Origin of the sequence: Eremococcus coleocola DSM 15696 (genome assembly GCF_000428865.1) — a bacterium.
In the GTDB taxonomy this organism is placed as follows: domain Bacteria; phylum Bacillota; class Bacilli; order Lactobacillales; family Aerococcaceae; genus Eremococcus; species Eremococcus coleocola.
On the sequence record NZ_AUAT01000020.1, the window covers coordinates 1 to 44810 of the forward strand.

Sequence of the window (44810 nt, forward strand, 5' to 3'; positions counted from 1 at the left end):
AAATCAAATCTTTCAAAGTATGTCACGGAAAGGAAACTGTTACGATAATGCACCCATGGAAAACTTCTTCAGTGTGATGAAGCAAGAAATGTATTACGATAAGATTTATCATAGTTACAGAGAATTAGAAACTGCGATTATTAAATATATACAGTACTATAATGTAGAACGAATCAAAGAAAAATTAAACTGGATGAGCCCAATTGCTTATCGCCATTCACTTCAAGCTGCTTAGAAAACAAAAAATAAGAGAGACAAGTACATAAAATATGTACTCATCTCTCTGGTCCAACTTTTTGGGGTCACTATAGGATAAGAACATGGATTCTTTTTACTTATTACTAGCTTACTTATTTACGTTTTTGTTTGCCTTCGTTGCGACGTTTAGCTTGGCTTCCTTTGATTGGCACCAACCGTTCCTTTTGATCTTCTGGATTGACTGTTTGGATTACTGGTTTACGTTTGCGTCGGGGAGCATTCTTGAAGCGTTCCGCATGGGCATCAATTTCCGCTTGGACTTTAGGTTTAACTACATGATTCATATAAAGTTGTTGGAAAATAAAAAAGATTGATCCAACTAAGAAGTAAATTCCTAAACCAGCTGCTGAAATATAAGTAATATAACCTATCATCAATGGGTTGATTAACATCATTGATTTGGAGGTTTGTTGGGCTTGAGGATTGTCGGAAGCAGGCATAGCCTTGGTAGATAACCATCCTTGGATAAAACCAATGATTACAACAGCAATTACAATGCCAAGGCTGCGTTCTCCCAAGTTAATCCCTAAGAAATGAGAATTCTTAATGGCCTCAGATGAACGAATTGCCGCATAGACGGCAGAGATGATTGGCATTTGAATCAGTAGAGGAAGACAGCCTGAGACGCCACCTAACATATTGATATCATATTTCTTATAAACTGCCATTAATTCTTGTTGCAACTGCATTTTTTCCTGGTCACTGGTAGCAGCTTCAATTTCTGCTTGGATTTCATTAATTTCAGGTTGAGCCACCTTCATCTTAGCGGCAGAAGTCATCGATCCCTTAGTCATCTTAAGCGTAGATGGAATCATAAAAATTCGGGTAATTAGGGTGACAATAATAATAGCAATCCCGTATGAACCGCCAAAAATGTGAGCTAGCCAGTCTAAGAAATGTGAGGTCGGTATCCCAATGTATTCATAGAAAAAACCACTAGGATTTCCTTGTGCATCAGTACGCACACAACCAGTTAAGACTAAGCCTAACATTAATAAAAAGGCAATTTTGTAATATTTATCATATTTTTTTTGCATTTAGTGTATCACTCCGATTCTCTGTCATAAGTAATACTATATTAAACTAACAAAGGAATTTCAATTAAATTTAGGTAAATCCTAATAAATCGTGCGAAAGTCTGAATAATTTTTATCTAGTTTAATTTCTTCAATGTTGACATTATCAATTCTCATCCAGCGATGTTGGGGGATTTTTAGATGACTGATAAATTGACCTAAGGTCTCGTAATCAGTTTGGGCAATAATCATAACATTTCCATTACTTTGGTTGCGAACAGTGCCTTTGATCTTATATTTTTCAGCTAAGCTTTGAACATAGTAACGATAACCCACCCCTTGAACACGACCTGAAACAATTAACTGGAAGGTCATTCGAATCATCCTTTCTAAATTCGATAAATGTATTTTAACATGTTATAATGATAGCTGCTATAAATGTAAATGTTAATTCAGGAGGATTCATTTTGACTGAAAAAAAAGTAAGTAAAAAAGCAAAAAGCAGACCAAGTAAAGCAAAAGGCACTTATCAAGTGTATTATTTGATTTTAGGCTTGGTTCTGTCATTCCTTTCATTATTAGCCCTGTGCCAATGGGGTTTTTTGGGTAATTTCATGGTGAATTGTATGCGGCTCCTAGTAGGGCAAGCTTATGATTTAATTTTTACCCTTATCTTATTTTTTGCACTATGTTTGATGGTGAAGGGTAAATTAATGACCATTTCGTGGAAAAAATTCTTAGGATCGATCCTAGTATTAGTAGCGATTAGCTTGGCTTTGCATTTTAAAGCCTTTTTCCCGCAGGCCGCGGGGGCGGATTCATTAACTAGCCAAGTATATAGTCTGTTTAAAAATGAACTGGCCTTAAATCAAGTATCCCAAGATATGGGGGGAGGTTTACTAGGAGTAGGCTTGTATCAATCTTTTGCTTATCTCTTAGGCTCCTGGGGATCTTATTTATTGATATTAGTGCTCTTTTTTTGTGGCTTATTTATGTTAGTTGATATTCGACTCTCTGATTTAAAAGCAGCGAGTCAAGCTTTCTTTGGCCTATTTGCTGGTGTAAATGAATCTATCTATGAGTCCATCGATCAAGCAAGAGACCTCTTAGAAGAACAAAGGGCCGTCCAAGCGCAAAAAAGGCAGGTAAAAGACCAAGCAGTCTTTAATTCTAATCAGGATGAAGCTGAGCTAGAGGATATGGACTTGAATGAATATCAAAGTTACAGCGATAATCAGGAAGTAAATTCACGTAAAACCAACTCGCTGAAGGGTCGTTTTGGTCATTTAGTTTCTGGTATTTTTAGTGATGGGTCTAGTAGTCAACGCGAAGTCTTTGATCGGACAGTGGATTATGATCTTCCGGCAAAAGTTGACCGCCATCGAGACTTTGAACCTTATCAAGCAGGAATCCCACAAGCTAGTCAAGCTCAAAGAAGTCGTCAAGTTCAAGCGCCTGTTTTGGATATGGATTATTTTGACGCCTTAGACCAAGACCATCCAGATCAATTCGCTTCAGGTCAAGACCAAACTAAACTGGTTAAGCAGGAAGTGCCGATTGAACGGGGTGGTTCTTTTACCCCAGAAAACTATGAATTTCCAACTGAACCTGATCAACTAGAATTGCCTGAGGAAACCGAGGCAAATCGTACTAACAATATGGTTGGCTCAAACGAAGAAACGGAACTTACTTCAGCAGAGTCAATTAATGACCAAGCTAAGATGGCTAGTCAGGCTGATCCGGTTCAAGCAAGCTCACTAGAAGAGAATGTTTCCAATTCTGAATCAAGTTCTGCAACTCAATTAGCGGCTCAGCGTTGGCAAGATCAAGCTCACCAAGCCCAAAATTTAACCGCAGATGACTTGGAAGCTTCCTTACAAGCGGGACAAAAACCGACTCCAAGCCCTAAGCCAGCTAAGAAGAAGGCAAAGCACCAGACCTATAAATTGCCTGGGAAGAGTTTATTAAATAAAATTCCTCCAGTTGACCAGTCAGAGGAATATGACCGCATCAAACATAACATTGAGAAATTAGAACGCACCTTTGAAAGTTTTGGCGTGGATGCCCGTGTGGTTAAGGCTAACCTAGGTCCAGCAGTTACTAAATATGAAATTGAACCAGCGGTAGGGGTGAAGGTTTCTAAAATTGTTTCCCTATCTGATGATATTGCTCTAGCGCTTGCGGCTCGAGATGTTCGGATGGAAGCACCTATTCCTGGCAAATCTTTGATTGGAATAGAAGTTCCTAATACCCAGGTGAGTCCAGTATCCTTCTGGGAAATCATTGATGCGGCCTTAAAGAGCCCTAATTTGTTAGAAGTTCCTTTAGGTCGGGATGTATCCGGTCAAGTGTGCCTAGCTGATTTAACCAAGATGCCCCATTTGTTAATGGCAGGGGCAACCGGATCCGGTAAATCTGTAGGGATGAATGTAATAATTGTGTCCTTATTAATGAAAGCTAGACCTGATCAAGTTAAGTTCTTGATGGTTGACCCTAAAAAAGTGGAGTTAACCATGTATAACGATTTACCCCATTTGTTAGCGCCAGTGGTGACTAATCCTCGTAAGGCAGCAAAAGCTTTGAATAATGTCGTTCAAGAAATGGAACGTCGGTATGAGCTTTTTGCTGAAACGGGGGTCCGCAATTTAGATTCTTATAATGAACATGTAGATAATCTTAATAAAAGTGAGGGGACCGGCTATGAAATATTACCGAAAATCGTGGTCTTCATTGATGAGTTAGCTGATTTAATGATGGTGGCTTCTAATGAAGTTGAAGCTGCGATTATTCGTTTGGCTCAAATGGCTCGGGCTGCGGGTATTCATATGATTATAGCGACCCAAAGACCGTCAGTGGATGTTATTACCGGGATTATTAAAGCCAATGTACCATCACGCCTAGCCTTCGCGGTGTCTTCAGGGACAGATTCACGAACCATCCTTGACTCAAATGGGGCAGAAAAACTCCTAGGTAAGGGGGATATGCTCTTCCAACCTATGGGCAAAAACAAACCAGTCCGGGTTCAAGGAGCCTTTATTTCGGATGAAGAGGTAGAACGAATTACAGATATGATTAAAGATCAAACTGAGCCTGATTATGATGAAAAGATGGTCATAACGGATGAAAATATGGCCATGGAACAAGCATCTGAAGATGAATATTTTGAAGATGCAGTGGAACTGATTCAAGAACAAGAAACAATCTCTATTTCTCAATTACAACGTCGTTTTCGGATTGGTTATAATCGAGCCGCAAGGTTGATTGATGATCTAGAAGCCATGGGATATATTTCAGCAGCGGATGGATCTAAACCAAGACAGGTCTTGATAAATCAGTAATTATAAGTAATTTTAACAATAGTTATAAATAAATTTAATCAAAACCATCTTGAAATGGTGGCGTTTTCAAGATATAATACTTGCATACAATTAGAAGGAGTGATGTAAGTGTCAAAATTTTTTAAAGCGGCCTCTGTGGCCTTAACTTTAGGTTCTGTTTTAGCACCAGCAGCTATGGTAGTAGCGCAAGAAAGCGATGATTTCTCTGCAGTAATTGTTACTGACGTCGGTGGGGTAGATGATAAATCCTTCAACCAATCAGCTTGGGAAGGCCTTCAAGCGTGGGGTGAAGAAGCAGGTAAAGAAAAAGGCGCTAAAGGATATGATTATATTCAATCTGATAGCGACTCTGATTATATTACTAACTTAAATACAGCTGTTCAATCTGGTTTTGATTTAACCTTTGGGATTGGTTTCAAATTAGAGGAAGCTATTAACCAAATCGCGCAACAAAATCCTGATTCTCATTTTGCTATTGTGGATTCTTTCGTAGATCAACCAAACGTAGCGTCATATAACTTCAAAGACCATGAAGCTTCCTTCTTAGCAGGGGTTGCGGCAGCCATGACAACTAAGACTAACAAAGTTGGTTTTGTTGGAGGGGTTGAAGGGGTTATTATTGACCGCTTTGAAGCTGGTTTCGTAGCAGGGGTTAAAGCAGTTAATCCTGATATTGAAGTCTCAGTAGAATATGCTGGTTCATTTGCAGATGCACCAAAAGGTAAACAAATTGCAGCAGCAATGTTCAAAAATGGTGCGGATGTAATCTTCCATGCTTCAGGTGATACTGGTAACGGTGTCTTCTCAGAAGCAAAAGACTTAGTTAAAAATGATCCTTCTCAAGAAATTTGGGTAATTGGGGTTGACCGTGACCAAGATGCAGAAGGTGTTGTTGAAATTGATGGTGAAGAACGTCACTTAACCTTAACCTCTACCCTAAAGGGTGTTGGTGAAGCTGTTAAATTAGCAACTGAACAAGCTGCTAAAGGTGAGTTCAAAGCTGGTAACAATGTGCTCGGTTTGAAAGAAGACGGCGTTGGCTTGGCTGATGGTCAATTAAGCGATGAAATCAAAGAAAAAGTTGCTGAATATAAAGACCAAATTATCAATGGCGACATCGAAGTTCCTGAAAAACCAGAATAACAAAGGCCAAATATATTTGTTACATCATTTATAAGCATGAAATATTTAAGAAGCATTTACAGTCAATTCAAGGTTGTAAATGCTTCTTTTTATGAAAAAATAAAAACACGAACATTATCTTAAAAAAAATGATAAAACATTGTATTTAATTGAATTAATAGGTGAAAAACACTAAACTAGTTCTTGTTTTTCAATTCTGTGTGAAAGGTGGTTTTATGCGAAAAGTATATTTAAACCATGATGGTGGAGTGGATGATTTAGTTTCGCTTTACTTATTATTGCAGATGGACCAGGTAGAATTAATCGGGGTAGGGGTAATACCAGCCGATTGTTATTTATTACCTGCAGTATCTGCTAGTCAAAAAATTATTCAACGGTTCTCTAAGAGGTTAGATTTAAAGGTAGCAGCTTCAAATTCGAGAGGTCTCAATCCATTTCCAACTGAGTGGCGGATGCATGCTTATTATGTCGATGCCTTACCAGTTTTGAATGAAGATTTACCTCTAAAAGTTGGCCTATCTGATTTACCAGCTCACCAAGACTTAATTCGTGCATTAAAGGAGAGTGACCAAAAGGTTGATTTGGTTTTTGTAGGTCCTTTAACCGATTTAGCTCGGGCTTTAGATCAAGCACCTGAGATTGAAACGAAGATTAACAAATTAATCTGGATGGGAGGAACTTTCCTAGCAGATGGGAATGTTCATGAATCAGACCATGATGGTAGTGCTGAATGGAATGCTTACTGGGATCCTCAAGCCACAAAACGGGTCTGGAACTCAAGTATTGAAATTGATCTTGTTGCTTTGGAAAGTACCAATAAAGTCCCTCTGACTATTGATATTCGGGAAGGGTGGGCAAAGCAACGCTCTTATATTGGTATGGATTTCTTAGGACAATGTTATGCCATGGTGCCCCCTTTGGTTCATTTTGCGACGAATTCAACCTATTATCTATGGGATGTTTTGACTACCTTAACTCTTGTCAATGATTCAATGATTCAAAAGAAAGTGGTATATTCTACGGTCCATGATCAAGGACCGAGTCAAGGACGAACGCAAGTTGATCCTCAGGGACGCCCTGTTAACCTTGTTTATGATGTTGACCATGACACTTTCTTCCAAGAAATTGAACACTTAGCTAAAAAATCATACTAAAAGAAAAGGATGTTTTTTATGAAAAAATTTGGAATTGCAGCATTAACTCTATCTTTACTTAGTCCAGGAATGATTTCTATGGTCCAAGCTCAAGAAGATTTCTCTGCCATTATGATTACTGACCAGGGTGGAATTGATGATAAGTCCTTTAACCAATCTGCCTGGGAAGGGCTTCAAGCCTGGGGTAAAGAAAATGGTAAAGAAAAGGGCGCAAAAGGCTTTGATTATCTAGAATCTGATGAAGACTCTCAATATGTCACCAATATTAACACGGCAGTCCAAGCAGGTTTTGATATTATTTACGGAGTAGGCTTCAAATTACAACCCGCCATTGAACAAATTGCCGGTCAACAACCAGACCAAAAATTTGCTGTAGTGGATTCTTTTGTTGATGCTCCAAACGTTGCCTCAATTAATTTCCGCGCCAATGAAGCAGCTTACTTAGCTGGTGCAGCCGCTGCTTTATCATCTGAAACAGGCCATATCGGCTTTGTCGGTGGAGCAGAATCTGAAGTGATTGATGCTTTCGAAGCGGGTTTTGTTGCCGGTGCCAAAGCTGTAAAAGACGATATTGAAGTAACGGTAGAATATGTTGGGTCATTTGCTGATGCACCTAAGGCTAAACAAATTGCTTCTGCTATGTATGCCAATGATATTGATGTGATTTACCAAGCTGCAGGTGAATCTGGTAATGGTGTTTTCTCAGAAGCTAAAGATTTAGTTGCTGCTGACTCAAGCCGTAATTTATGGGTGATTGGTGCTGACCGCGACCAAACTGAAGAAGGAACGGTTACAGTAGACGGAAAAGAACGTTCTTTAACTTTAACTTCAACCTTGAAAAAGGTTGGGGAAACCATGCATACTTTTACCAACGAAGTAATGAATGGCAATTTTAAATCTGGTTTAGTTGAATATGGTTTAGATACTGACTCTGTGGGTATCACAGATGGTCAACTTTCAGAAGATATTTTAAAACAAGTCAATGATTTAAAAAATCAAATTATTGATGGTAAAATCGAAGTCCCAACTAAGCCGTAATATTTTCACTTAAAAATATATAGAGGGAACTATTTTTAAATATTCCCTCTATTTTTTTTGAGATAAATTGGTATAATGAAAACGGAACACAAATTAAGAAACAGGATGTGATAGCTAAATGGAAACGCAAACACCAGTTATTGAAATGTGCAATATCTCTAAGCGATTTGGAGATTTTTACGCCAACAAAAATATTAACTTGGAATTGCGCAAGGGTGAAATTCATGCCTTGTTAGGTGAAAATGGGGCAGGAAAATCGACCTTAATGAATATATTATCCGGCTTATTAGAACCGAGCGAAGGTGAAATACTGATTAATGGGAAAGCTGTGACGATTGACTCTCCTAGTAAAGCAGAAAAATTAGGAATCGGGATGGTTCATCAACATTTTATGTTAATTGATGCCTTTACTGTTTTAGAAAATATTATTTTAGGGGATGAACCAATCTCTGGTCTTACTTTGAATCAAAATGAGGCTTTGGAAAAAATTAATGAGTTATCAGACCAATATGGTTTGCGGATTGAACCTAAATCCCGAGTGGAATCTATCTCAGTTGGGATGCAACAACGGGTCGAAATCTTAAAAATATTATATCGGGAAGCTGATATTTTAATTTTTGATGAACCGACGGCATCCTTAACACCCCAAGAGATTGAAGATTTAGTGGTGACCTTGAGGGCTCTGGCTAAAGAAGGTAAGTCCATTATCATTATTACCCATAAATTAGATGAAATTAAGGCGGTAGCAGATCGGTGTACGGTCATTCGTCGGGGGGAATCAATTGATACAGTTGATGTTGCAACCACGACTGCGAGTGATTTAGCAGATATGATGGTCGGCCGTTCTGTATCCTTCAAGACAGAAAAAGCACCGGCGCAACCTAAAGATACTATCCTAAGTATCAATGATTTGGTTGTAAAAGATGAGCGTGGTATTGAAAAAGTGAAACACCTTTCTTTTGAAGTAAGAGCAGGTGAAATTGTTGGGATTGCTGGGATAGATGGCAATGGCCAGACAGAGTTAATTCTAACCTTGAACGGTTTAATGAAGGCTGATTCGGGTACGGTGACTTATAAAGGTGAAGATATTACCGGTTTTTCACCACGAAAGCTATACGAAGCAGGTATTTCACATATTCCGGAAGATCGGCATAAGTATGGCCTTATTTTAGATTTTCCTTTGGACCAAAATTTCTCTTTAAAACAATATTATAAATCACCTTATTCAAAGGCCGGTTTTATGAATGATAAGGTTATTTATGATAATGCGGTTCAATTAATTGATCGTTTTGATGTACGGACAAGTTCACCACAAGCTTCAGCACGGTCTTTATCAGGTGGAAACCAACAAAAAGCAATTATTGCTCGGGAAGTAGCAGCAAATCCAGACTTTTTATTTGCAGCCAATCCGACCCGGGGTCTTGATGTGGGTGCAATAGAGTATATTCATAAATCTTTAATTGATGAACGTGATAAAGATAAAGGTATTTTATTGATGAGTTTTGAATTAGATGAAATTCTCAATTTATCGGATCGAATCTTAGTAATGTATGATGGTAAAATAGTAGCAGATATTCCTGCGGGTGAAACCAATGAACAAGAATTAGGCTTAATGATGGCTGGAACCTCTTATGAACAAGTGCTAGTCCAACGTGAAGGGAGAGGAGTAGAAAATGGAAAATAAAAAAGTATCATTTTTAGTTCCGATTCTTTCGGTTGTAATTGGGTTACTTTTTGGAGCCCTGATTATGATGGTTTTTAAATATAATCCTCTTGAGGGTTATGCTGCCCTAGTGAAAGGGGCTTTAGGGACACCGTTTTATATTGGACAAACCATTCGGGCCGCGACACCTTTAATTTTTACTGGTTTAGGATTTGCGGTAGCCTATACTGCTGGTTTCTTTAATATTGGTCTTTCTGGACAAGCTTTATGGGGTTGGATGATTTCAGTTTGGATTGGTTTATTAATGCCAGAAGCACCTAAATTGATTGTTTTACCACTTGCAATTATCGGTGGGGTCTTAGCAGGTGCTTTATGGGCAGCCATTGCTGGAGTTTTAAAGGCCTTCTTCAATACTTCAGAGGTTATTGTAACCATTATGTTAAACTACATTTCTGTCTATTCAGTTGATTATATTATTCGTAATGTATTAACTGATCGAGCTGACCGGACGCCAGCCTTGGCTGAAAATGCCAGCTTAAAAGCACAATGGATGACGGACTTAACTCAGTTTTCAACCATTCATACAGGAATATTCCTCGCTTTAATTTTCGGTATCATTGTTTATATTGTTATGAATAAAACCACGCTTGGTTTTGAATTAAAAGCGGTTGGTCTTAATAAACATGCTTCTAACTATGCGGGGATGAATGCTAAACGGAATATTATTATGGCTATGGTCTTATCAGGTGGCCTAGCTGGATTAGGTGGGGTAATGAATGGACTTGGCGAATATGGTTATATTTTCTTAACCAATGGGGTAGCACCTTCAATTGGTTTTGATGGAATGGCGGTAGCCTTATTAGGGGCTTTAAACCCGCTAGGAACAATTTTTGCGGCCTTCTTATTTGGGGCTTTAAAGACAGGTGGAACGTCCATGCCATTACAAAGCGGAGTGCCATCAGAGGTTGTAGATATTGTTATTGCAAGTATTATCTTCTTTGTTGGTTCATCTTATGTCATTACTTATTTCTTGGATAAACGTAAAAAAGCTCCAGTTGTGGGCAATCAAACCATCGTCGAACAAGGAGGGGAAAATAAATGATTTCAACTATTTCTTTATTAGTTTCATCGACCTTAGTTTATTCCGCTCCTTTGATTTTCACTGCCCTCGGCGGGGTTTTCTCTGAACGATCTGGTACGGTTAATGTGGGTCTGGAAGGAATCATGGTCATGGGAGCCTTCTCATCCATTGTTTTCAATCTTTTTTATTCAGCTGCTGGTCATCCTTATGGCCACTGGTTGGGCCTTATCATAGCAGGTTTAGTTGGGGTCGCTTTTGCATCTATCCATGCCTTAGCTACTGTTTATCTTCGGGCCGATCATGTTATTTCTGGGACAGTCTTGAACTTAATCGCCCCATCTTTAGCTGTCTTTATAACTCGGGAACTTTTCGAAGGGAAGGGACAAACAGATTTTGTTTCACATAGTTTTGGTTACTATAATTTCCCAGTTCTATCTAAGATTCCTGTGATTGGTGAAATTTTCTTTACTTCGACTTCTGTACCAGCTTATTTAGCAATTGTCTTAGCGATTATTTGTTATTTTATTCTGTTTAAAACTCGGTTTGGTTTACGGCTTCGTTCAGTCGGCGAACACCCTCAGGCAGCAGATACGTTAGGAATTAACGTTTACCGGCTACGCTTTATTGGTATCCTTATATCCGGTTTCTTAGGTGGAATTGGAGGCGGCGTTTTAGCCCAATCTATTTCTTTAAACTTCTCTGCCTCAACCATTGCTGGACAAGGGTTTATGGCGATGGCTGCCATGATATTTGGTAAATGGAATCCAATTGGAGCCATGGGAGCAGCCTTGTTCTTTGGTTTTGCACAGTCCTTATCTGTTATTGGTTCTCAGATTCCATTGATAGCGGGGATTCCTTCAGTTTATCTTCAAATTGCTCCTTATGTTGTAACAATTATTGTGCTAGTGAGTTTTGTTCGTCAATCTGCTGGACCTGCTGCCAACGGAACAACGTATATTAAAACTAAATAATCAATATATAATATATTTAATCGAAAGACTAATGGAATTGAGCACTTTGCTCAGTCCCATTAGTTTTTTTAGGTAAGTTATCGTTTAAGTTATTAAGTTCCATATTTCATAGGATTTTAAAATAAATTTCAAGCTCAATGATGCTATGGTCTTGGCACTTGTGTTATAATAGTGGCTGAATATGTCTGTAGAAGAGGATGACTATACATGAATAACTTAGGGTCAAAGCTTAGAGATGCCCGTATTGAAAAGGGTTATACCCTTAATACCTTGCAACAATTAACCAAAATCCAAAAAAAGTATTTGCAAGCAATTGAAGAAGAAAATTATGATCAACTGCCGGGTGCATTTTATGTTCGAGCCTTCATCAAGCAATATGCTGATGTAATCGGACTAAATGGGGATGATTTAATTGAAGAATTTGAAGCGCAAGGTCATGAGTTCGATGAGGATGAGCTTGATTTAGCTTTTCGTAGTCGAAAAGAAGAAACTATTCCTAGTAGGAGTAGCTTGCACCACCATGAAGAGAAATCAAGTTTTGAAAAAGCCTTGTCGTATTTACCCTTAGCAATTTTAGTTCTATTAATTCTTTTTATTATGGTGACCTTGCTTATCGCAATAAATAAGGTGACTAAACCTGATTCTGTTGATGAATCATTGGCTTCAGTTTCACAATCTGAAATTGTTAGTCCGGTTGAACCCGAATCAGCCGCTCAAGTTTCAGAGCAATCAAGTCAGGAGTCGGAAGAAGCCAACATTGAACTTGCAGAGAATCAAATTAAAGTTGGAAATCAAGTCTTAAGCTTGGTATCTGAACCGGGATCAAATCCAGTTTATGAGTTTGATGGGTCAAGTAAGGATTATAAAATCACAGTAAAAGCCCTTAATTTTGTATGGGTTGGCGTTTTTGAAGACGGTGGAATTGTGGTTGACCAAACTTTAAGTACAGACGAAAGCTTAGATTACTCAATGCCAGAGAATGTTAAACAGGCAGTGATTAACTTAGGCTATCCTGAAGGAGCTACGATTGAGGTTAATGGTACTCAAATAGATCTACCAGAAGATTCTTACAATGATACAATTACTTTCGTGACTAAAGATGCCAGTGCTAGCCCAGAACAAACCAGTGAGAGTCCTTTAGCAAGTGAGGGTCAAGATGAATCACTAACTCCTGATACTCAAACGGAGGAATAAAATGAACATTGCTAATAAATTAACCTTATTTCGGATATGTATGATACCTGTGTTTATAGGATTATTATATTGGCCTACTAGTATGCATTCAGTTGAAGTGTTAGGTGCTTCGATACCGACTAACCAATTACTCGCTGCAATTGTTTTTGCGGTAGCTTCATTTACAGATTTTTTAGATGGGTTTCTAGCACGCAAATACAATTTGGTGACGGTATTCGGTGAATTCTTTGATCCGATGGCGGATAAATTATTAGTTTTATCTGCTTTCATTTTATTAGTGGCTATGGGCAAAGTACCAGCTTGGGTAGCTATTATTATTATCTCGCGGGAGCTTTTGGTCACCGGCTTACGGGTACTTTTAGCTAAATATCAAGGGTCAGTGATGGCTGCTGCCTTACCTGGCAAAATAAAAACTTTTTCTCAGATGTTTGCGATCTTGTTCTTCTTGTTAGAAGATGCTGGGTTTGTCTTGGTTTCTATCCCTATCGCGACCCTCTTGCTGTATATTTGTTTATTTTTTACTGTTTATTCAGGTATTGATTATTTTTATCATGCTCGCCATATTTTTGGAGCTGCCATGTAGTCATTTTTCTTGTTGGTTGGAGTCTGCGAGACAAAGACCAACTTTTTTTATTTTTCAAGGAAATTACCTTAAATGGTGTATTTGTATAGGGAGGTCCAAAGCCATGAAGGCTGAGATTATTGCAGTAGGAACAGAATTATTAACGGGTTATGTTGTCAATACTAATGGTGCTTGGTTGGCGCAAGTCCTGATGGATATTGGGATTGCTACGTATTATCAAGAGACAGTGGGTGATAATGCACAAAGGATGAAGGATACTTTAAGTTTAGCTTCAAGTCGGTCCGACTTAATTATCATGATGGGAGGCCTAGGACCTACCCGTGATGATATTAGTAAAGAAGTTATGGCTGATTTCTTACAAGCAGAGCTAAAAGTTGATGCAAATCAATTAAGTCGAATTGAAGATTATTTTGAACGGGGACATCGAAAAGTTTCAAAACATGATTACCAACAAGCTTGGTATATTGAAGGAGGACAAGCTTTACCTAATGATGTTGGGTTAGCCTTAGGTTCATTCTATGAAACGGAGAATAATCAAATTTTTGTTTTATTACCAGGACCTCCCTTTGAAATGAAAGCCATGGTGACACAATACTTAATTCCATTACTTCAAGCTAAGCACGCTGAAAATCATGGGCAGGTCTTTGATTCAGATTATTTGAATTTTTTTGGGATCGGCGAAGCATCCTTAGCTGATGCAATAGATGATATCGTCATGGATCAAAGTAATCCAACCATTGCCATGTATTCAAAACCTAAATTGGTCACTGTTAGACTAACGGCTGCGGCAGAAACGCTTGAAGAGGCTCAAGCTTTGAATCAAAAAGTTCAAGACCAGATTTTAGATCGCTTAAACCCTTATTTTATTGGCCAAGGACAAGACTACAGTTTAGCTCAAAATGTGGTGGATCAATTAAAAAAACATAAGCAAAGCCTAGCAGTAGCAGAATCATTGACGGGTGGTTTAATTGCTGAAACTTTAACTCAAATTCCTGGAGCTAGCCAAGTCATTAAAGGAGCCTTTGTGGTTTATCAAGTCGAAGCCAAAGAAAATATTCTAGGTATTGACGCCGAAACCATTACTCAATATACAGTTTACAGCCATGAATTAGTCAAAGATATGGCACTTAAATCTTTGCAAAAATGTGTAAGTGACCTAGCAATTGCCGTATCAGGAGTGGCTGGCCCGGGACCAGATCAAGGAGTTGAAGCGGGGACCGTATATTTAGCAATTGCTGATGGCAAAGGCTATTTAGAATCTAAGTGTATTCATATTGATCATAAGCCTCGTCAAACAGTTAGAGAAATCACATGTTTGGAGGCCTTAAATTTAGTCAGGGAATATTACACTAAATAGAACAAACGTTCGCTTTTCCCTTGCTATTCTTTCAATGATTGTATATTATATTAATGTAAGAGTGAATGGAGGACTTAAATGGTTAATACAGAACGACAAAAAGCTTTAGACTTAGCCCTTAAAAATATCGAGAAAAACTTCGGTAAAGGGGCTATTATGAAATTAGGCGAAAAAACTGATACAAAGATTTCAACGATTCCAACTGGCTCCTTAGCCCTTGACGTGGCTTTAGGTATCGGCGGATATCCGCGGGGCCGGATTATCGAATGTTATGGACCAGAATCATCTGGTAAGACAACTGTGGCCCTACATGCTATTGCAGAAGTACAAAAACAAGGGGGTACCGCTGCCTTTATTGATGCTGAGCATGCTTTAGATCCTGATTATGCTGCCAACTTAGGTGTTGATGTGGATGAGTTATTGCTATCACAACCAGATACAGGAGAACAAGGTTTAGAAATTGCGGATGCCTTAGTAGCTTCTGGTGCGGTTGATATTATTGTGGTTGATTCAGTGGCCGCTTTAGTACCTCGAGCTGAAATTGAAGGAGATATGGGGGATGCCCATGTTGGCTTACAAGCTCGGCTAATGTCACAAGCCTTACGTAAATTATCCGGCTCTGTGAATAAAACCAAAACAATTTGTTTCTTTATTAACCAAATCCGTGAAAAAGTAGGGATTATGTTTGGTAATCCTGAAACGACCCCAGGTGGTCGTGCCCTTAAATTCTACTCCACCATTCGGTTAGAAGTTAGACGTGCTGAAACCATCAAAAATAGTGGGGAGATGATAGGTAACCGGACCCGGATTAAAGTGGTAAAAAATAAAGTTGCTCCTCCTTTTAAAGAGGCCATGGTTGATATTATGTATGGTCAAGGTATCTCTCAAGAGGGAGAGCTTGTTGATATGGCTGCTGATTTAGATATTATCAATAAAGCAGGGTCTTGGTATTCATATGGTGACGAACGGATCGGCCAAGGTCGTGAGAATGCAAAACAGTTTTTAATTGATAATCCAGCAGTTCGTGAGGAAATAAATAGTAAAGTTAGGGCTCATTATAATATTGGACCTAAAAATTCAGAAACTGCTGAAAGTGAATCGACTGAATTAGACTTATAATAAGACTAATTTAGTAAAAGTATAAGAAGAATCACCTGATGATAATAAAACAAAAAAGCCTAGTATGTTACTTTTATTTCCTTTAAAATTTTGCTGGTAAGCTAACTTTGGAGGATTTACACTTAAAGATATACTAGGCTTTTTTGTTTACTTAAGTATTCGTAGACCCTCCAATAAAAATAGAGGGATTTATCCAGCTAAAATATTGTTATAAATAGTAGAAGATTTATCTTTATTATTTTTATGAGTCCATAATTAAAGTATGATTGACTAATTAGTCAAAAAAACTTATTATTATACTTGTGTAGAAATACATGCTGAACATATTTTTAATTTCCATTATTAAAATTAGATACGGAGGTGACACTATGGACTTTATGTCAATCGCCTTCGCGATACTTGCTTTAGTAATTGGATTAGTCATTGGTTTTGGACTTGCAGCAGCAAGACACAAAAAAAATATTGAAAATGCTAAAGAAAATGCTGAAAATATCGTTGATGATGCCATTAAACAAGCTCAGATTCTAAAGCGTGAAGCTTTATTCGAAGCGAAGGAAGAAAATTTAAAGTACCGTAATGATATCGAAACGGAATTAAAAGAACGTCGTTTTGAAGTGAGTCGCTCTGAGAATCGTTTAATTCAAAAAGAAGAAAGCTTGGATCAAAAATCAAATAATCTTGATCAAAGAGAACTTCATTTAGAAAAACGTGAAGAGGCTTATCAAACACGGGTGGAACAATTAGAAACTCGTGAAAAAGCAGTTGAAGAATTAGTGGGGCAACAAGAGGCTGAATTAGAACGGATTGCAGCACTATCCCGTGATGATGCCCGGCAACAAATATTGGCTCAGACAGAACAAGGTCTACAGCAAGAAATGGCGATTATGGTCAGAGATGCTGAACAAGAAGCTAAAAATCAAGCAGATCGTAATGCTAAGAATATTATTATGTCGGCCATTCAAAGAACTTCAACCGATTTGGTGACGGATAATACCGTTTCAGTCGTGCAGTTACCAAATGATGAGATGAAAGGTCGCATTATTGGTCGTGAAGGTCGAAATATTCGCACGTTTGAGAGTTTGACTGGGATGGATTTGATTATCGATGATACCCCTGAAACAGTGGTCTTATCTGGTTTTGATCCAATTCGTCGTCAGATTGCTAAGATTGCCCTTGAAAAACTTATTCAAGATGGACGGATTCATCCGGCTCGGATCGAAGATATTGTTGAACGAGCTCGTAAGGAAATGGATGAAAAAATCCGTGAAGTGGGTGAAGAAGCTGTCTTTGAATTAGGCTTACATAATTTGCATCCAGATGTCATTAAGATGGTAGGACGGTTAGCTTACCGTACGTCATACGGCCAAAATGTTTTGAAGCATTCGATCGAAGTAGCCAAATTAGCTGGATTTATGGCTAATGAATTAGGCGAAGATGTAAATATGGCTAAACGTGCTGGTCTCCTTCATGATTTAGGTAAAGCCTTAGACCATGAAGTTGAAGGAACCCATGTGGAAATCGGGACTGAAATTGCTAAACGTTACCGTGAACCAGAAGTGGTGGTTAATGCTATTGCCGCCCATCATGGTGATGTACAACCAAGTTCTGCGATTGCGGTCATTGTGGCTGCAGCGGATGCCTTTTCTGCGGCAAGACCAGGTGCTCGGAGTGAGTCCTTGGAAAATTATATTCGACGCTTACAACAATTGGAAGAAATTTCTAATAGTTTTGATGGGGTTTCACATTCTTATGCTATTCAAGCGGGACGGGAAATCCGGGTTATGGTTAAACCTGATAAAATTGATGATGTTCGCGCCGTTAAAGTTGCACATGATATTAAACAACGCATTGAAAATGAAATGACTTATCCTGGTAATATTAAAGTAACTGTAATTCGTGAAACAAGAGCAGTTGATTATGCCAAATAGTTTCTAAAGGTTGGGCTTGCCCAACCTTTTTTCTTACCTGAATTTTTAACAAATTATCCTATTTACCCTTTATCCATTGCTAGTTTAGTAGTTATGTATTCGAGAAGCAGTTTGGCTAAATTTATGGTAAAATTAAAAAGATTATAAAAGTTAAGAAAGTGAGGGATAATATGGGAAAAGTTAAAAAAACCCCCATGATGGAACAGTATGATGCCGTCAAAGAACGCTATCCCGATTGTTTTATATTTTTTCGCTTAGGCGACTTCTATGAAATGTTTAATGAAGACGCCCTCCAAGCTAGTAAGATTCTAGAGATTACCCTAACTTCGCGTAACAAAAATGTCGATAATCCTATTCCAATGTGCGGTGTGCCTTATCATTCTGCTGATGATTATATTAAAACCTTAGTTCAAGCGGGCCATAAGGTAGCCATCTGTGAACAGTTGGAAGACCCTAAACTAACTAAGGGAATGGTTAAACGGGGCGTAATAAAGGTTATTACCCCAGGAACCATTATGCAAGAAAAGGCATTAAATCAAAAAGAAAATAATTATATCGCTTGCCTGAAAGAAATAGGTGAGTTCTTCTACTTGTCTTATTGTGATGTTTCTACGGGTGAAGTCTTTTTGACTCAAGGTCAAGAGATGAATCAATTAATCAATGAATTAGAAGGCATACAAGTCAGTGAACTTGTCTATCCAGATTCGATTAATCCTAGTCTCTTAGAATTTCTAAAAGCTAATCTTAAGACGCATTTCTCTGTGATTGATGACCAAGCCCAAGCCAGTCCTAGTCTGATGACTAAATTAAGTAAATCCCTGACAAGTGACCAAGCTGAAGCGGGTTTGGCTTGCTTAAACCTATTACTTGCTTATGTAGAATCAGTCCAAATGCAGGATTTAGATCATTTCCAAGCAGTTAATTTCTATCAAATCATTGATTATTTACAAATGACGCCTTATACCAAGAGTCAACTTGAATTAAGCCGGTCCTTGCGGTCACAACGCAAGAAGGGGTCGTTATTATGGTATTTAGACCGCACTAAAACTGCTATGGGTGGTCGACTCCTCCATCAATGGTTAGATAAACCCCTGCAAGTAAAAGAGCCTTTATTGCAAAGACATGATAAAGTACAATCTTTAATCGAGAACTATTTCCATCGCTTAGATTTAGAATCAGCCTTGGATAAGATTTATGACTTAGAACGTCTGGTAACTAAGATTTCTTTAGGTCATGCCAATGCCCGGGATATGATTCAATTAAAACAATCACTCCAACAAATTCCTTATTTAAATAAGGTGATCGCAGCCCTAAGAGCAGATGGTCAAGACGCTTTTAATCCTTTGGCTTCCTTCGATACTTTAGTTAAGCTTTTAGAAGAGAGTTTAGAACCGGACCCACCCTTATCCGTCACTGAAGGTAATATTATCAGAGATGGGTATCATCAACAATTAGACAAGTACCGGGATGCCTTGAATCATGGACAACAATGGCTAGTAGAGTTACAACAACGTGAACGCGAAAAAACCGGTCTAAAAACCTTAAAAGTAGGTTATAACAAGGTCTTTGGCTATTATATTGAGATTTCTCGGTTACAAGCGGCCCAATTAGAGGATCCGCGTTATCAGCGGAAACAAACCCTAGCCAACAATGAACGATTTATCACTGAGGAATTAAAAGACATTGAAACCACTATTCTAGAAGCTCAAGATAAGGCAAAACTATTGGAATACGAGCTTTTTGTTGCGATTCGTCAAGATTTAAGTCGGCATATCCCAACTTTACAAAGTTTAGCTAAACAAGTCGCTGAATTAGATATTCTATGTGCTTTTGCGAGTTTGGCTGAAGAAGAGAATTTTTGTCGACCCCAAATCATTGATCAACCAGGGCAACTTGAACTGGAAGAGAGTCGTCATCCAGTGATCGAACAAATGATAGGACCGGCCAATTTTGTGGCTAATAATCTAAAAGTAAGTCCAGATAAATATCTTTTACTTTTAACTGGACCGAATATGTCAGGTAAGTCTACCTTTATGCGTCAGGTTGCTTATGCGGTTATTTTGAATCAAATTGGTTCCTTTGTGCCTGCTAAGTTAGCCAAACTGCCGATTGTGGATAAAATTTTCACCCGGATTGGTTCAGCGGATGATATTTCCCGGGGACAATCCACTTTTATGGTTGAAATGATGGAAACGAATGAAGCCTTACAAGAGGCAAGCAGTAGGTCTTTATTACTCTTTGATGAGATTGGCCGGGGGACCGCAACCTATGATGGGATGGCCCTAGCCCAAGGTATTATCGAATATATTGCCGATAAAGTCCGTGCTTTGACTATTTTTTCAACGCATTATCATGAATTAACTAACTTAGCCACTGAATCATCCAATATTCGTAATATCCATGTGGGCGCGAGTGAGAAAAATGGGGAGCTTATCTTTCTTCATAAAATTTTTGATGGGCCCGCTGATAAGTCTTATGGGATTCATGTTGCGCGTCTAGCAGGCTTACCTGAAAGTTTGATTCAAAATAGTCAAGCAATTCTATTTAGATTAGAGGAAAAGGCTAAGAAGATGGATCAAAATGAGGACCAACAACTATCCTTATTTGACCAAGAAAGTCTCGATTCAAATGGATTTGATGTTAAACAAAAAAATCCTGTCAGTCCTTTGTTAGAAAATTTAACTAAAGCTAATTTAAATCAAATGACGCCATTGGACACCATGGTTTACTTAGCCAAACTCCAAAACCAAGCCCAAGAATTATTAGATTAACTTAGAAAAGAGGCCCTGTCGTGAGTAAAATTAAACAAATGCCAGCTGCCTTATCTAATCAAATAGCAGCAGGGGAAGTCGTTGAAAGACCAGCCTCAGTCGTCAAAGAATTAGTTGAAAATTCAATTGATGCGGGAGCATCAATCATAAGTGTTTATTTAGAAGAGGCTGGTATCAGTCAAATTATGGTTCAAGATAATGGGGAAGGAATGGATGCAGAGGACCTGCAGCTCGCCTTTTTACCCCATGCAACCAGTAAAATTTATCGGTTAAATGATTTGTTTAATGTTCATTCGTTAGGCTTTCGGGGAGAGGCGCTAGCTTCAATTGGATCTGTAGCTAAGGTCCGGGTCGAGTCCTGTCAAGCTGGCCAAGACCAGGCAAATTTTGTCGAAATCGCAGGCTCAAAATTAATGAACCAAGGCCAATGTGCCGGGAACCAAGGAACCAAGATCGAGGTTAAATCATTATTTTATAATACACCCGCTCGGCTTAAGCACCTAAAAACACTGCAAACTGAATTAAAACATATTATTCGTTTTGTGCAGAATATGGCCTTGGCTTATCCTCAAATCCAATTTTCCCTCTTTAATAATCAGCAAAAACTTTTTCAAACCTCAGGACGGGGACGGTTGCAAGAAAGTATCGCCCAAATTTATCAAGCCAATTTAGCCCGTCAGCTCATCGCATTAAATGTAGCCGATGATGACTTCAAGGTATCTGGTTTTATTTCACCGCCAACCTTGACCCGGACCTCTCGCAACTATATTCATTGGTTTGTGAATGGTCGGGCCGTTTATTCTAACCAATTGAATCAAGTCCTGATTAAGGCTTACGGGCGCCAACTAATGATTGGCCGTTATCCCATTTCAATTTTGGCCATTGACTTAGACCCCCGTCTAGTCGATGCGAATGTTCATCCAACCAAGCAAACAGTTCGCTTGAGTAAAGAGTCTGAATTAGCTAAACTAATTCAAGACGGGGTTAAAGCCTGTTTAGGCCAAGTGAATCCTGTCCCTAATTTAGGCCAGACCTTGGTTGCGCAAGATAATTACCGTCTGTCCGAACGTACAATCCCTTTAGACCTAAATGGCTCGATTGGGAAGGTAGATAGTAATTTCCAACATCAACAAGACCCAGACCAAGTAGACCAAGAAGTTGAGAATAAGCCAGTAAGACAAGAAAATTATTCTAAGCCACCGATGTCTCATTACCAAGCCTTAGAGCAAGCTTTAGGCATAGATAGAGAAAACTCATGTTCTCAGGGTAACGACCAAGGGCACCCAACTAGAGCGTTACCTGACTCAAATTTCAAAGCTGTCTTAGATTCGGAAATTCAACAGTCTTCAGAAGTTTACGAGAGAGAGACTGAAAAGCAGGGCATAGATTTTGCAGCCTTGCGTTATGTGGGACAAATTCATGGTACTTATTTAATTGCTGAGTCAGAATCAGGTTTTTATCTGATTGACCAGCATGCTGCCCAGGAACGCCTACGTTATGAACATTTTATGACCTATGATCCGGATGTGACCTTGCAACAAGATTTGCTCCTGCCTCATGTCTTTGAGTTTTCTTTAGAGCAAATGACGACGATTGAAATAATAAAACCATCTTTAGAAAAATTGGGGATTTTCCTGGAAAATCTTGGACCCAATTCCTACCAGTTGCCGTCCTATCCTAACTGGATTCTAGACGAGGATTTGGACGATTTAATTTATGGTTTGGTAGACCGCCTTCTTAAAGAGCCTGATTTAACCGTGGCTCAATTAAAAGAAGCTTCGATTATTATGTCTTCTTGCCGGGGGGCCATTAAAGCTAACCATTATTTGGCTCCTAAGGAAGCAGAAGCCCTAATTAAAGATATGGCTCACTTAGAAGACCCTTACCATTGCCCGCATGGACGCCCAGTTTTTGTAGAATTTGATCAGAAATCATTAGAAAAAATATTTAAACGTATTCAAGATTCACACGAAGGAGGACAAGTTCGATGAGTAAAGAAAAATATCAAGCCCAGATTGACCAGTTAGATGCCCTACAGTATGAGGTGACACAAAATGCGGGAACTGAACGCCCATTTAGTGGTCAGTATGATGACTTTTATCAAAAAGGAATATATGTGGACGTCGTTTCAGGAGAAGCCCTGTTTTCATCTGCCGATAAGTATGACGCTGGTTGTGGTTGGCCTTCATTTTCTAAGCCAATTCCTGGTTCGTCCTTAGTTGAAAAATCTGATAAGACCTTACTACGGGAACGGACCGAAGTTCGTAGTCCGCAAGCTGATTCCCACTTGGGTCATGTTTTTGATGACGGACCTAGCCTATTGGGCGGTTTACGGTATTGTATTAATTCTGCGGCTTTACGTTTTATTCCGCTAGAAGAAATGGACCAAGCAGGGTATGGTCAATATAAGGAATTTGTGGACTAATTATGTACGAATATATTCAAGGAATTTTAAGCCAAATCCACCCAACTTATCTTGTTGTTACGGCGAGTGGTTTGGCCTATAAAATCTATTCCCCCAATGCTTATGCATGGAATCGTCATTTAAATGAAGAAGTTCAAGTTTATCTAGAATTAGTGGTCCGTGAAGATTCCCTAACCCTTTATGGTTTTAAAGATATGCAAGAGAAGGAGTTATTTAATCTTTTGAACCGGGTCTCTAATATTGGGCCCAAATCAGCCTTGTCTATCCTGGCTTTAAATGACCATACTGGCTTAGTTCAAGCGATTGAAAGTCAGAATGTTACTTATTTAACCAAATTCCCTGGTGTGGGTAAGAAAACGGCTCAGCAGATGATTTTAGACTTGCAAGGTAAATTAGGTGATTTTGTGGCCAATGATGGGGCAGAGCTAGCGCCTAGTCAACAAGCATCCTCAAGTAACCAAGCGCAATTTGATGAGGTGGCCGAAGCTTTGGCAGGTTTGGGTTATTCGCAACGAGAAATCAAAGCCATTGCTAAGCCGATGGCTTTACAAAGTTTTGCTTCAACCCAAGAAGCCTTGTCTTTTGCCTTTAAATTATTAGTGTCTTAAACATTTGCTTAACCCCATTGAGTTATGTGTAAAAATTAATTTTGTTAAGATATTCAACTTGGACTGAGTTTAAGAATGAAAGGAGGGTTCGAATGGATGAACGTATTATTTCCGGTCAATCTTTACCCGAAGATATTGACTTAGAAGCTGATAATTCCAGTCAGCAATTTAGTTTACGGCCCAAATTCTTGAGAGAGTATATTGGCCAAAATAAGGTCAAGGAAGCTTTGGCCATTTACATTCAAGCAGCCCGGCAACGTCAGGAAGCCTTAGACCATGTCCTTTTATATGGACCGCCAGGACTGGGGAAAACGACTTTGGCGATGGTCATCGCTAACGAATTAGAGGTAGGAATCCAAACGACTTCTGGCCCTGCTATCGAGCGGCCCGGTGATTTAATTGCCCTCTTAAATGAGTTAAATCCTGGTGATATTCTCTTTATTGATGAAATCCACCGCTTACCGAGGGTGGTGGAAGAAGTCCTCTATTCGGCCATGGAAGATTACTTTGTGGATATTGTGGTGGGGCAAGGGCCCACCAGTCAACCCATCCATTTTCAATTACCTCCTTTTACTTTGATTGGAGCAACTACGCGGGCCGGAATGTTAACCCAGCCCTTACGGGAGCGGTTTGGCATTGTAATGCATATGGAATATTATAGTCAGGCTGATTTGCAGTTGATTGTGGAACGGTCGGCAAATATTTTTGATGTTGGGATTGAAAGCCAAGGGGCTTTAGAAATTTCCCGGCGGTCGCGGGGAACTCCCCGGGTGGCCAACCGAATTTTGCGGCGGGTCCGTGATTTTGCCCAAGTCAAGCATGATGGGGTGATTACTCAAGCTGTGACCCAAGAAGCCCTCAAATTACTTGAAATTGATGACAAGGGCCTAGACCAAACTGACCGTAAATTATTAAAAGCTATGATTGATCTCTACCAAGGCGGACCGGTGGGGCTGAATACGATTGCGGTGAATATATCAGAAGATATCGGAACCGTCGAAGATATGTATGAACCTTATTTATTGCAAATAGGTTTTTTACAAAGAACGCCCCGTGGTCGGGTTGTGACTCGACAAGCTTATGACCATTTAAAGATAGAATTTGAGAAAGAAGAGGATGACTGAATTGACCCTGTCTACTAAAGATTTTGACTATGAATTACCTGAAGAATTAATTGCCCAAACCCCCTTGAAAGACCGGTCTTCATCGCGTTTATTAGTTATTGACCGTCATACAGACCAATTAATGGATACTGATTTTAAGCATATTTTGGACTATTTACAAGCCGGGGATGGACTCGTGGTGAATGAGACTCGGGTCATTCCTGCACGGATTATTGGAACCAAACCGGAAACAGGTGGCCATTTAGAAGTACTCCTTCTCCATAACCGGGAAGGCAATGAATGGGAAACTTTAGTTAAGCCTGCCCGTCGGGCTAAAGTCGGAACCAAAATATCCTTTGGTCAGGGACAATTAACGGCCATCGTGAAAGAAGAATTGGATCATGGGGGGCGGATTATCGAATTTGACTATCAAGGAGTTTTCTTGGAAATTTTAGAGGAATTAGGGCAAATGCCGCTGCCACCTTATATCAAAGAAAAATTGAATGATCCCGATCGTTATCAAACTGTTTATGCTAAAGAAAATGGTTCAGCTGCGGCGCCTACTGCTGGCTTGCACTTTACCCCGGAATTACTTGAGGCGGCCAAAGCTAAAGGAATTGAAATCATTCCGCTAGTGCTTCATGTAGGTTTAGGTACTTTTAGACCCGTATCCGTGGATAATATTGAAGACCATGACATGCATGCAGAATTTTATCAATTATCTGACCAATCAGCCCAAGCCATTAACCGGATTAAGGCGGCGGGTGGCAAGATTACGGCGGTCGGAACCACATCGGTCCGGACTCTGGAAACCATCTCACATAAATTTGAGGGGAAGCTTGTGGCGGATTCTGGTTGGACCTCTATTTTCATAACCCCTGGTTTTGACTATCAAGTGGTTGATCATTTGATTACTAATTTCCATTTGCCTCAATCGACATTAGTCATGTTAGTATCAGCCTTCTATGACCGTGAAAAAATCTTAGCGGCCTATGACCATGCTGTGAAAGAAAAATATCGCTTTTTCTCATTTGGCGATGCCATGTTACTCTTATAATTTTGCTTTTTCTAACCTATCAGCTTCTTTGATTTATTTGAAGCTGGTAGTTTTTTTATTTCTTTAGAGTTATTGCTAAGAGAATCATTACAATTAAAAAAATAACTGCTAAAATAAGGTATACTTATAGGTAGAGAAAGAGGAGGGTACCGCTTTGTTTAATGTCAAATCAACCTATTCATTTAATCAAGCGACTATCTTAGTAAAGGATTATGTCCAGCAAGCTAAGGCTATGGGGTATCAGGCTGTGGGATTGGCTGATCAAGGGAATCTTTTTGCGGCATATGAATTCTATCAAGCTAGTCAGGTGTTCGGTATCAAAGCTGTACTTGGCTTAACGGTAAGCTTGCCAGGATTAATTGATGACCAAAAAGCATGGCCTGCCTTAATCTATGCAATAGATCAAAAGGGTTATCAAGGGCTTATTAAATTGTCAAGATTGATGAGTCATCAAAAAGAATATTCTAATCAACTCTATCTAAACTGTTTATCTGATTACAAAGGCCATTTGGTGTATATCAGTCGTGGTCATGATTCTGAACTTGATAGTTTGGTTTTGCACGATCAAATAAAAGAAGCACAAGACTTACTTAAACAACTCAGAGAAATTTTCGGGGAAGATAAAGTATATTTAGGTCATCAAATTCTCCCCTTTAACCAAATTGTGACCCGTCATCTAAGTGACTTTGCTAAAAGTATGGACTTGAAACAGGTCAGTACCCAACCTGTCAGGCTATTGCAGCAAGAGGATGTGATGGCGCTAACCATTTTAAAGCGGCGAGTGGATCGGGCCGCTTATGAACCCTTAGATTTAACAAACTTTGGTCAGCGTTCGGAAAAAGTGCTCTTAAGTAGAAAAGACTTAGAAGATCTTTATCAGCATTACGGTTTAGTGGAAATTATTTCAAACAGTGATCAATTAATGACCCAGCTGGAGTTTAAACTTCAGGAAGGAAAGGATTTATTGCCAGTCTTTGATTCTGATAGCCTCCTAACTAGTCAAGAATATTTAAAACAATTAGTGACCAAGGCCTTGAATCAGTTCGGGTTAGCGGCTAAGAATACTTATCAAGAAAGATTAGCCTATGAACTTTCTGTAATTCATCAAATGGGTTATGACGATTATTTTTTAATAGTTGCTGATATTGTCAGCTACTGCCGTCAACATCATATTCAATTAGGAGCTGGGCGGGGCTCAGCTCCTGGGTCTTTAGTTACTTATTTATTAGGTGTTTCAACCATTGACCCCTTGAAATATGATTTAATTTTTGAACGTTTCTTAAATCCTGAACGGCAAACCATGCCGGATATTGATTTGGACATACCCAATAGTCATCGTGACCAAGTCATTGCTTATGTGCGGCAAAAATATGGTTATGAGCAAGTTGCACAGATAGCAACTTTTAATCGATTTGGAGCCAAGTCAGCCATTCAAGAAGTCTTGCGACAAGTTGGACAAGATAGTCAATTAAAAACTTGGTCAAAGCTAATTCCCACCGATCCAAATCGAAAGATTGATCTGGGTCAAGCTTATCAAGAAAATAAATCATTTCGTCATTTAGTCGACGCGTCACCAACTAATCAAGCAATTTTCCAAGCGGGACAAGCCTTGGAAGGATTAATTTCAGAACATTCTATTCATGCGGGAGGTCTGGTCATTACCGACTTTCCGATTGATTCGATGATTCCCGTCTTAGAAGAAGGACAAAGCCTAATTACACAGTTTGATAAGGATGGGGTTGAAAACCTAGGTCTGTTAAAAATTGATCTTTTAGCACTCAAGAATTTAACCCTCTTAGATCAAATTTTGCAAGAAGTTAAAGTAAAGGACCAAGCTTTTGAAATTGAAGATATTGATTTGAATGATCACGAGACCTTGCAGCTTTTTCGCAGGGCACAAACTAGAGGGGTCTTTCAGTTTGAGTCCCCTGGTATTCGCAATGTTTTAAGTCAGTTACAACCGACTAGCTTTGAGGATATTGTTGCTGTGAATGCCCTCTTTCGTCCAGGTCCAATGGGGCAAATTCAGACCTATATTAAACGGAAACATGGTCAATACCAAGCTACTTACCCCGTACCTGAATTAGAAGGCATCCTTAAGGATACTTATGGAATTATTATTTATCAAGAACAAGTGATGCAGATTTTGGTATCTATGGCTGGCTTCACCATGGGACAAGCAGATTTGCTCAGAAGGGCTATGTCAAAAAAAGACCATGAGGTCATGCAAGCACAAAAAGTAAATTTTTTGACCGGGGCGCTCGAAAAAGGCTACGAAGAGAAAACAGCCAGTCAGGTCTATGATGCGATTGCAGAATTTGCGAATTATGGCTTTAACCGGTCTCACGCAGTCGTCTATTCCAAACTCGCCTTCCAATTGGCTTATTTAAAAGTTCATTACTCCCAAGCTTTCTTCTTGGGACAACTTAAATTTGATCCGACGCAAATGCAAGCGTATTTAGAGGAAATTAAAGCGGCCGGAATAAAAATCCTCACTTTAGATGTTAATAAAAGTCAAATGGGCGTCAGTGCAAATGGCAGTGATCTACGTCTGGGATTTCAAATGGTCAAGGGAATCCGACCAGATTTGATGCGAGAAATTATTGACAATCGTCAATTGATGGGACCCTATCAAGATTTCTTTGATTTTTTACGTCGTTTGCCAGATAAATATTTACAAGTGACTCCTTTAGAAATTCTGATTAAAGTCGGAGCTTTTGATAGCTTAGGCTATAATCGCGCAACCTTATTAACTAATCTTGAGAAAGTGATTGAAAGTGTTCGTTTCTCAGGTTTAAATATGGATCTTTTTGAAGAGATGGCTCCTAAGATTGAAACGGTGGCCGAATTAAATCCGCTACAGTTGATCCACCAAGAGAAAGAGCATTTAGGCTTTTATTTATCGGGTCATCCCTTGGACTTTTATCGAGATAATTTAACTGCTGAAATAAATTTGATGAATATTAGTCAGATAAAAAAGGAGGAGCCCAAAAGTCCAGTTCGCCTTTTGGGAATTATTTCAAGAATCAAATTAACTCAAACCCGTCAAGGACAGACTATGGCTTTCGCCCAAATAGAGGATGAGAGTGGCAAAATTGATCAGGTACTTTTTCCTAAAGTCTTTGAGCGCTACCATTCATTATTAAAAGAAGAGGGTATCCTACTAGTGACTGGTAGTTACGGTCAATCCAAACGAGGCCAAGCCCAGATTATTATTAACCGCTTAGAGCTGCCGGATAAATTAATCTCGGATAAGGGTAGTCAGAATAATTATAAAATTTGTTTCATCAAATTAGCTAAGAATAATTTAATCAATAATAATATTGAATGGTTAAAAAAGTTATCAATTTCAAATCCTGGTCCTTGTCAAGTTATCCTTGTGGTCGGCCAAGATAAACCATTTGCTTTAAACGACACCTATAATATTTCTTATAGCCAACGTGTTCAAACATATTTACGGAATCGATTTGGAGCGGCCAATGTTGTATATCGTTAATTCTCTATTTGGAAGTGTAATCTTAGGAATTTTCATAGAAATTAAATGACAGGGTGGTCTAAGAATGTTAAGATAGATATGAAAAAAATTAAAAGTAGGTGTAGAGATGAAACGTATTGCAGTCTTAACTTCTGGTGGCGATGCACCAGGGATGAATGCAGCCGTGCGCGCTGTTGTAGAACAAGGTGCTCATCATGGTATCGAAGTCTATGGAGTTTACTATGGTTATAAAGGGCTAGTTGAAGGAGATTTCCGTAAATTAGAAAGTAAGGATACCCAACATGCCTTAAAATTAGGGGGCACCATGCTATATTCAGCACGCTTTCCTGAGTTTGCTCAAGCAGATATTCAAAAACAAGCTTTTGATCAACTTAAAAAAGCTGACATTGATGCCCTAGTTGTAATTGGTGGTGATGGCTCCTTCCAAGGAGCACTCGCTTTAACTAAATTAGGTTTTCCAGCCATTGGAATCCCTGGTACTATTGATAATGATATTCCAGGAACTGAGTATACGATTGGCTTTGATACAGCTGTTTCTTCAGCTTTAGAAGCAATTGACCGTATTTCTGATACTGCTGCCTCTCATAATCGGACTTTTGTCATTGAGGTGATGGGACGCCATGCAGGTGATATTGCCGTATGGGCAGGTGTTGCAGCAGGTGCTGATGCTATCGTAATTCCTGAAAATGCCTATGAGATGGAAGATATTGTTCATCGTGTTCGTCAAGGACGTGAACGTGGAAAAGATTATTCTTTAATCGTTTTAGCAGAAGGTGTTAGTAATGTAGATGATTTTGTCGAAAAATATCAAGCCTTAGCCGCAGAACAAGAAGTTCGTGGGGTAAGTCTTTCACATATTCAACGGGGCGGTATGCCAACATCACGTGACCGTGTTTATGCAACCTTAATGGGTGCGCGTGCGGTTGACTGTTTAAGAGAAGGCAAAGCTGGTATTTACTTGGGAATCCAAGGAGAACAACTGGCTGAATTTGATATTATTGATACCTTATCCAAAGCCAAACACAAACTTCGTCAAGACTTATTTATTTTAAACCGTGATTTGACCCAACGTTAAGCTTGTTTTAAAGAAAAGGAGTTTTTATGAAACGCACAAAAATTGTATGTACTATTGGACCTGCTTCCGAAAAGCCTGAAATGCTTGAATCTTTGGCATATGCTGGGATGAATGTTGCTCGTTTAAATTTTTCACACGGTGACCATGAAGAACATTTAGCGCGGATTCAATCACTAAAAAGCTTACGGGAAAAAACAGGTTTAAATATTGGGATTCTTTTGGATACTAAAGGACCTGAAATTAGAACTCATAATATGAAGGAAAAAACCGTAGACTTGATTAAAGGAAATAAAGTAATTATTTCTATGAATGAAGTTCAAGGAACATCTGAAAAATTTTCTGTGACCTACAGTGAGTTAATTAATGATGTTCATGTGGGAGGCCATATTTTACTTGACGATGGTTTAATTGATTTATTAATTACTGATATTGACCACCAGGCCGGTGAAATTCATACTGAGATTCAAAACACAGGTGTTTTAAAATCTAAAAAAGGGGTCAATGTTCCCAATGTATCTTTAAAATTACCGGGTATCACTGAAAAGGATGCGGCTGATATTCGTTTTGGTCTAGAAAATGATATTAACTTTATTGCTGCCTCTTTTGTTCGCCGTGCGGCTGACGTTCTTGAGATTCGTGAAATCTTAGAAGAAACAGGCATGAACCATGTGCAAATTCTGTCTAAGATTGAAAATCAAGAAGGTGTCGATAATATTGATGAAATCATCGAAGTTTCTGATGGAATCATGGTAGCCCGAGGTGACTTGGGGGTAGAAATCCCAACTTATGAAGTGCCAATTTTGCAAAAATCGATTATTAAAAAGTGTAATCAAGCGGGTAAGGTGGTTATTACTGCCACACAAATGTTGGACTCCATGCAACACAATCCGCGTCCAACTCGGGCTGAAGCTAACGATGTAGCTAATGCAATTTTTGATGGTACGGATGCAGTAATGTTATCTGGAGAAACAGCTGCTGGAGATTATCCACTTGAAGCGGTTAAGACGATGGCGGATATTTGCCTTAGAACGGAACAAGCTTTCGAAGGGCAAGACACCGCAGCCTTGAAACAATTTGATAACTCCGATTTAACTGAATCAATTGGTCAGGCAGTAGGACACACAGCACGCAATTTGGGGATTGAAACGATTGTAGCTGCTACATCATCTGGTCATACTGCTCAAATGATTGCCAAATATCGACCACAAGCTAATATCTTGGCCGCTACTTTCTCTGAAATTACTAAGTATAAGTTAGCATTAACTTGGGGTGTCCAAGCTTTTGTAATTGATGTGCCAGAATCAACGGATGATATGCTAGATTCTGCCACTAAATTAGCAGTTGCTAAAGATTTTGCCCATGAAGGGGATTTAATTATCATTACCGCAGGTGTACCAGTTGGAGAATCAGGTACCACAAATATTATGAAGGTTCAGCTGATCGGCGAAGAAATACTTAAAGCAGTCGGAGTTGGCCGTTCTAATGCGATTGGGAAAGCCGTTTTAGCTCGGTCTGCTGCAGAAGCCAATAAAAAAATGCATAATGGAGCAATTCTAGTTGTTGAAAATACCGATAAAGACTATCTGCCAGCCATGCAACAAGCTGCGGGGGTTATTGTGGCTAAAGCTGGTATGACTTCTCATGCGGCAATCATGGGGGTTGAGCTGGGTATTCCAGTCATTGTTGGTGCTGATGGTGTTTTTGATAAGGTGATAGATAATCAATTGATTACTTTAGATGCACGCCGGGGCCGGGTTTTTAATGGTGCAACTGTAAGTATTTAGGCTATTAATCTAAATATAAGATAGAATCTAGTTTGGCGAAGTTACTTTGTTAAACTAGATTTTCTTCACTTAAGTTAGTAAGGGAGGTGGAAGAAGATGCTTGAAAATGGGAATATTATTGAAGCTAAAGTTAGTCAAATAAATGATGACCAAATTTTTGTACAGAATCAGGGTCAAACTTTAAAAGTAATGGATCAAGCCAAGCAAGAATATAAACTAGGTCAAGTCCTCGAAGGAATAGTTTACCAAGATAAGTATGGAGATTGGTGTTTTCAAGAGGATTTACCGATGGTCCGATTTGATAGTTATGATTGGGCGTCAGTTGTAGACGTACACCATGAATTGGGGGTTTTTGTCAATATTGGATTAGCTAATAAAGATATTGCGGTCTCTTTAGATGATTTACCGGATGACCATGCTTTTTGGCCAAAACGTGACAGTCGTTTATTTGTGACGCTGACCCGTGATAAAAAAAATCGTTTATGGGCAAAACTAGGAGATGAAAGAAAGATTAGTGGTAATTTCCGTCGTGCTAGTGAGCGTTTAAAAAATCAAGATTTACAAGTGACTGTTTATCAGCTATTATCCATGGGGGTTCAAACAATATCTACAGAAGGTTATAAGGTTTTTATCCATGAAAGTGAGTTAGCAGATGATGTGCATTTAGGTCAAGTTTTACAAGTAAGAATCGTCGATGTCCATGCCGATGGTCGTCTCAATGGGTCCAGTAAACCGCGAGCCTACGAAATGATTGATCAAGATGGTCAAATGATTCTAAACATGCTAAAACGGATTCCATCACACTTTTTAGCCTTACACGATAAATCACACCCAACAGATATTGTTAATCAATTGGGAATTAGTAAAAAACAATTTAAACGTGCTTTAGGCGGCCTGCTTAAAGAAAGACTCGTTAAGCAAGTTAAAGGAGAAGGTATTTATCTTAATGATGAATCAAGCCAGTCGCATTGATGATTATTTGTCTGATTTCTTGCGATTTCTAGCCATAGATAAAGGTCTTAGTCAAAATACAATTGCTAATTATGAACTTGATTTAAAGAAATTCTTTAGATTTTGTCAGATACAAAATATGGATTTATTAAGTCAAATTGATACAGATTTGGTGCGACTATTTATTGCTAGCTTAAATAAAGCAGGCTATGCCGCTTCCACGGCAGCAAGAATCTTATCTTCTTTAAGAGCTTTTTTTCACTTTTTAATGGTAGAGGGGGTTGTAAGTAAAAATCCTATGGCCTTAATTGAAAGTCCAAAAAAGGCTAGGACCTTACCTCATTCCTTGTCTATGGCTGAAGTTGAAGCAATTCTAGCAGCACCAAATACTGATACTAAGTTTGGAATTCGTGACCGTGCTATGTTTGAGACCCTATACGCCACTGGATTGAGGGTGTCAGAACTAGCAAATCTAAGTTTAGGTGATCTACATTTAGATTTAGGATTTATCCAGACTTTAGGTAAAGGAAACAAAGAACGTATGGTTCCGTTAGGAGAAGAAGCAGTTTTTTGGATTGAGAAGTATTTAGACCAAGTGCGTGATGGTTGGTTACCCAAAGCTGGTAGTGATTATTTGTTTTTAACACAAAGAGGTAAAGCTTTTACTCGTCAGGGAATTTGGAAAACGCTAAATAAATATGTCAGCTTAGCTGCTATTCAAAAAAAAGTTTCCCCCCATGTCTTGCGTCATTCCTTTGCTACCCATATTCTAGAAAATGGCGCAGATCTCCGTCTTGTTCAAGAGTTATTGGGTCATGAAAATATTTCAACGACTCAAATATATACACATATTTCACATTATCGTTTACAAGAAGTATATCGTAAGTCCTTTCCAGGGGCTTAAGCAATAGAAAGAAGAGGATAGTATGACTTTCAAACGCATACATTTATTAGTAATGGACTCAGTCGGGATTGGTCAAGCGCCAGATGCAGCTGAATTTGATGATTTTGATGTAAATACTCTAGGTCACATTGCCAGTACAGCCGGCTTAAAAGTTCCTCACTTAGTAGATATGGGTTTGGCTAATATAGCACCCATTCCAGGTCTTAGCCCTGTGGACAAAAGTCAAGCCTATTGGACCAAGCTAGAAGAAGTCTCAGCTGGAAAAGATACTATGACCGGTCATTGGGAAATAATGGGACTCAAAATTGAAAAACCTTTCCGGGTTTTCCCCGATGGTTTTCCTGATGAGTTAATTAAGAAATTAGAAGATTTCTCCGGACGAAAGGTAGTGGCCAACAAACCTGCTTCAGGGACTGAAATTATCGAAGAATACGGCCAACATCAATTAGATACAGGCGATTTGATTGTCTATACCTCTGCTGACTCTGTTCTACAAATCGCAGCCCATGAAGATGTGATTCCAGTGGAAGAATTATATAAGATTTGTCAATATGCACGCGAAATTACCTTAGATGAACCTTATATGTTGGGTCGGATTATTGCCCGTCCATATATTGGAGAGCCTGGGAACTTTACTCGTACAGCCAACCGGCATGACTATGCTTTAAGTCCTTTCGGCCAAACGACCTTAGATTTCTTAAAAGATGCTGGGTTAGATGTCATTTCTGTAGGTAAAATTGCAGATATCTTTAATAATCAAGGAATTACCGAAAGTAATCGGACAAAATCCAACATGCATGGGGTGGATACCCTATTAGAAGTGATGAAAAAGGATTTTAAAGGCTTATCCTTTACTAATTTGGTAGACTTCGATGCTCTTTATGGTCACCGTCGTGACCCTGAGGGCTATGCTCAAGCCTTGGAAGATTTCGATGCTCGGATTCCTGAATTACAAGCAGCCATGCAAGAAGATGATTTATTGATGATTACGGCCGACCATGGTAATGATCCTACCTATAAGGGAACAGATCATACCCGTGAATATGTTCCTATTTTAGTTTGGGGACCATCCTTAAAAGAGCCTAAAAAACTAAAAGCAAAAAATTATGCAGATATTGCAGCCACTATTTCTGATAATTTTAAAGTAAAAGCAACGGAAAATGGTAAATCTTTCTTAGACCAATTGATTTAGGAGGATCTAAAAATGTTCGCAAAGACAATTGATTATTTAATATCTCAAGGGGTTGACTCGCCAGAAATAGCTCTAGTATTAGGTTCAGGTCTGGGAGATATGGTGGATGAATTTGAGGATTCAATCAAAATACCATATGAAAATATCCCAAATTTTCCTGTTTCAACAGTAAAAGGTCATGAAGGGGCCTTTGTCTATGGTAAACTTTCAGGTCGTAAAGTAGTTGCGCTCCAAGGTCGTTTCCATTATTATGAAGGCTATGATATTCAAACAGTTACCTACCCTATCCGTGTTTTTCATGAGTTAGGGATTAAACAATTAGTGGTAACTAATGCATGTGGGGGCGTTAATGAAAGCTTTAATATTGGCGATTTAATGGTCATCAGTGACCATATCAATTTAGCTGGTGTCAACCCTTTAATTGGACCTAATATAGATCAACATGGACCTCGTTTTGTGGATATGTCACATGCATATAGTTCAAGAACACACGGAATTTTAAATCAGATTGCAGCAGAAGAAGGTTACCAACTTCAAAGTGGTATCTATACTTGGTTTGCTGGTCCTACTTATGAAACCCCAGCTGAAATTCGTTATGCACGTACTATTGGTGGAGATGCCGTTGGCATGTCCACTGTTCCTGAAGTGATTGTGGCTAAACACTGCGGCATGGAAGTAACTGGGATTTCTTGTATTACTAACTTAGCTGCTGGTATGCAAGCTTCTCTGGACCATAAAGAAGTGATTGAAGTTACTAAACATCAAAAACCACGTTTTAATCATTTAGTTAAAGAATTAGTTGCGCGGATGTAAGTTTAATATTGACTTGAGTGCACCAGAAAGGACCAATTATGTTAGTTAGTTCAAAAAAACGTCATGAGAAAATTGTATTAGGCTTTCTGTCCTATACTTATGATGAGGAAACACCTAGCTTAGAGGAACAAGAAAAAGTTTTAGAAGCTTATCGTCAAGATGAAGCATGTCAAATTTACCTTTATAAAAATGAAAGTTCTGATAATTTTCTTGGACTAGCTATCTTACTTCTGGATCAACAAATTCAAGATGGAAATGAAAGTAAGTCTTCTACAACCATTATTATTGATAGGGTAGCTATCAGCCCATCCTATCGTAATGAAGGCTGGGGTTATCAAATGTATAAAGAAATCAGGACCCTTTATCCTAATGCAGCCGTAATGGGATCTAATCAAACAATGGAAACCGTAACGGCTTGGACACATAAATATCGTTTAGAACAATCTGGGGCTTTTTAAGCAGTTTAAAAAGAAAGAAGTGGCAAGGTGTCAGAAATAGGCTTAAAATTAGAACTTGAGGCTTTTCAGGGCCCTTTTGACTTACTTTTACATCTTATTAAAGAGCTAGAAGTTGATATTAATGATATACCGATGCGAGAAATAACCTCTCAGTATTTAGCTTATATTCACCAAATGCAAGAACTGCAACTTGATATCATAGGCGATTATTTGGTAATGGCGGCTAGCTTATTAGAAATAAAGAGTCGCCTACTATTGCCGATAGAACCCAATCCTAACTTAGAAGATGATTATGAAGGACAAGACCCACGGCAGGACTTAGTCCAACAACTGCTCTTATATCAACAATTTCAAACTGTTGCGGGTCAACTAAATGAGTATCAAGAGCAAAGACAGCTTCTTTTAACTAAAGAGGCTCATGATTTAAGCCAATATCAGACAAAAGTTCCACTTGAATTAGGTCAAATTAGTATAGAAGGACTCGCTAAAGCAATGCAGTTAGCCTTGGCTAAGTTTGAAGACCGTCAGCCTAAATTAAGACAGATTCATACCGAAAGTGTGACGGTGGAAGAAAAGGTCTCTTTTATACGCCAGCTTTTTAAACAGCTTAAGGTTGGGCAAGAGATAGATTTTATTGACTGTGTCACTCAGGCAAATCCCTCTGAGCTAATTGCTACTTTCATGGCCATGTTGGAAATGGTACGTAAGCAAGAACTCATTCTAAGTCAAGATTTTTTAAAAGGTCCCATAAAAATTAGTCGAAAAGAGGGTATGCAAGTCAATGTCAGTGATTAAACGAATTTTAGGATTTTTATTTATTGCCGGAAATGATGGTCTTGCGCCTTCTTACTTGAAAAACAAATTAAATCTTGATGATCATACCCTAAAAGAGGTCATTCATTCAATTCAGCTTTTACTCGCCCAAAGCGAAAATTCTCCTGTTGAGTTGGCTAAGTATAATCAAGTTTATAAGTTAGTGACAAAAAAGGAACTTTTTGAGGATGTAAAAGATTTTGCACAAGATCCCTATAATCAAGAGCTCTCCCAAGCTGCGATTGAAACCTTAGCAATTATTGCTTATCGCCAACCAATTACACGACTGGCTATTGAAGAAATACGGGGGGTGGCCTCTCAGAATATGATTCAAAAGCTATTATTACGTGATTTAGTTAAAGAAGTGGGGCGGGTAAAAGGGCCAGGAAGACCTATCTTATACGGAGTTTCGGATTATTTTTTAGATTATTTTGGTTTGGAAAGTATGGCAGAACTTCCAAGCATAGAGCCCTTGGCATTAAACGCTGAATTAGCTTCAGAAGAACTGTTTAGAACAAAGGAATGGCAAATAGAATTGTTTGATCAGGATAAAGAAAAAGAGGAGACAGAAACATGGAACGACTCCAAAAAGTAATGGCTCATGCTGGAATCGCTAGTCGCCGTAAATGTGAAGAAATTATTAGCCAAGGTCGGGTTACTGTTAATGGTCAGACTGTGACAGAATTGGGCTTTAAGGTGAAGCAAAGTGATAAGATTGAAGTCGACCAGGTCCCAATTTACCTAGAGGAACCACGTTACTTTCTGTTTTATAAACCCCGAAATGTTATTTCGGCGGTATCAGATGACAAGGGACGTCCTGTTGTTCTGGACTATTTTAAGCACATTGACCAAAGAATTTATCCAATTGGTCGTCTAGATTTTGATACGACCGGTTTATTACTTTTAACTAATGATGGTGAGTTCGCCAATCAATTGATGCATCCACGTTACCAAGTGGATAAGGTCTATGTAGCTAAATTGGATAAAATTTTGGATAAGGAAGCTTTGCGTAAGCTAGAACGCGGGATTATTATTGATGGTAAGAAAACGTCAAAAGCAAGAGCAAAAGTATTAGATACTAATTTAGAAAAGAAAATGTCTGTTGTGCAGTTAACCATTCATGAAGGTTGGAACCATCAGGTTAAAAAAATGTTCGAAGCAGTGGGTGCACATGTAGTCAAGTTAAAGCGGGAAAAATTTGGTCCGCTAAATTTAGGAAAAATGCAACCTGGGGAATACCGGGAACTTTTACCTAACGAAGTAACAGAGTTAAAAAACCTATAAACTAGCTTTGACAGATTTATATCTTTGTGATATTATAAATATATAAAATAAAACGTCTTCAGGGGCAGGGTGAAATTCCCGACCGGTGGTAAAGTCCACGAACAAACTAGCTTAGTTTGTAGAACTGGTGTAATTCCAGTACCGACAGTAAAGTCTGGATAAAGGAGATTATTTATGAGCATTGCTTATAAAACAACTATTTATCAAGGAATCCCCTCAGGGATTCCTTTTTTGCTCCCAAAGAACCAAATAGGAGGAAAAGATAATGAAAAAGTTAGACGTTCGTTCATTGGTATTTTTGGCAATTTTGGCAGCATGGGGCATTGTGCTTCGACAATTCGATTTTCCGATTCTACCGGCAGCACCATTTTTAAAGGTAGATCTATCTGATTTAACTGCACTGATTGCACTCATTGTTCATGGACCGGTTGGTTTAGTGATTGTGGCTCTGATTCGTGATAGTTTAAATTATGTGTTAAAAGGGGGCGAAGTAGGGATTCCTATCGGAGCAATTATGAGTTTTGTTGCTACTTTAGCCATGTTTGTACCAGCTCATATTGTCCTAAAATATATGAAACAAGGTAATAAGTGGTTTAAATATGCTTTTATGTCTATTGGTTTAATTCTTTTATTGACTGTATCAATGGCTTTAATTAATTATTATGTGGCTTTACCCCTTTATATAAAAGTATTGAATTTTCCAATTGATAATATCTTGGCTTATGTCATGACTCTAATTGTGCCTTTTAATCTAATCAAAGGTTTAATTTTAGCAGGCCTACAAATTATTACTTTAAGAACTGTGATGCCTTTTATTCAAAAACGTGACTTACTTTTCGGAGAATACCAAGGACATAGTCAAAAAAGAAGTGCCAAGAAACTAGCGGTACAACCTTAAGTTACCATCCAGTCACAAGGTTTATACTACATTTTACAAAAGTATTAGCAAAATATTCCTTATATAAAGTAAAATTAATACTGTTTAAAAGTGGGACAGGAATTTTTCTTAGTAGAAGTTCTTGCCCCACTTTTAACTTATTTTTTAGAAAAATAAGCAAAATATTACAAAATAATTTCAATATGATGTTATTCGCACAACTTTAAAGCATAAATTATAGTTAAATTTGTAAAATATGCTAAAATAGGGTAAAATTATAACAATGAATAGGGTATTTAACCAAATATTTAGATACTTAGGAGGTTTTTTATGCCAAAAGATCATGAATTTGAAGATGAATATCAAACTAGGGAATCTCACCAAGATTCTTTCGAGTCTGATTCATCTGAAGAACCTAAACGGGCAAGCTATCAAGCACCCAATAATCGTCAAGCAAAAGATTCTAAAAAAGGTCGTCCTTGGAGCCAACGTTTTTCGGCTGATGAAAACTTAAAAAATCGTCAATTTTCACGGACTGCACGTAATCAACCTGATAAAGAAGCTACTACCTTATCAAAAGTCTTATTAGCTGTCTTTGTGGTCTTATTGATTATTCCGCTTGCAATCTTTATGATTGTTGATGCCCAAAGAAATAACGATGATATTCCTGGACGTAAAGCGGAGCAAGTTATGATTTCTAGAACCTCCACAAGTCAAGAGTCTTCATCCGCTTCAAGCCAGTCGTCTTCAAGTCAGTCAAGTGCAAGCCAATCGATCTCTTCACGTGCTATCACGGTTGAAAATGATGATGAATCATCTAGTGAGAGTACTGTAGTGACTGAAGAAGTAACTCAACCAGAAACACCAGCAGTTGAACCAGAAACACCAGAAACAACTCCAAGTGGGTCAGGCTCTTATACTATTCAACAGGGTGATACTTGGTATGGAATTGCGCGTAATTATGGTATTGATGTGTATACCTTATTAGAAATGAATGGTGCAACAACTTCAACCCCAATTCATCCTGGTATGACGATAGTTGTTCCTTAATTTTACTGATAAAAGTTTGTAAATATTTTAATAGTGAGGGTGGACTGAAGGTGAAGTTTAATATTCACTTAAAGTCCACCTTGTTTTTATGATAACCAATTTTGGAGGAATAGATTATGCAAATTGCTATTGATGGACCCGCTTCTTCAGGAAAATCAACAGTAGCTAAGTTATTAGCTCAAGATTTAAATTATATTTTTGTGGATACAGGGGCTATGTATCGTGCAGTGACCCTGGCTCTTTTGGATGCTAAGGTTGATTTCACTGATTTAAACCAAGTGATTGAAACCTTGAACCGGTGTCAATTAGATTTTAAATTCGTAGCAGTTGACGAACAAAAAATTCAGCATATTTTTTTAAATGGACAGGATGTTGAAAGGCGGGTTAGAAGTTCAAAAGTCACTGAAAATGTTTCGGAAGTATCAGCCATACCCATAGTTCGGCAAGTATTAGTGGCTCGTCAGCGTGAAATCGCAGAAGAAAAATCAGTTGTAATGGAGGGGAGAGATATTGGTACGGTCGTCTTACCCCAAGCTGATTATAAATTTTTCTTTACGGCTCGGCCTGAGGTACGCGCTCAAAGGCGCTATAAAGAAAATGTTGAAAGAGGCTTAGCTACTGAATCTTATGAAGAAATTCTAGCGAGTATCATCGCACGTGATAAATATGACTCAAGTAGAAAAATTAGTCCCTTAAAAAAAGCAGAGGATGCAATTGAAATTGATGCATCCGACTTAACAATCGAAGAAATGCTGACTTACGTAAAAAAAATTATTACAAAATAATAGAATTAAAGTGGCGAAGTCCCTATTTATACTAGACTATTTTGTAATCTTTTGTTATTATTTATATTATGAGGTCTGCTATATGCATACTTTCTATGGATATAGGGATCACGAAAATGAGCGAAGGCTTAGGAGGAACTGGTAGATGTCAGAGTTTGTAGAAAACGGAAATGAAGAAGTAGTAGAAAATACTACAATGGAAACAATGGAAGATGCTTTAGATAGCGTAAAAGAAATCAAAGTAGGTGATACTGTCGTAGGTGACGTATTAGCTTTTGATGATAATCAAGTGCGTGTTTCTATCCAAGAAAGTGGCGGACTTGAAGGGGTTATTCCTCGCAATGAATTATCAGCTATACCAATTGAAGAATTAACTGATGTGGTTAATATTGGTGATGAAGTTGAATTAGTGGTAGTAAAACCAATTAAAGATAAAGAAAATGGAAATTACTTATTATCTAAAAAACGCATTGATGCTAAGAAAGTATGGGCTGAATTAGAAGAAAAAGCTAAAAATGACGAAGTCATTGAAGCCCCAGTTAAAAACGTGGTTAAAGGTGGTCTTGTGGTTGATTTAGGCGTTCGTGGTTTCGTGCCTGCATCAATGGTTGAAGATTATTTTGTGGATGATTTCTCAACTTATGTTGGTAAAGAACTAAAATTCAAGATCGTTGAAATCGAACCAAATGACAATCGTTTAATTTTATCACATAAAGATATTGCTCGTGCTGAACGAGAAGCTAAACGTGCAGAACGTTTACAAACCCTTGAAGAAGGATCAATCATTGAAGGAACAGTTGCTCGTATAGTTAACTTTGGTGCCTTTATTGATTTAGATGGCGTGGATGGGCTTGTTCACATTTCACGTATTGCCCATGAACATGTGGCTAAACCAAGTGATTACTTAACTCCTGGTGAAACAGTTAAAGTTAAAGTATTATCAGTTGATTTTGAAGAAGGTCGAGTTTCATTATCTATTAAAGATACTTTACCTGGACCATGGGATGATATTGAAGAAAAAGCTGGACAAGGTGCTGTACTTAAGGGTACCGTTAAACGCCTTACAGATTTTGGTGCCTTCGTAGAAGTATTCCCTGGAGTAGAAGGACTTGTTCATATTTCTCAAATTTCTCATGAACATATTGCTACCCCAGCTGATAAGCTTGAAGAAGGTCAAGAAATTGATGTTAAAGTTTTAAGTGTTGATCCAGAAGAACATCGTTTATCTTTATCTATTAAAGCTTTAGAAGAAGCTCCAGCTCGTTCAGAAGCTAAAGAAAACGAAGATTATTCTGCCCCACGTGCACCACGCGCTCCAAAGGCAAATAAATCTAACAATCGTCCAGCTAAACCAGCTTTCAATAAACAAGCTGCTAGCTCAGATGATGTTGAAAATTCATTTACTATGGGTGATTTATTAGGTTCTCAATTGAGTGGCCTCGATTTATCAGATCAAGACTAATTTAATTCAAGAATACAAAGAAGCTGGGCTTGTTCCCAGCTTTTAGTATCTTATGGAAGTTTATGAGTGGGTATGGTAGAGCCTGTTGTCTCTAAGCCTAGAATGTTCAGCCTAGGTCCATACCTACTCTTTTTAAATGCAAGAAAGGAGCAGATAAATGGTCGAAATTCCAGTAGTGGCCTTAGTTGGCCGTCCAAATGTAGGAAAATCAACTATTTTTAACCGTTTAGTCGGAGATAGAGTATCAATCGTTGAGGACTTCCCAGGTGTTACTCGTGACCGGGTTTATGCTACAGGAAAATGGTTAGGCAATGATTATCGCTTGATTGATACAGGTGGTATTGAACTTGATGATCAACCCCTAATGAAACAAATTCGTTACCAAGCTGAGATTGCGATAGATGAAGCAGATGTGATTGTTATGTTGGCAAATGTTCAAGAAGGCTTGACGCGTGAGGATGAAGTCATTGCTTCCATGTTACTTAAAACAGATAAACCTATTATTCTGGCAGTGAATAAGACGGATAATCCTGAGCAACGGATGGATATCTTTGATTTTTATGCTTTGGGACTGGGCGAACCCCACCCGGTATCAGGAGCTCATGGCACAGGGTTAGGGGATTTATTAGACCAAATCGTTGCTTCTTTTCCTAAAGATTTGGCGACTCACTATGAAGATACATCTATTAAGTTTTCTTTTATTGGTCGACCCAATGTTGGAAAATCCTCACTGGTGAATGCTATTTTGAAAGAAGAACGCGTAATTGTTTCTAATATTGAGGGAACAACCCGCGAAGCAGTTGATAGTAAATTCATTTCAGAAACTGGTAAAGAAATGACAGTGATTGATACTGCCGGAATTCGGAAAAAGGGAAAAGTTTATGAAAACACTGAAAAATATTCAGTGATGCGTTCCTTAGCTGCTATTGACCGTTCAGATGTAGTCTGTATTGTACTTGATGCTGAAACAGGAATTCGCGACCAGGATAAACATGTCGCAGGCTATGCCTATGAAGCGGGGAAAGGAATTATTATTGTAGTTAATAAATGGGATGCCCTAAAAAAAGATAATGATAGTTTTAAGGACTTTACTGATAAAGTTCGGTCAGAATTTCGTTACCTCAATTTCGCACCAATTTTATTTGTCTCAGCCAAAACCGGCCAACGTTTAGACCAGTTAAGTCCTTTGATTGAACAAATTTATGAAAATCGTAATCGTCGTGTTCAATCGTCCCTATTAAATGATGTTGTGATGGATGCAGTGGCGACCAACCCTACGCCGACGGATAAAGGGCGTCGTTTGAAGATTTATTATATGACGCAAGTTGCCGTTGGACCGCCTACTTTTGTCGTCTTTGTAAATGATGTAGAATTGATGCATTTCTCTTACAAACGTTTCTTAGAAAATCAATTACGTGAAGTATTTTATTTTGAAGGAACGCCAATCCACTTAATTACGAGAGAACGCCAATAATTTTATAAAATAATTTCTGAAAGTGCTTTAAATCGGGACTTTATGATTGAAGATAAAGAATGTGTATGATATTCTATATAGGTAATATCGAGTGAAATGCCACTCAGAAATTATATGTGTTGAATAACACGCAAAGATTAAAGGAGGACTTTATTTATGGCAAATAAAGCAGAATTAGTAGAACAAGTTGCAGCTAAAACTAACTTGACTAAAAAAGACGTTACAGCTACTGTAGAAGCGTTATTCGAAACAATTCAAGAAACCTTAGCAAATGGTGAAAAAGTTCAAGTCATCGGATTTGGTACTTTTGAAGTACGCGAAAGAGCTGCTCGTAAGGGCCGTAACCCTCAAACTGGTGAAGAAATTGAAATCGCAGCAACTAAAGTTCCTGGCTTCAAAGCTGGTAAAGCTTTAAAAGACGCTGTTAAATAATTTTCTTAAATAAAAAATAAGGCCGGATTTGAGGTGACCCTCAAAAGTTGGACTTTTATCCAGAACACATTTTTACGTGTTCTGGATATTTTTTATTCTTTTATGCTGCATATTTCATGCGATATTCTACTGGGCTCATAAAGTCCAGTTTTT

Annotated in this window: 38 protein-coding genes and 1 riboswitch; of the genes, 36 read left to right on the plus strand and 2 right to left on the minus strand. The window is 38.5% G+C overall.

Annotated features, from left to right (window positions below):
* Window positions 1–235, plus strand: a 235-nt coding sequence (locus G396_RS10290) for an IS3 family transposase (RefSeq protein WP_034907665.1), incomplete at its 5' end; no start/stop codon positions are given.
* A 115-nt stretch (window positions 236–350) separates the two neighbouring features.
* On the opposite strand, the gene yidC is transcribed toward G396_RS10290, so the two are convergent.
* A complete protein-coding gene (gene yidC, locus G396_RS0105690) occupies window positions 351–1295 on the minus strand; it encodes a membrane protein insertase YidC (protein ID WP_028125339.1) in 945 nt (314 codons plus the stop codon).
* 81 nt (window positions 1296–1376) lie between these two features.
* Window positions 1377–1649, minus strand: coding sequence for an acylphosphatase (locus G396_RS0105695; protein WP_051221159.1), 273 nt, complete (start codon window positions 1647–1649; stop codon window positions 1377–1379).
* 92 nt (window positions 1650–1741) lie between these two features.
* Between G396_RS0105695 and G396_RS0105700 the strand changes: the two genes are divergently transcribed.
* The 35 genes from G396_RS0105700 (at window position 1742) to G396_RS0105870 (ending at window position 44657) form a co-directional block, all read left to right on the plus strand.
* Window positions 1742–4612: a DNA translocase FtsK gene (locus G396_RS0105700; RefSeq protein ID WP_028125341.1), complete on the plus strand. Its 2871-nt coding sequence runs from the start codon at window positions 1742–1744 to the stop codon at window positions 4610–4612.
* A gap of 108 nt (window positions 4613–4720) precedes the next feature.
* Window positions 4721–5755: a BMP family lipoprotein gene (locus G396_RS0105705; RefSeq protein ID WP_028125342.1), complete on the plus strand. Its 1035-nt coding sequence runs from the start codon at window positions 4721–4723 to the stop codon at window positions 5753–5755.
* Between the two features lie 215 nt (window positions 5756–5970).
* Window positions 5971–6909 carry a nucleoside hydrolase gene (locus G396_RS0105710; protein ID WP_028125343.1) on the plus strand — a complete coding sequence of 313 codons (939 nt, stop codon included), beginning with the start codon at window positions 5971–5973 and terminating at the stop codon, window positions 6907–6909.
* A gap of 18 nt (window positions 6910–6927) precedes the next feature.
* Window positions 6928–7947 carry a BMP family lipoprotein gene (locus G396_RS0105715; protein WP_028125344.1) on the plus strand — a complete coding sequence of 340 codons (1020 nt, stop codon included), beginning with the start codon at window positions 6928–6930 and terminating at the stop codon, window positions 7945–7947.
* Between the two features lie 118 nt (window positions 7948–8065).
* The gene (locus G396_RS0105720; protein WP_028125345.1) at window positions 8066–9631 is read left to right on the plus strand and encodes an ABC transporter ATP-binding protein; all 1566 of its coding nucleotides are present in this window, start codon (window positions 8066–8068) and stop codon (window positions 9629–9631) included.
* Entirely contained in the window at window positions 9621–10712 is a 1092-nt protein-coding gene (locus G396_RS0105725; RefSeq protein ID WP_028125346.1) for an ABC transporter permease, read from the plus strand. The genes G396_RS0105720 and G396_RS0105725 overlap by 11 nt, the downstream gene beginning before the upstream one ends.
* Window positions 10709–11662 (plus strand): ABC transporter permease, encoded by a 954-nt coding sequence (locus G396_RS0105730; RefSeq protein WP_006417434.1) that lies wholly within the window; start codon window positions 10709–10711, stop codon window positions 11660–11662. Before G396_RS0105725 ends, G396_RS0105730 begins: the two co-directional genes overlap by 4 nt.
* Before the next feature lie 207 nt (window positions 11663–11869).
* A complete protein-coding gene (locus G396_RS10950; RefSeq protein ID WP_006417607.1) occupies window positions 11870–12856 on the plus strand; it encodes a helix-turn-helix domain-containing protein in 987 nt (328 codons plus the stop codon).
* 1 nt (window position 12857) lies between these two features.
* Entirely contained in the window at window positions 12858–13439 is a 582-nt protein-coding gene (pgsA, locus tag G396_RS0105740; protein ID WP_028125347.1) for a CDP-diacylglycerol--glycerol-3-phosphate 3-phosphatidyltransferase, read from the plus strand.
* A gap of 103 nt (window positions 13440–13542) precedes the next feature.
* Complete coding sequence (locus G396_RS0105745; protein WP_028125348.1) at window positions 13543–14796, plus strand: competence/damage-inducible protein A; 1254 nt, start codon at window positions 13543–13545, stop codon at window positions 14794–14796.
* A 78-nt stretch (window positions 14797–14874) separates the two neighbouring features.
* Complete coding sequence (gene recA, locus G396_RS0105750) at window positions 14875–15915, plus strand: recombinase RecA (protein ID WP_028125349.1); 1041 nt, start codon at window positions 14875–14877, stop codon at window positions 15913–15915.
* Between the two features lie 368 nt (window positions 15916–16283).
* Window positions 16284–17843, plus strand: a complete 1560-nt coding sequence (gene rny, locus G396_RS0105755; RefSeq protein WP_028125350.1) for a ribonuclease Y — start codon at window positions 16284–16286, stop codon at window positions 17841–17843.
* A gap of 170 nt (window positions 17844–18013) precedes the next feature.
* Entirely contained in the window at window positions 18014–20614 is a 2601-nt protein-coding gene (gene mutS / locus G396_RS0105760) for a DNA mismatch repair protein MutS (RefSeq protein ID WP_028125351.1), read from the plus strand.
* Window positions 20615–20634: 20 nt separating this feature from the next.
* Window positions 20635–22605, plus strand: a complete 1971-nt coding sequence (mutL, locus tag G396_RS0105765) for a DNA mismatch repair endonuclease MutL (protein ID WP_028125352.1) — start codon at window positions 20635–20637, stop codon at window positions 22603–22605.
* Complete coding sequence (msrB, locus tag G396_RS0105770) at window positions 22602–23039, plus strand: peptide-methionine (R)-S-oxide reductase MsrB (protein WP_028125353.1); 438 nt, start codon at window positions 22602–22604, stop codon at window positions 23037–23039. Before mutL ends, msrB begins: the two co-directional genes overlap by 4 nt.
* Window positions 23040–23041: 2 nt before the next feature.
* Window positions 23042–23647 (plus strand): Holliday junction branch migration protein RuvA, encoded by a 606-nt coding sequence (gene ruvA, locus G396_RS0105775; RefSeq protein WP_006417553.1) that lies wholly within the window; start codon window positions 23042–23044, stop codon window positions 23645–23647.
* A 92-nt stretch (window positions 23648–23739) separates the two neighbouring features.
* Window positions 23740–24771 carry a Holliday junction branch migration DNA helicase RuvB gene (gene ruvB / locus G396_RS0105780; protein ID WP_028125354.1) on the plus strand — a complete coding sequence of 344 codons (1032 nt, stop codon included), beginning with the start codon at window positions 23740–23742 and terminating at the stop codon, window positions 24769–24771.
* On the plus strand, window positions 24764–25807 hold the full coding sequence (gene queA, locus G396_RS0105785; protein ID WP_034907667.1) for a tRNA preQ1(34) S-adenosylmethionine ribosyltransferase-isomerase QueA: 1044 nt from the start codon (window positions 24764–24766) through the stop codon (window positions 25805–25807). Before ruvB ends, queA begins: the two co-directional genes overlap by 8 nt.
* A 154-nt stretch (window positions 25808–25961) precedes the next feature.
* Complete coding sequence (locus G396_RS0105790) at window positions 25962–29303, plus strand: DNA polymerase III subunit alpha (RefSeq protein WP_028125355.1); 3342 nt, start codon at window positions 25962–25964, stop codon at window positions 29301–29303.
* Between the two features lie 106 nt (window positions 29304–29409).
* On the plus strand, window positions 29410–30378 hold the full coding sequence (pfkA, locus tag G396_RS0105795) for a 6-phosphofructokinase (RefSeq protein WP_006417517.1): 969 nt from the start codon (window positions 29410–29412) through the stop codon (window positions 30376–30378).
* Window positions 30379–30404: 26 nt separating this feature from the next.
* Window positions 30405–32162: a pyruvate kinase gene (gene pyk, locus G396_RS0105800; protein WP_028125356.1), complete on the plus strand. Its 1758-nt coding sequence runs from the start codon at window positions 30405–30407 to the stop codon at window positions 32160–32162.
* A gap of 96 nt (window positions 32163–32258) precedes the next feature.
* Window positions 32259–33134 (plus strand): S1 RNA-binding domain-containing protein, encoded by an 876-nt coding sequence (locus G396_RS0105805; RefSeq protein WP_028125357.1) that lies wholly within the window; start codon window positions 32259–32261, stop codon window positions 33132–33134.
* Window positions 33112–34017, plus strand: coding sequence for a site-specific tyrosine recombinase XerD (xerD, locus tag G396_RS0105810; RefSeq protein WP_034907676.1), 906 nt, complete (start codon window positions 33112–33114; stop codon window positions 34015–34017). Before G396_RS0105805 ends, xerD begins: the two co-directional genes overlap by 23 nt.
* A 22-nt stretch (window positions 34018–34039) precedes the next feature.
* The gene (deoB, locus tag G396_RS0105815) at window positions 34040–35209 is read left to right on the plus strand and encodes a phosphopentomutase (protein WP_028125359.1); all 1170 of its coding nucleotides are present in this window, start codon (window positions 34040–34042) and stop codon (window positions 35207–35209) included.
* A gap of 12 nt (window positions 35210–35221) precedes the next feature.
* On the plus strand, window positions 35222–36022 hold the full coding sequence (locus G396_RS0105820; protein WP_028125360.1) for a purine-nucleoside phosphorylase: 801 nt from the start codon (window positions 35222–35224) through the stop codon (window positions 36020–36022).
* A 38-nt stretch (window positions 36023–36060) separates the two neighbouring features.
* A complete protein-coding gene (locus tag G396_RS0105825; protein ID WP_028125361.1) occupies window positions 36061–36480 on the plus strand; it encodes a GNAT family N-acetyltransferase in 420 nt (139 codons plus the stop codon).
* 27 nt (window positions 36481–36507) lie between these two features.
* Complete coding sequence (locus G396_RS10300) at window positions 36508–37275, plus strand: segregation and condensation protein A (RefSeq protein ID WP_034907670.1); 768 nt, start codon at window positions 36508–36510, stop codon at window positions 37273–37275.
* Window positions 37262–37888, plus strand: a complete 627-nt coding sequence (scpB, locus tag G396_RS0105835) for an SMC-Scp complex subunit ScpB (RefSeq protein ID WP_028125362.1) — start codon at window positions 37262–37264, stop codon at window positions 37886–37888. Before G396_RS10300 ends, scpB begins: the two co-directional genes overlap by 14 nt.
* Complete coding sequence (locus G396_RS0105840) at window positions 37867–38577, plus strand: pseudouridine synthase (protein ID WP_006417476.1); 711 nt, start codon at window positions 37867–37869, stop codon at window positions 38575–38577. Before scpB ends, G396_RS0105840 begins: the two co-directional genes overlap by 22 nt.
* Before the next feature lie 50 nt (window positions 38578–38627).
* Window positions 38628–38750, plus strand: a riboswitch (FMN riboswitch).
* Window positions 38751–38842: 92 nt separating this feature from the next.
* The gene (locus G396_RS0105845; RefSeq protein WP_028125363.1) at window positions 38843–39475 is read left to right on the plus strand and encodes an ECF transporter S component; all 633 of its coding nucleotides are present in this window, start codon (window positions 38843–38845) and stop codon (window positions 39473–39475) included.
* A gap of 309 nt (window positions 39476–39784) precedes the next feature.
* Window positions 39785–40504, plus strand: a complete 720-nt coding sequence (locus G396_RS10305; RefSeq protein WP_051221161.1) for a LysM peptidoglycan-binding domain-containing protein — start codon at window positions 39785–39787, stop codon at window positions 40502–40504.
* Window positions 40505–40620: 116 nt separating this feature from the next.
* A complete protein-coding gene (cmk, locus tag G396_RS0105855; RefSeq protein ID WP_028125364.1) occupies window positions 40621–41289 on the plus strand; it encodes a (d)CMP kinase in 669 nt (222 codons plus the stop codon).
* A 145-nt stretch (window positions 41290–41434) separates the two neighbouring features.
* Window positions 41435–42751, plus strand: a complete 1317-nt coding sequence (gene rpsA / locus G396_RS0105860; RefSeq protein ID WP_028125365.1) for a 30S ribosomal protein S1 — start codon at window positions 41435–41437, stop codon at window positions 42749–42751.
* Window positions 42752–42908: 157 nt separating this feature from the next.
* Window positions 42909–44225, plus strand: a complete 1317-nt coding sequence (der, locus tag G396_RS0105865) for a ribosome biogenesis GTPase Der (RefSeq protein WP_028125366.1) — start codon at window positions 42909–42911, stop codon at window positions 44223–44225.
* Between the two features lie 156 nt (window positions 44226–44381).
* The gene (locus G396_RS0105870) at window positions 44382–44657 is read left to right on the plus strand and encodes an HU family DNA-binding protein (protein ID WP_006417450.1); all 276 of its coding nucleotides are present in this window, start codon (window positions 44382–44384) and stop codon (window positions 44655–44657) included.
* Window positions 44658–44810: the final 153 nt, after the last annotated feature.

Excerpts from the sequence above, each read along its gene's own strand:
- pgsA (WP_028125347.1), top strand. The coding sequence starts at position 12,858 with ATGAACATTGCTAATAAATTAACCTTATTTCGGATATGTATGATACCT.
- deoB (WP_028125359.1), top strand. The coding sequence starts at position 34,040 with ATGACTTTCAAACGCATACATTTATTAGTAATGGACTCAGTCGGGATT.
- yidC (WP_028125339.1), bottom strand. The coding sequence starts at position 1,295 with ATGCAAAAAAAATATGATAAATATTACAAAATTGCCTTTTTATTAATG.
- cmk (WP_028125364.1), top strand. The coding sequence starts at position 40,621 with ATGCAAATTGCTATTGATGGACCCGCTTCTTCAGGAAAATCAACAGTA.
- xerD (WP_034907676.1), top strand. The coding sequence starts at position 33,112 with ATGAATCAAGCCAGTCGCATTGATGATTATTTGTCTGATTTCTTGCGA.
- queA (WP_034907667.1), top strand. The coding sequence starts at position 24,764 with ATGACTGAATTGACCCTGTCTACTAAAGATTTTGACTATGAATTACCT.
- ruvA (WP_006417553.1), top strand. The coding sequence starts at position 23,042 with ATGTACGAATATATTCAAGGAATTTTAAGCCAAATCCACCCAACTTAT.
- G396_RS0105730 (WP_006417434.1), top strand. The coding sequence starts at position 10,709 with ATGATTTCAACTATTTCTTTATTAGTTTCATCGACCTTAGTTTATTCC.
- scpB (WP_028125362.1), top strand. The coding sequence starts at position 37,262 with ATGTCAGTGATTAAACGAATTTTAGGATTTTTATTTATTGCCGGAAAT.
- G396_RS0105870 (WP_006417450.1), top strand. The coding sequence starts at position 44,382 with ATGGCAAATAAAGCAGAATTAGTAGAACAAGTTGCAGCTAAAACTAAC.
- rpsA (WP_028125365.1), top strand. The coding sequence starts at position 41,435 with ATGTCAGAGTTTGTAGAAAACGGAAATGAAGAAGTAGTAGAAAATACT.
- der (WP_028125366.1), top strand. The coding sequence starts at position 42,909 with ATGGTCGAAATTCCAGTAGTGGCCTTAGTTGGCCGTCCAAATGTAGGA.
- G396_RS0105745 (WP_028125348.1), top strand. The coding sequence starts at position 13,543 with ATGAAGGCTGAGATTATTGCAGTAGGAACAGAATTATTAACGGGTTAT.
- G396_RS0105720 (WP_028125345.1), top strand. The coding sequence starts at position 8,066 with ATGGAAACGCAAACACCAGTTATTGAAATGTGCAATATCTCTAAGCGA.
- pyk (WP_028125356.1), top strand. The coding sequence starts at position 30,405 with ATGAAACGCACAAAAATTGTATGTACTATTGGACCTGCTTCCGAAAAG.
- ruvB (WP_028125354.1), top strand. The coding sequence starts at position 23,740 with ATGGATGAACGTATTATTTCCGGTCAATCTTTACCCGAAGATATTGAC.
- G396_RS0105845 (WP_028125363.1), top strand. The coding sequence starts at position 38,843 with ATGAAAAAGTTAGACGTTCGTTCATTGGTATTTTTGGCAATTTTGGCA.
- rny (WP_028125350.1), top strand. The coding sequence starts at position 16,284 with ATGGACTTTATGTCAATCGCCTTCGCGATACTTGCTTTAGTAATTGGA.
- mutS (WP_028125351.1), top strand. The coding sequence starts at position 18,014 with ATGGGAAAAGTTAAAAAAACCCCCATGATGGAACAGTATGATGCCGTC.
- G396_RS0105805 (WP_028125357.1), top strand. The coding sequence starts at position 32,259 with ATGCTTGAAAATGGGAATATTATTGAAGCTAAAGTTAGTCAAATAAAT.
- G396_RS0105840 (WP_006417476.1), top strand. The coding sequence starts at position 37,867 with ATGGAACGACTCCAAAAAGTAATGGCTCATGCTGGAATCGCTAGTCGC.
- G396_RS0105825 (WP_028125361.1), top strand. The coding sequence starts at position 36,061 with ATGTTAGTTAGTTCAAAAAAACGTCATGAGAAAATTGTATTAGGCTTT.
- G396_RS0105710 (WP_028125343.1), top strand. The coding sequence starts at position 5,971 with ATGCGAAAAGTATATTTAAACCATGATGGTGGAGTGGATGATTTAGTT.
- G396_RS10305 (WP_051221161.1), top strand. The coding sequence starts at position 39,785 with ATGCCAAAAGATCATGAATTTGAAGATGAATATCAAACTAGGGAATCT.
- G396_RS10950 (WP_006417607.1), top strand. The coding sequence starts at position 11,870 with ATGAATAACTTAGGGTCAAAGCTTAGAGATGCCCGTATTGAAAAGGGT.
- recA (WP_028125349.1), top strand. The coding sequence starts at position 14,875 with ATGGTTAATACAGAACGACAAAAAGCTTTAGACTTAGCCCTTAAAAAT.
- G396_RS0105695 (WP_051221159.1), bottom strand. The coding sequence starts at position 1,649 with ATGACCTTCCAGTTAATTGTTTCAGGTCGTGTTCAAGGGGTGGGTTAT.
- G396_RS0105820 (WP_028125360.1), top strand. The coding sequence starts at position 35,222 with ATGTTCGCAAAGACAATTGATTATTTAATATCTCAAGGGGTTGACTCG.
- G396_RS0105725 (WP_028125346.1), top strand. The coding sequence starts at position 9,621 with ATGGAAAATAAAAAAGTATCATTTTTAGTTCCGATTCTTTCGGTTGTA.
- msrB (WP_028125353.1), top strand. The coding sequence starts at position 22,602 with ATGAGTAAAGAAAAATATCAAGCCCAGATTGACCAGTTAGATGCCCTA.
- pfkA (WP_006417517.1), top strand. The coding sequence starts at position 29,410 with ATGAAACGTATTGCAGTCTTAACTTCTGGTGGCGATGCACCAGGGATG.
- G396_RS0105715 (WP_028125344.1), top strand. The coding sequence starts at position 6,928 with ATGAAAAAATTTGGAATTGCAGCATTAACTCTATCTTTACTTAGTCCA.